This is a genomic window from Fuchsiella alkaliacetigena, from assembly GCF_023227765.1.
In the GTDB taxonomy this organism is placed as follows: Bacteria; Bacillota; Halanaerobiia; order Halobacteroidales; family Acetohalobiaceae; genus Fuchsiella; species Fuchsiella alkaliacetigena.
Genome location: NZ_JALKBZ010000013.1, coordinates 1 through 57,671 on the forward strand (window position 1 = coordinate 1; position 57,671 = coordinate 57,671).

Below are 57,671 nucleotides of genomic sequence, written 5' to 3' on the forward strand. Positions count from 1 at the left end.
CAGGACTCCTAAATGGATCTCTGACTGGAATGTATTCAAAGAAATTTTTAATTAAATGCGACAACTTACTTGACAAACACCGCCTTCAAGAATAAAAGAGTTACTTTGATAATCAAATCCGAAGCTAATTGTTGTCAGCTTACAGGATGTGTTTTAGATGTACAAGAAGATTATGTAGTATTACTAGATAATAATACTAGCAGACGATGTTGGGTAGTAATTGATTGTATTTGTGCAATGAAAGTGCCCCCTGAAGAATTACCTCCTCTCCCTGAGATATGTGAGTGTCAAATTCAAGGATTAGGATCAATTTTAGCAATTACTCTTCCACCAATTCCACCAATTATTGAATACACCTTAATAAATCTTAATATTTGTCCAAATTGTACTCCTGAAAATAGTTCTTTAGAATATGTATATACATTGTTTATCCCTAATCAACCATTAGTTATTATATTTTTGGAGCTTGAAGAAATAACTACAGTGGATTGCGAAAATGAAGAAGAAGCAACGATCGAAGGAACAGGACTTGTTAATGAAGAAGACTGTGAATTTACTTTAGAAGTGTCTGAAGAAGGGCCCGGATCTTTTATAATGGACATGACAATAACCTGTGGTGGAGAGATTATTCACGAGAGAGAAGCGGAACTTGAAGGTACAATCAACATCACAGAATGTTAAGTTGAAAAATGATGGAGCAGAGTTCTCCATCATTTTTTGATAAATATCGTAATTAACCTAAATTATAAACAGTACCACCTAGAGGAGAATCCTCCTTCTTTAACCTACCCCTCTCAACTAAAGTCTCCAATCTATCCTGTAATTGATTTCTACTCAACATTTTCCCCTCTAACTCCTTATTAACTGCTTTTAATTCAGTTAACATATCATCATCATAAATCGGTAAGTGTTTAGCTATGGCTCCGTAAAGTTCATCCTCTTTAGCCTTGGTCTTAGCCTCTAACTCATCAAAGGGATTTTGGGTATGAGGACTAGTAGTCTTAGCTACTCTAATTCTCACCGCCATAGTCCTACCGAAGATGGCCGAAGAAACAAAGGCATCCCCGGAGCTCAAATAAGGCAAGCGTTTAGCTTCCTCAGCAGTTAAATCGGTCTCCTGTTTAATCGTTTCTATATCCGAAGCTCGCACCGTTCTAAAGACAAACTTACTATTAAGCTGGGCCGTAACCGTATCCGCCAATAGAGTAGGCCGCTGAGTAGCCAAAATCAAAAAGACTCCATACTTTCTCCCCTCTTGGGAAATCTCCTTTAAGACTCTTTTAGTCGGCGAATCATAGCCTTTAGGAGCAAAGTTATGAGCTTCATCGGTAGCTACTAAAAAAGGAGGAAAGTAGTCAGCGGTCTCTCCTGAATAATCAGCATCCTTATAGTCTCTGCGCTGTCGATAAAGATTGCCTAATAAGTAGGTAGCAAAGACCTGTAGGAGCCAGATCGGGCCCTGTACTACTACCAGCTTTCTAGACTGCAAAGCAGCCTCTATTTCGCTAATACTCTGCTGAAAAAGCCCGTGCCGCTTTAACTTATTCAGCCTCCAAGTCAACCCCGTAATAGAGCTTAAATGAAGGCTACCGTAATCATCAATTAAGGCTAAGTAGTGTTGATACTCCTCCTTTTGCTGCCCGCTCAACTCACCAGACTTTAGTTTGCGTTGAATTCTCTTTCTACCTAACTCCAAAGCTTGTCTTAAATCAGCTAGTCGTTCAGCAAAGGTAAAAAAAGAATCCCGCTTAGCCTCTGCATTATGTAAAGTCTCTACTGCATTAACCATAGACTCACTTAGATCGCTGGCTGCCGATAATAAATCAAGCAAATCTTTAGTACTTAAGTCCTCAAAATTAACCCCTACCTGGCGACCTACCTGAAAAATCTCAAACTTACTCTCAAAATCCTCTTCATACTCAGTAGGTAAGTCTGGAAACTTCTCACTAAAATCCATTTCAAAATGAGGATCAAAAACCAAAGTAGGTATCTCTAATTTCATCAACTCTTCTAACATCACCCTCATCCCAAAGGACTTACCGGAACCAGAGCCGCCAATAATACCAATATGAGGGTACTGATGCATAGCCTTCAGCTTAAAATTAAAAGGCACTCCCTGCTGAGCTACAACTTCCTTTCCCTTCAATAAAGGAGCCACATCCTTTAAGTCGTCATCCATTCCGGCCGCCATCTCTTCAGTTCCCTTGATTACTCCTAAAACCAAGCCCTCTGCTGGTGACTCCTTAACCAGTAACTCTTTTACCTCAGTAAAAGCAGGAACTTCCGCTGCTACTCCGGTCTTAATAGGATAAGTTGCTTCCGTTAACAGTCTCACCTTAGCTATATTAATCTCATCTTCATCAACATTATAACCAATACTGCGTAAAGACTCCAATACCCCCTTATCCACAAAGCTATCTTTAATCGACAGAGGAATAAAGCGATTATAGGACTGAGTCTCCACTACCTCGCCTAAGGGATTATCCAATTCGGAGTCTAAAATTTTCAAGATCTCATTACTACGAAACTTTCTTTCTTTGGAAGCTACATATACCTCCTGCTGAGTAGTTAAACCTACCACCTGCATAGTCAACCCACCTTTTATTTAATAGATTCTTTCTTGTCTTTTGGAAGCAAATAGTCTCCGCTTTAACTGCGGATCTAAATAACTATCCACTAAGCTTTCTACCATCTGCTTGGAAATCCTAACCTCATTATCGACAATATCCAACCATAAGGGGATTCCTCGTCCGGACTTAGGAGTTAGGGTCTGAATTAAATCAGCCATTATCTTCAGCTTATCCTGCTGCTCCTTTAAAATATCTAACCCAATTACCTGTGGGTCTTGGCTAGGTCTTAAAAAGGCCGTCTTTAAACCTAACTTAAACTCCAACTCCAACATCTCTCCCACTTCCAGCACTCCAAAAAGCAGTTCCCGGTCATAAATCCCTTCTAAATCGGAGCTTAGCCTAGTTCCTAACTCCTTAGTAGCTATTTCTTCAATTACCCCTACCAGTAAGACCCCCTTCTCCAAAGCTAACTCTCTTAACTGCTGCCAACTATCTTTAGCCTCAATTCGATACCTAATCAAGGAACCATCCATCATAATTAGCTTAACCGGCCATTTCTGAATAGCTTGAATAGCCACTTGCAGCTCTAACTTAGCCAAAAGAGAAGTCCTTAACTTAGTAGCTGCTTCTTGTTGACTATATCTTTTACCTTCTTGCTGTTGTTGCACTCTAAACTGCTCAATCTCTGCCTCCACTTCTGCTAAAAGCGGACAAAAAACTTCCGCAGCAAGAATATCTTCTTGAGCTGTACTTTTAGCTAAAGCCTGTAATAAATAGAGGTAATGAGGAAAATTAACCCCCACTTTATTTAAAGAGCCATCAACTCCGACCACTACTTCTTTTGCCAGCCAATCCCGTAAACGCTGATTACTTAAACGCTCCAATAAAGTAAACTTACCTACTTTATGATGCAGTCTTTCTCGCAAATCCTGTTTATCAAAATCAACTTCTCCCTTATATCTATCTTGAAGGCGCTTATTAAAGCTTATTAAGTTCTTTTTTAGCTTAGTAGCTACTTCTCCTAGCATTAGCCTGCCACCTCTGCTTCCAAATTAATCTTTAAGCTTAGCATCCAGTTGAATTCCTACTTCATAGACCTCACGTTTAGGTAAGTCTCTTTCCTGAGCCACTATTTTAATAGCCTTCTTTTTAGTAACTCCTTTTTCCATTAATAGTTGCAGATGCTCTAAAATAGATAAATGCTTCCAGCCAGCATCTTTATTCTGAATCTTATCTAAGTCAGCCCCGTCCAAGACAATAGTTATTTCTCCTCGCGGGGATTCTTCTTCAAAGCGAGTTAATACTTCTTTGACTGTGCCAGCTATTTTTTCCTCAAACTTCTTAGTTATCTCCCGCCAAACAGCTATCTTTCTATTCCCTAAAACATCTAAGATACTGCTTAAACATTCTTTTAATCTATAAGGCGACTCATAAAAGACAATAGTCCTGCCTTCAGCTCCTAACTCTCGCAATCTCTTTTCTCGCTGCTTGCTCTTACTAGGTAAAAATCCTTCAAAAACAAACTTATCTGTAGGCAGCCCTGAAGCTACTAAAGCCGCTGTCATAGCCGTAGGGCCCGGAATAGGAACCACCCTAATCCCAGCTTGATCAGCTAAAGCTGTCAGCTTATACCCAGGATCTGAAATTCCCGGCATTCCTGCATCAGAAACTAAAGCAATATCCTGTCCTGACTTCAGTCTATCGATAATCTGCGGGCCCTTCTTTTCTTCATTATGCTCATGGTAACTAATCAAAGAAGTATCTATTTCGTAATGGTTCAATAAATTCTGTGTTCTTCTAGTATCCTCAGCCGCAATAAAGTCCACCTGCTTCAAAATTTTCAAAGCTCGTAAACTAATATCCTCTAAATTACCAATCGGAGTTCCACATATATATAAAATACCTGCTCCCATAACTAATCACTCCTTAGTTATCAATGCTATCTTTTCCTGTCTACTATACTGCTTAAGTTGATACTCCCTGCTTTGAGCCTGACTTCTGCTTTTATGTTCCTCAGAATAGACCAGCTCTACTGGCCCTCGTCCCCGAGTATATTTAGCTCCCACTCCCCGGTTATGTTCCTTTACTCTCCGCTGTAAGTCAGTAGTATAACCAGTATACAAAGTATCATCAGCACAGCTTACTATATAAACATAATGTCCCAACTCAACCACTGCCTTTTTAATAGTTTTCTCCATAATATATCTGTAAAAGCTCTTCTGTGTAGCTACCATCAGCCTCATAAATAAGCAAAGGCTTTGCCACTTCCAACCCTTTATTTGCTCCTTTAACTGCCTTGACTAATACTAAATTAGCCTCAGCTTCCAAATTAGGATATACCAAACGTAAACTCTTCGGCTCTAAGTTATAAGCCACCAGTTGCTCCAATAACTCTGTCAAGCGAGCACTTCGATAAATATAACAGACTTCTCCCCCGTATTTCAGCAAATAAGCACTAACCTCAACTAACTGCTCTAATTCCAACTCTACCTCATGTTTAGCCACCGCTATACTGCGCTTCGAGCTCACCTTTCCTTGTCCCAAAGGCAGATAGGGAGGATTACTAACTACTACCTCAAAGCTTTCAGCTTCATACTCAGACTTTAAGTCTTTGATATCTAAATTCTTAATCTCAATTAATTCCTCTAAATTATTATAGCTAACACTTCTGCTAGCCATATCAGCCAGTTCAGACTGAATTTCAACTCCCACTATATCTTTAGCAGCCCCCTGAGCAGCCAATAAAAGAGGAATTACTCCACAGCCAGTTCCCAAATCAATAACCTTAGCTCCTGCTTTAGCAGTCACAAAATCGGCTAATAAAACTGCATCTATACTGAAAGCAAAGTAGTCCTGACTTTGAATAATCTTCAGTTCAGCATGAATTAAGTCATCTAATCTTTCCTTTTCTCTCAGTTTAATTTCTTTCCAGTTCATCAGCTTCAGCCTTTGGGTCTAACTGATTATCCAAAAATCCCCTGCAAAATAAGCAGTCACCTTTTCGCTGCTCACCAAAATTAAGATGACAAACATGAAAGCCTTCATCATATAGATTAGCTAAATTATCATAGCCTTCTCCAGCAGTTAGCTCCTCCCCTTCTTCCTCCTGCTTAAATAATAAGCTCTTTAAGTTCTGGTTTTTTTCCTTTAGTTCTTCATTTTCCTTATATATTTCATAAGCAATCTGCTTAATTTCCTGAAACTCACTGGTAATGACATTCAATTGTTCCTGAAAATTAGCCAATAAATTTAAAATTTGCTTCACAAGCAATACCTCCATATAAAAGCTTCTTGACTTTATATTCTTGATAATCAAAATTTATCCTGCTTAGAACTCTTAATTATTATTATGTACCAGCTCAAGTAAAATATTACAAGGGTATCTAGTTAACTAGATACCCTTGTAATATAAAGTTAAAGTTACTCCTCCTCAGTTTCAACTTCTTCAACCGAAAGTTCGAGCTTATCATTATCTCCCATATCAACGGTCACTGTTTCCTTGACTACATTTAAATTAGTAATCTCACCAGTTCCAACCCCAGTTTCTACTTTATCCCCAATCTCAGGCATCTCTTTTTTAGCTTCTTTATAGTTATCACATTCATACTTTAAACAACACATTAGCCGTCCACAGATTCCAGATATCTTAGCTGGATTTAAGGATAGGTTTTGAGCTTTAGCCATTTTAATAGAAATTGGTTCAAAGTCTCGCAATACAGTCTCGCAACATAACTGACGACCACAGGGCCCTAAACCACCCACCATTTTAGCTTCATCTCTAACCCCAATCTGTCTCAACTCGATTCTCGTCTTAAAGATAGCCGCTAAGTCCTTAACCAACTCCCTAAAATCCACTCGTCCATCGGCAGTAAAGTAGAAAATAATTTTATTTCTATCAAAGGTATACTCTACATCAATTAGTTTCATTGGTAAGCCGTGCTCTGCTATTTTCTCAAGACAGATCTCTAAAGCCTCTTCTTCATCCTCATTATTTTCCTGCACTACTTTTAAATCACTAGGAGTAGCCTTTCTCCTTACTTCTTTTAAGGGAGCTACTACTTCTTCTTCATCAACTTCAGTTACTGGAGTTATTACCTCGCCTAACTCAACCCCACGCGAAGTCTCCACAATCACCTTATCTCCAACTACTAATTCTATATCTTGAGGATCAAAATAGTAGATCTTACCTGCTTCCTTAAAGGTTATTCCTACTACAGTTATCTCTCCCAACTTTAATTTCACCTCTTCCCTTTATCTTTAACAACATTACCTCCAAAGCAAGTTGTAAGTTAACATTAGTTTTCTTAACTATTTCTGCTGTTTCTGTTATTAATTTTATTATTTTTTCTAATTCACCAAACCTATATTTAGAGCTTAATTCCAGTAACTCCTGCTCATTATTAAAATTTATTACTAACTCTAAACTTTTTATCTGCTTATATATTAATAAATCCCTATAAAAAGTAATTAGTATCTCAAATACATAATTCAAATTTTCTTTATAGGTTAATAGCTGTTGAGCAAATTCAAATATCTCTACTATATCAAAATCCAATATTTTTTTAACTGCAGCTAAAACCTCTTCTCTAACTGTTAATACTGAATCATCTTCAGTAAAGCTTACAGCTCGTCCTAAGCTACCACCAGCTAATAATGCCCGTCGTTCTGCTTGAACAGAACTTAAACCCCACCGATTAATTAGCTCATTTTTAATTTCTTTTGTCTTCAACGGCCTAAACCTGATAATTTGACAGCGCGAAGTAATAGTAGGTAGTAATAATTCTTCTTTAAGCGTTAATAAGATAATAATCGCATAGGCAGGAGGCTCTTCTAAAATCCTCAATAAGCTATTAGCAGCCTGCAGATTCATTTTTTCAGCCTCTTTAAACAAATAAACCTTCCAATCACTTTCGTAAGGCTTATAAGAAATATTTTGTTGAATCTCTCTAATTTGATCTATTTTAATCTGTTTTCCTTCAGGTGTTATCTCAATTACATCAGGATGATTATTACTAGCAAACTTCCGACAGGAAATACACTTTTCGCAAGCATCTAGCTCATTTTCTGTGCAGTTAAGAGCCTTAATAAACTGTTTAGCTACAAACTCTTTTCCCACTCCTGCTGGCCCTGCAAACAGATAGGCATGATTAATTTGCTGCTGCGAAAGCATATTTTTCAATAACTTAACTGGAAGCGCCTGTCCTATTACTTCATTAAAACTCATAAACCTCTTTCATCCTTTCCTAAATTGAAACTTAAATATAAAAATCAACTAATATACCTCTTATCTCATCCAGTCTATCCAATATCTCTAATTGATCAGCCTGTTCAGATAAAACCAAATCTGTCAACTCCTCTAAAGACTGATCAACCTTTTCAACTAGTGTATAGACCTTATGCTGCCCAGATCTATGCCCACCATACTCCTCTTTGATATTATACATTTGCTCTACAGTTTCTTTGATAAATTGCTGTACCATTTTCTTATACTTAACTAGTTCATTAAAAGTTCTATTTTTAGCTAGTTTTTCTCCCTGTTCATCGATTAAAGAAAGCAATTCATCTAGCTTATCCTTAACCTGTTCCCCCTGTACTTCCTGCAAGGTATCTAAAAATTCATTTTTTTCAACCTGGCTAGATTTAGCAGTTTGAGTAGGTTTTTTAGACAAAATTTGATTTAAGTCCTGCTTTAACTTATTTTGAATCTTCATAGTCTTCTAACCTCACTTTTAATCTTTTTAACAGTTCTGCAGATACCTTTTCTTTAGCCAAATTAGCATTTATAATTTCAAATCTATTATTATTTTTAGCCAAATTTAAATAACCAGCTCTTACTCGCTGATGAAACTCAATAGTTTCACTCTCTATTCTATCGCCAAATTTAGCTTTGGTCAAGTTTCTAGCCCTAGCTAAACCAACTTCAGGATCAATATCCAACAAAAAAGTTAAATCCGGTTTCAAGTCACCAATAGTTAACTGTTCTAGTTCTTTTATTAGCTCCAGTCCTATTCCTCTAGCATAGCCTTGATATGCTAAAGTGGAATCACCAAAACGATCACAAAGTACCACTTTATTTTTCTGTAAAGATGGTTTAATAACCTCTACTACATGTTGGGCCCTACTAGCAAAATAAAGTAATAACTCAGTTTTATCACTTAAATTATCTAAGTTAGTATCCAATAGTATCTCCCTAATCCTATCACCTATCTCTGTTCCCCCCGGCTCCCTAGTTTTAAGAACTGAATAATTTTTTTGAATAAGATACTTGGCTAATACTTCTATCTGTGTCGATTTACCTGACCCCTCAACACCTTCTAAGGTAATAAACAGTCCTTCCATCTGCTAACCTCCATATAAAGCTATTCATTATTTTTATTATTCTTGAAAAGAACATATTCTCCTCTATAAAATTTTATCGTATTAATTTCAAGTTTTAGGACAAAATTATATAATAGGGGTGTTAATATGCATTCAAAAGAACAGGAGGAGTTTGAAAAAAAGCACGGAGTAGATCAACATAGGTTTATGACTATGTGGGCCCTAGGGATGTCAGATACCGAACTAGCAGTTTCTTTGGACTTATCCGTCGAACAAATCAAAGAAATCAAAACAGAATTAAAACGAAAACAGCACTAACTGAATAGTATTGCTTTTAGTTTAAGCAAATAAGTATCATATTCAACATCTAAAGGAAAAGTAATTATTAATTCTTTTTCACAGCTTAAACAGAGCAGCTCATCTTTAATTTTAATTCCATCCACATTTTGAGCACCACAGATAAAGCAACAATTAAGCTCTTTCATTATTTTTACCTCCAATGATAATTCACTTTTATACTTATGTGGTGATAAGCTATTATGTGCTTATCCAAAACAACACTTTCAAAAAATCTAATTACTCTATCTCAAAGTACATTGCAAAAAGACTCTTCTATTTTAAAATAGAAGAGTCTTTAATAAATTAATTACTGATCTATATTATAATTAGGAGCTTCCTTAGTAATCTTTACATCATGAGGATGGCTTTCTTTTAAACCAGCTCCGGTAATTCTAATAAATCTAGTTTCATTTCTTAAGGCTTGAATATCAACTACTCCGGCATATCCCATACCTGATCTTAAACCTCCAACTAGCTGATAAATAGTTTCCGATAAAGGACCTTTATAAGGAACTCTTCCTTCAATGCCTTCCGGAACTAACTTTTTCTTTTCCACTTCATCCTGAAAATATCTATCCTTACTTCCCTCTTTCATAGCTTCCATAGAACCCATACCTCTATAAACCTTATAACTTCTACCTTTATAAATTTCTCTTTCTCCAGGACTTTCTTTAGTACCCGCTAATAAGCTTCCTAACATTACTGTACTAGCTCCAGCTGCTAGAGCCTTAACTATATCACCAGAAAACTTAATACCTCCATCAGCAATTACTGGTACTCCATATTTATCAGCTTCCTTGGCACAGTCATAAACAGCAGTAATCTGGGGTACCCCAATCCCAGCTACTACCCTAGTAGTGCAGATAGAACCGGGCCCGATTCCTACTTTAACCGCATCAGCTCCCGCTTCTATCAAATCCTTAGTTGCCTCAGCTGTAGCCACATTACCAGCAATTAAGTTCAGCTCAGGATTATTCTCCTTAATCTCTGCTACTAACTCCAAAACTCCTTGTGAATGGCCGTGAGCAGTATCAACAACTAAAACATCGACTCCAGCTTCTATTAAAGCATCAATCCTATCCCAAGTATTGCTATCAATTCCTACTGCCGCTCCAACTAACAAACGTCCTTGACTATCTTTAGCTGCATACGGATACTTCTCCGCTTTCTCAATATCTTTAATAGTAATTAAGCCTTTTAAAACACCATCAGCATCAACTAAAGGTAATTTCTCTATTTTATGCTCTTGCAGTACTTCTTTAGCATCTTCTAAATCAGTACCTACTGGCCCCGTAACCAAATCTTCTTTAGTCATAATCTTTTCTATTTTTTGATCAAAGTTCTTTTCAAATCTCAAATCACGATTAGTAATAATCCCCACCAATTTCATTTCCTGATCGTTATTAACAATAGGTACTCCCGAAATCCTGTATTTAGACATTAACTGTTCTGCTTCATAGGCCAAATTCTCCGGAGTTAAATAAAAAGGATTAACTATTACTCCACTTTCAGAACGCTTAACCTTATCCACTTCCTCAGCTTGCTGCTTAATAGACATATTTTTATGAATAATTCCAATACCGCCTTCTCTAGCCATAGCAATTGCTAACTCTGCTTCAGTAACGGTATCCATACCTGCGCTCACAATAGGAATATTTAAGCTAAGCTCTTTAGTCAACTTAGTAGAAACATCAACTTCTTTTGGTAATACATCTGATTTAGCAGGCATTACCAGCACATCATCGAAAGTAATACCTTCCTTATCAAATTTTTCCTTCACTTAAAACCCTCCTTAAACTTTACATTTTAAAATAACAAATAGATATTTAAAAAGCCTAAGCATAGTCTTAAAAACCATACTTAGGTTATCTAAATCTCTTTAATCTAGCCTTTATTTAAAAATAGATTTAAACACATTTCAAATTTTCTATAAGTCTATCAAAATAAGACTAAAGTGTCAAGTAAAATAGTCTTTGCAGATAAATTATTTTTAACCTAAAATCTACTATTAAAAATAGGGTTAGCTTTAAAGCTAACCCTATTTTTAATAGTTATTATTTACTTTTCTCCAGTTCTATGCAGAAGTGTTTCCCATCTCTGATCAACGTGTTCTTGAATTTCATCAATTAAATACTTATTTTTATCTTTGAATAAATGTTTAAATCTTCCCTGAGGCTTTAACCAATCAGTAATTGGAGCCTTTTCCCTAGGAATATAATTTAACTTCCATTCACCATTTTCCACCTCAAATAAAGGCCAGAAACAGGTATCAGTAGCAGCTCTTAAAATATCCAATCCTTCTCCTTCAGGATGTCTCCAACCTCTTGGACACTGAGCCAAAACATTTAAAAATGCTGGGCCTTCCACTTCAAAAGCCTTTCTAGCTTTTTTAATTAAATCCCTAAAATTATGGGGAGAAGCTTGAGCAACATAAGGAATATTATGAGCAGCAACGATATCTGTCAATTCCTTTTTAAACTGCTGCTTTCCAGGAATCACCTCACCATCTGGACTAGTACTAGTACTAGCATTTCTAGGAGTAGCACTAGAACGTTGAATTCCAGTATTCATATAAGCCCCGTTATCATAGCATAAGTACACCATGTCGTGACCTCTTTCCAAGGCTCCAGATAGTGATTGAAAACCTATATCATAAGTTCCTCCATCACCACCAATAGCTAAAAACTTAGTATCCCCCTCTAGCTTACCTTGTCTCTTTAAAGAACGAAAAGCTGATTCGGCTCCACTAATTGTAGCGGCCACATTCTCAAAAGCATTATGAATAAAAGAACCTTTCCAAGCAGTATAGGGATAAATAGTAGTTGAAACCTCTAAACAGCCTGTAGCTATTCCAACCACTACTGGATCTTCAGTAGCTCGCATTACCTGTCTAACTATAATCGAAGCTCCACATCCTGAACACAATCTATGTCCACCAGTCAATTCTTCTTCTTGCTTAGCTATCTCCTTTAAATCTACTTTAGACATTTATTACACCTCCTATTCTCTTACACCTAGATATTGAACCCGCTCTTCAACTTCTCCAGATTCTAAAATATCTTGCAAATCTTTATAAACAGCTTCAATTTCATCAACTTGAGTATCTCTACCACCAAGACCATAAATATAATTCACTGCTTCTATCTCAGAATCAGCATTATAAAGCGCACTCCTGATATCTGCAAATACGGGCCCGCCAGTATCAGAGAAAGTTTCAGCTCTATCTAAAACAGCTAAAACCTTCAAATTACTCAAAGCTTCTGTGATCTCCTCAGCAGGAAAAGGTCTATATAGTCTTAGCTTCAAAAGCCCTGCTTTAATACCCTCATCTCTTAAGTTATCTACTGCTGCTTTAGCAGTACCAGTAGTAGAACCTAAAGCAACAATACCTACCTCAGCATCATCCAGCTTATACTCTTCAAAGTAACTAAAGCCGCGTCCAGTTAACTCATTATACTCTTCTGCCACTTCAGCTACTACTTTTTTAGCATGCTTTACAGCCTCAGACTGCTGTCTTTTATGCTCAAAATAATAGTCTTGCAAATCTATAGGGCCCACAGTAATCGGATTCTCAGCATCCAATAAAGTATGTTCAGGATTATACTCACCAATAAACTCCTGTACATCTTCATCAGCCAATATATTAAAGTTTTCCACTGCGTGACTGATAATAAAACCATCCATATTAACCATCACAGGTAGCTTAACATCCTCATGTTCACCAATCTTAAAGGCCTGAATAGTATTATCATAAGCTTCCTGAGCATTTTCAGCATATAGCTGAATCCAACCTGAATCTCTAGCTCCCATAGAATCACTATGATCACAATGAATATTAATCGGCCCACTTAAAGCTCTATTAACAACCGGCATTACAATTGGTAACCTAGTTGAAGCAGCAATATATAAAATCTCCCACATTAAAGCTAAACCATTAGCAGCAGTAGCAGTCATAGCTCTAGCTCCACTAGCGGAAGCTCCTACACTAGCACTCATAGCACTATGTTCACTTTCTACAGTAACAAAATCAGTATCTACCTCTCCATCAGCAACAAATTGAGAAAAAATCTGTACAATCTCTGTCTGAGGAGTAATGGGATAAGCAGCTACTACATCTGGATTAATCTGCCGCATAGCATTAGCTATGGCTTCATTTCCAGTTAAAGCAACTTGATTAGACATAATTTATCTTCCTCCTTCCACTTATTTCTCAGATAAGTTTCCTTCTTCTAGCATAGTTATCGCATCAACAGGACATTCATTAGCACAGATTCCACAGCCTTTACAATGGTCATAATCATAGCCTTTAATCTCTTCATCTTTAGAAATTATAGAAGAATCCGGGCAATAAATCCAACAAATATGACAGTTGATACAGATCTCTTGATCTATCATGGGTCGATAAGTTCTCCAGCCACCAGTTTTATAATCATCAGCATTCCCAGGCTCTATAATTAAGCCGCCTTCTGGAATGGATTTCCAACCCGGTTTTTGTTGATCTTTTTTAGCCATTATTAATTCCTCACCTCCTGGTAAGCCCTATCTATACAGTTCATATTTCCTTCAATAACTTCAGGCTTACTAGCAAACTTCTTTTCAAATTCTTTCTTTATTTGAACTTTAAAATCCTCAAACTCCAATATACCTGTAGCCTTAATTAAAGCACCTAACATAGGTGTATTAGGAAAAGGTGCTCCTAACTCATAAGTAGAGATTTCATTTGCATCAACTGTAAACACCTCACCAGCAAAGTCAAGCTTCTCTTTGATTTTACCAGGGCTTTTATTAGTATTAACAATAATAGTACCGTCCTCAGGTACTCCTTCTGTTACATCTACTACCTCTAATAAAGTAGGATCTAAAACCACTACTATACTCGGTTCAGTAACCTGACAATGAACTGTAAGTTCGTTTTCGCTAATTCTATTAAAAGCTAATACGGGAGCTCCCATTCTTTCAGGACCGTATTCTGGAAATGCTTGAATATTCTTTCCGGTTTTAGATGCAACTTTTCCTAATAAAATAGATGCTGTTTTAGAACCTTGTCCCCCTCTACCATGCCAACGAATTTCTGTTAAAGTTGCCATCAATGCTCCTCCTTTCGTTTAGTTCTCTTAAGTGTATAATTAAAGTTATAAAATCTTTCTAGCTTTGTAGTCTCTTCACCTCCTAATATAGTTAAATAAAATAAAAAAATTAGCTAATATTTTTATGGTATCCAACTATATATTTTCTTTAAGGAATATATATATTCCTTTTAATTTAAATAAATTTAAATTTTCAAAATACTTATTAACAATTCAAATCTAATTTTTAAGCTTAGTATATTAACTTTACTAAGCTTTAATCCAGTATTTTTATTCCAAATAGCTTGTCTAAGCATAAATATCCAGTATAAATCAGTATATCAAAAGTCAATATTTGTGTCAATATTCAAATAATTCATTAATATTCAATTAGATAATAAATTATATAATTTGCCTTAATTTAAACAATCAACACCTAATGGTCAGACCAATTTCCATTTCTAATTATATCTAAATAAACAAACTATGTCAACTAATTATAAATACTAAAGCCACCGTTTTACCGGTGACCCTTTTTTTTAACTTCTTTTAATAAGTAATTATATTTAGCTTGAGCTGCTTCAATAGAATAAATAGCATAGTCCACCAAGTCAGGTTCTTTTACTTTTTGAAAGTAAGCCTGTGCTTCTAACCATTCCTTTTTAGCAGCTTCTAATTCTTCATCGATAGTAAAGTTAAATTCATCTAAATCTAAGATCACCAACTTTACCTTCAAGCCTTGATAATAAGAGCTTAACATTATAAATAATTGCTTAATAGAATTAATTAACTTATAAATTTTGATTACCCCCTTAAAACTTATTTTTAAGGTAACCAAAATTTTAATAATTTATACTTTAGTTCTACCCTCTAAGGCCTTGGATAACGTTACTTCATCAGCATACTCTAAGTCTCCTCCAACTGGCAATCCATGGGCTATTCTACTAATGGTAATCTCAAAAGGCTCTAACAGACGAACAATATACATAGCTGTAGCTTCACCTTCTACATTAGGATCTGTAGCTAAAATAACCTCTTCAATATTCTTTTCTTTAATCCGAGATAATAAGCTATTAAGTCTAATATCATCAGGCCCTCTCCCTTCCATAGGAGAAATAGAGCCGTGCAAAACATGGTATACTCCTTTATATTCTCCTGTTCTTTCCATGGCTACTATATCTTTAGAATTCTCTACTATACAAATAGTATTTGTATCTCTAGTTTCATCTTTACAAATACTACATACTTCTTCTGCACTAAAATTATTGCAGACAGAACAGTAATTAATATTATCTTTTACATCTTTAATAGTTAAAGCTAACTCTTCAACTTCTTCTTGAGTAGAATCTAAAATATAAAAAGCTAATCTTTGCGCAGTTTTAGGACCAATTCCAGGTAGTTTAGTTAACTGTCCAATTAATTTAGCTATAGGCTGTGCATAATGCTTCATAAAACAACTTCTCCTTATTAGTTAAAATAGCCCAGGAATATTCATGCCTCCAGTTAAGTCACCCATTTTTTCCGAAGCCATATCCTGTACCTTACGCATTGCTTCATTAGTTGCTGCTAAAATTAAATCTTCTAACATCTCTACATCTTCCGGGTCAACTGCATCAGGATCAATACTAATATCTACAATTTCCTGTTTTCCATTAGCAACCACCTTAACTACACCCCCACCAGCAGTAGCCTCTACTTCTTCATCAGCTAAATCTTCTTGAGCTTTTTTCATTTGTGATTGCATCTTTTGTACCTGCTTCATCATCTTACCCATATCCATAATTTTTCTCCTCCTCGCTTATTATTTTCCTACTTTAATAATCTCACCACCAAACACTTCCAAAACGTCCTTCACCAAAGAATGATCTTCAACACCTTTTTCCGCTTGCTCTTTACTTTCTTTCTGCTTAAACTCTTTTACTTCTTTGGGGTTTCTATCAGTCTCCTTGCCACTTTGCTCCGCTTTATTTTCATAATTATTATTTCCAGAAAAAACAGCTTTAACCTTCTTCTTAACTCCCAAAACTTCTTTAATACTCTTTTCAATAATTTCACTTTTTTGTTCAACATTTGTCTTATGAAAGCTTTTAGATTTATCGAACTCTATAATTATCTGCCTATCTTGAACAGCAGCAACCTTACCTTCTTTAAGCATAGCATGAGTTCTAATCTCATGCTCTCGAATATGTGCTAATACCTTCGGCCAGTTTTCCTTTATATTTAAAGCAGAAGTACTTTCTTCTTTAGGCTGTGACTTTTGATTTTCTGACGATGCTTTAGTTTCAACTTCTGTTTCTTGCTTCTCTTTTAATTTTACTTGAGAATTATAACTACCTTCTTTGTCTGAAATATCTTGAATGCTTTTTAAATTAGTTATTTCTTTTTCCAACTTATTTATTCGCTCTAAAATACTCTCTGAATAAGATTCAACTTCAGAGTTAATTAACTTTATAACTCCCATCTCCAATAAAATTCTAGGTTGTTCATTCTGTTTTAATTCGCTTTTTAATTCAATTAAAATATTAATTATCTTCATTAACCTTCGAACTGAAAATTTCTCAGCTTGCAGTTTCATTTTTTCTTTACCAGCAGCTGGATACTCTATTAATTCTGTTAGCTCCTGGCATTCACTTTGAACTAAAAGACTACGTAAATAATTTATTAAGCTATTTACAAACTGTTGTAAATCTTTCCCTTCATTTAAGATGCGATTAATTAACTTTAAACCTTTATCTACTTCCTTATTTAAAATTATTTTTCCCATCTCGAAAAGAACTTCCTGCTCTACCAAACCTAAAACTTCATTTACATCGCTTAATTCTATTTTTGATTCACTATAAGAAATTAACTGATCTAAAGTACTAATCGCGTCTCGCATTCCACCTTCTGCACTTCTAGCAATAAGCATCGCTGCTTCAGTTGATAATTCAATATTCTCTTGCTGACAAATAAAGTTTAAACGCTCTACTATATCTTGAGTAGACAGTCTACCAAAGTCAAATTTTTGGCAACGAGAAAGAATAGTAGGTAATAAAGCATAGGGTTCTGTAGTAGCTAAAATAAATATAACATATTCCGGAGGCTCTTCTAAAGTTTTAAGTAAAGCATTAAAGGCTTCCTTAGTCAACATATGAGCTTCATCAATTATATATACTTTATAGCGACCTTCAGTAGGAGAAAACTTTACTTTCTCTCTTAAATTCCTAATTTCATCAATTCCTCGATTAGAAGCAGCATCTATTTCAATTATATCAACAGAGCTATTATTATGTATTTTATGACAAATTTCGCATTCGCCACAAGGATTTGTATTTAAACTATCATTACAGTTTAATGCTTTAGCTAAAACTTTAGCTGTACTTGTTTTACCAGTACCTCTAGGTCCACAAAATAAATAAGCATGAGCAATTCTTTCTAATTTAATTGCATTTCTAAGGGTTTTAATAATATTATCCTGCCCTACAATATCTTCAAAGTTTCTTGGTCGCCATTTTCTATATAATGATAAATAAGACATTTTTATTCAACCCCATATAAACATCATTATTGATTTTTATAAAAATTAAGGCTGTGCATCTACTTTCACCTAATCCTCCTTAAGCGTTACTTAAGCAGTTAGCTCAAGCCAGGCTCCCCTACGGCACATAAGAAACACTACTTACCGCTGCTCCCTTCCGGGCCTGACGGAGTTGGTAGGTTCTTATTGCGTAGGACCCAACCTTCATCACCACTTGCTTAAGCCAGACCTTAAAGAACAAAAGGCTGGAGTAGATATTCAATCCCGCTATAGCGGCTTGCGGGTTACAGGGTACCGCTACCACCCCATCTAGCACAGCCAAATCTATAATTCAAAAGTTTTAACAACTTTAATTAGCTAATTTAATACTCAACTTTAACATTCATAATTATAACAGAATGAAATTCTATCGTCAAGCCCCTTCTTCCATTAATTAGAAAATAGCAAAAAATAAAAAACCACCATTAAATGGCAGTTTGAAAATGGCGGAGAGGGAGGGATTTGAACCCTCGAGACGGGGTGAACCGTCTACTCGCTTTCCAGGCGGGCTCCTTAAACCAGACTCGGACACCTCTCCGAACTAATAGTTTTTATAAACAGCAAATATCACAAAATAATATCTACTTATCTCTTAAATCTGCAAAAAAGCTTTTTATTACTTGCCTACATTCCTGCTCTAAAACTCCAGACTTAAACTCAAGTTGATGATTAAAATCAGCAAAATCTACTAAATTTAAAAGTGAACCAACAGCTCCTGCTTTAGGATCTGCAGCTCCAAATACTAACTGTTCTACTCTAGCTTGAACTAAAGCTCCAGCACACATTGGACAGGGTTCGATAGTAACATAAAGGGTAGAATCAGTTAATCGCCAGCTACCTAAATTACTACAAGCTTCTTTAATAGCTAGAATCTCAGCGTGAGCAGTAGGATCTTGCAGTTTCTCCTTCAAATTATGAGCCCTAGCAATAACTTTCTCATCCCTAACAATAACTGCTCCAATAGGCACCTCGGCTTTAGAATAAGCCTTTTGTGCTTCCCTTAAGGCAAGCTTCATATAATATTCATCGTTTTTTTTCACAATATCACCTATTTAAAATGGCGCGCCCGGGAGGAGTCGAACCTCCAACCTCCTGATTCGTAGTCAGTTACTCTATCCAGTTGAGCTACGGGCGCAAAATAAAATGGCGGAGAGAGAGGGATTCGAACCCTCGCTAGGACTAAAGCGTCCTACTACAGGTTTAGCAAACCCGCCCCTTCAGCCACTTGGGTATCTCTCCGAATAGTCTTCAGCTAAAACTTAATCTATTTTTCACCTTCACTAATAACTGACAATTGATGACTGACAGCTATTAATGGCGGAGGGGGTGGGATTCGAACCCACGGTACGCATAAACGTACAGCAGATTTCAAGTCTGCCACCATAAACCGGACTCGGACACCCCTCCAATTTTCAACATGCCTCAATAATTATATAACATAGACTATAACTTGTCAAGGAAAATTAAAAATTAAAACCGTACATCTACTTTCACCTAATCTTCTTTAAGCGTTACTTAAGCAGTTAGCTCAAGCCAGGCTCCCCTACGGCACATAAAAAACACTACTTACCGCTGCTCCCTTCCGGGCCTGACGGAGTTGGTAGGTTCTTATTGCGTAGGACCCAACCTTCATCACCACTTGCTTAAGCCAGACCTTAAAGAAAATTAGGCTAGAGTAGACTTCAACCCCGCTATAGCGGCTTGCGGGTTACAGGGCACCGCTACCACCCCGTTTAGTACGGTTAAAAATTTTAATATCTCAAATAACTTGCTTAGTAATTATACAACACAGAAAAACAATTGTCAAAAATAAAAAATTGGCCTACATGTCTTAATTAAACATATAGACCAAAATCAATTTCAAACTTAAATTAATAATTAAATTACTTAGCTTGACTTAGAGCATCTTCTGCCGCTTCAATAATAGCTTCGCTAGTCTTAGTCGCACCACTAGCTGCATCTACATCTGCCGACTGTGCTTCTACAATAGCAGCTGGTACTTCATCAAAAGCAGCATCGGAAATACCTGCTGTTTCATCATGCTCTAAAATCTCTACACTTACAATCTCTCCCTCAGAAACTTGTAATTCTACTTCTACATCTCCACCATAACCAGAGCCAACTCCTACATATGTACCGTCTGCCAAATTACCACCATTTTTTCCTAAAGCATCTTTAACCGCTTTAATAATAGCTTCGCTAGTCTTAGTCGCACCACTAGCTGCATCTACATCTGTAGACTGTGCTTCTACAATAGCAGCTGGTACTTCATCAAAAGCAGCATCGGAAATACCTGCTGTTTCATCATGCTCTAAAATCTCTACACTTACAATCTCTCCCTCAGAAACCTCTACTTCCACTTCTACATCTCCACCATAACCAGAGCCAACTCCTACATGAGTACCATCATCAGCCAGCATAGCTTCTGGACTAGCCATCACAACTAATAATAAAACTAGACTTAAACAAAGTAACAACGAAATCTTTTTCATTTTTCTCCCCCTTTAGTAATTTTATTAAGCTCCTTTATTACTCTTTATAAAATAATCTCAATACTATAACTTAAATTAATGATTATTGCTTTAATAATTCATTCTATCTAGTTATAATCAGATTCCATTTAATTATAATAAAAAATTAATCAACTGTCAAGCAAATTGCTTAGCAGTTGATTAATTTCTAAGTACAAAATAATACTATTAAAATTTAATTTGGCGGAGGGAGAGGGATTCGAACCCTCGCTAGGACTAAAGCGTCCTACTACAGGTTTAGCAAACCCGCCCCTTCAGCCACTTGGGTATCCCTCCTGAATTAATTTCTCAACTTAAATTTACTAAGTTATTATATCCTATCAACTTTACTTTGTCAAGCAAAAGCAGCTTTTAGGGTTCAATTTTATCTAAACCATTCATATAGGGTCTTAAAGCTTCTGGAATAATTACTGACCCATCAGTCTGTTGATAGTTTTCTAAGATAGCAGCTACTGTTCGACCAATAGCTACTCCCGAACCATTTAGTGTATGCACCAGCCTAGCTTTAGCTTCTGGGTGAGGACGATACTTGATACTTGCCCTTCTAGCTTGAAAGTCTTCAAAATTACTACAAGAAGAGACCTCTCTATAAGTATCATAACTAGGAAACCAAACCTCTATATCGTACTTTTTAGCAGCAGCAAAGCCTAAATCTCCAGTACACATATCCAGCACTCGATAAGGTAGCTCTAACTTTTGAAGTATCACCTCTGCATCCTTGACTAGCTTTTCAAGCTCAGTATATGAATCTTCAGGCTTCACGAACTTAACTAGTTCCACTTTATTAAACTGATGCTGACGAATAATCCCTCTGGTATCGCGTCCGTGAGCTCCAGCCTCTGCTCTAAAACAGGCACTATAAGCAACATGATGGATCGGTAGTTGTTCCGCTTGCAAAATTTGATCTCTATACATATTAGTTACTGGTACTTCAGCAGTAGGTATCAAATAGTAATCAGCACCTTCCAGTTTAAAAGCATCCTCCTCAAACTTAGGTAACTGTCCAGTACCAATCATACTATCCCGGTGTACGATATAAGGGGGAAATACCTCTTGATAATTATGCTCCTCTAAGTGGATATCCAGCATAAATTCAATTAGGGCCCGCTCCAACTTAGCTCCTAACCCTTTTAAAAATGTAAATCGAGCTCCAGAAACCTTAGCTCCCTTTTCAAAATCTAAAATATCAAGTTCTTCTCCAAGATCCCAATGAGCTTGCGGTTTAAAGTTAAACTCCCTAACTTCTCCCCACTGCCAAGCAAGTACATTATCCTCTTCATCAGTTCCAAGTGGAGCTTCAGGATGAGGAATATTAGGTATTTGTAGTAAGATTTCTTCAATCTTTTCTTCACATTCTCTGACTTCCTCATCCATTTCCTTGATTTGAGCTGATACCTCCTGCATTTCACTAATTATTTCTGAAGCATCTTCTCCCTTTCGTTTTAATTCCCCTATTTTATCAGAGGCTTCATTTCTTCTATGCTTTAACTGTTCTACTTCATAAAGTGTATCTCTACGCTTCTGGTCCTGAACTATTAGCTCATCTAAATCAGCCTCAGCACCTTTTTTATCTAAAGCATCTTTAACTAACTCTACATTCTCTCTAACAAAAGTCAAATATAACATCAGCCTGACCTCCTTTACTACTAAAACTATAAGGTAACATATTTAGTATTTTCCATCCCATTTATAGAAGTTAATTCTGCTAATACTTCTGCATCTAATTCATTATCCACTTGCATCATCATTACTGCTTTACCACCTACTTGATGCCTACCTAGCTGCATGCTAGCAATATTAATCCCATTTTCCCCTAATAGAGTTCCAATTTTACCTAAAACTCCAGGCTGATCAGTATGAATAGTAATTAAAATATTTCCTTCTGGTTTAGCATCAATATAGTAATCATTAATTTGAACTATTCGCAGGTCATTCTCGGCAAAAACTGTTCCCGCTAATTTATTGGTTTCTTCCTCAGTTTCTGCTTCTAAAGTAATTAAGTTAGAGTATCTATCTGCGCTAGTACTTTTACTTTCTGTAACTTCAATTCCTCTTTCTTCAGCAATCAAGCTAGCATTAACTAAGTTAACAGACTCTTCCAATATTGGATTTAAGAGACCTTTTAACAAAGAAGTAGTAATTGGACTAACTTCTTGCTTAGCTACTTCCCCATTATAAGAGACCTTTAAGTTTTTAATTCTTCCTTCTTCCCACTGTGCATAAAAAGAACCTAACTTTTCAGCTAATTCTACATAAGGTCTAATCTGCTCCATTTCCTCCGGCTGTAAGGTAGGAATATTCAAAGGAGTTCTCGGTAAATTACCTTCTAAGACAGCAATAGCCTGCTTAGCAGCATCAATAGCTACATTGTCCATTGCTTCATCAGTAGTTCCTCCTAAATGAGGAGTTACAATTACTTTATCCTTTAGTTCTAATAAAGGATGATCGTCTAAAGGTTCTTCTTCGTGAACATCTAAACCAGCTCCAGCAACTTTGCCATCCTTGATAGCTTCATACAAAGCATGAGTATCCACATTTTTACCTCGAGCTGCATTGATTATTCTCACATTTTCTTTCATTTGCGCAAACTCTTTTTTGCCTAAGATGTGATAGGTTTCATCAGTTAAAGGGGTATGCACAGAAATATAGTCAGATCTTTTCAGGATTTCTTTAAAATCTACCAGTTCTACTCCTAACTTTTCACCTCTCTTTTTGGTAATATACGGATCATTAGCAATTACCTCCATATTAAAGGATTTAGCTCTTTTAGCTACGTTCCCTCCAACTCTACCTAAACCGATGATTCCTAAAACCTTTTCGTTTAACTCTACTCCTTGATATTTACTTCTATCCCAAATACCATTATGTAAAGCTTCATTAGCCTGAGGTATATTACGAGATAGACTTAACATTAGTGCCATAGACTGTTCGGCAGCAGAAACAGTATTTTGACCGGGAGTATTTAAGACTATAATTCCTTGTTTAGAGGCAGCTTCTATATCAATATTATCATAACCTGAACCTGCTCTAGCAATTACCTTTAGCTTATCAGCTTGACTCAACACCTCTTCATTTAAAGGAGTCATACTTCTAAGAATAATCCCCTCGTATTTACCGATTTCTGTCAGTAATTCTTCATAGCTCAATTCAGTATTGAAGGTAACATCAATACCGTGTTCTTTTAAAATATCAATTCCTGCTTCAGAAATATTATCACTAACTAATACCTTCATTATCTTCTCTCCTCCTTGTGGAATACTTTTTGGGCAGCTGCTAAACCTGACCCTAACTTTACTTCAAAACCTTCTTGATTTAACACCATCTCTAAAGCTGAAATGGTGGATAAAATATCACTTCTGCTTACATTTCCTAAGTGACCAATCCTAAAGACCTTTCCTTTTAGTTTACCTTTACTGCCGGTAATATAAACATTATATTGCTCACGCAGTCTCTGCTCTACAGCTTCATATTCAACATCTGTCGGTAGTTTAATTGCTGTTACTGTTTTAGAAGCTATCTCTTCTGCTACTAATAGCTCTAACCCCATAGCCTCTACACCTCTTCTAAGTGCTCTAGTCACTAGCTGATGGCGTTGAAAAAGATTTTCTAAGCCTTCCTCTCTAATCTCCCTTAAAACCTCTCTCAAGACATAAAGAGTAGCTAAGGCAGGAGTAGAAGGTGTCTGATAACAGCGTTCATATCGCTCTTTAGCTCTTTGAAAGCTCCAATAAAACTTAGGTAAATCTGAGTCTTGAGTAGCTGCTAGGGCTTGCGGACTAACACTAACCAAACAGAGTCCTGGGGGACTCATTAATGCTTTTTGAGAAGAAGTTACTACTACATCTGCTTGCCATTTATCAGTTTTTAACTCAATTCCGCCGATGGAGCTAACTGCATCTACTAAGAGCAAAGCGTTATGCTGAGCGGCCAATTCTCCTATAGGAGCTGGATGGTTAATTACCCCAGTGGAAGTTTCATTATGAGTCATTAAAATTGCTTTAATTTCCTGCTCTTGATCTGCTGCTAATCTAGCTTTAACTCTATCTACATCTATATCTTCACCCCAAGCAAAGTTCATTCTCTCTACATCTATATCGTATCTTTCAGCAATAGTAGCATATCTTTCTCCAAAAGCACCAGTACAAAGCGATAATACCTTATCACCTGCGGATAAAGTATTAGCAATTGATGCTTCCAAACCACCAGTTCCAGAACAGGTTAAAACTAATACATCATTTTCGGTCTGGAAAACATACTTCAAATTTTCTGTTACTTCTTCCATCAGTTCCTCACAGTCTACACCTCGATGACCAATTATTTTCTGAGCTCCAGCTAAACGTGCTTCCTCTGGAATTGGAGTCGGTCCTGGTAACATCAATGTTCTCTTTTCTTTCATTATCTGAACCTCCTTTAGTATAGTATCTTAAATTAATTAAAACTTAAACTTAAAAAACAAAAAATCCCTCACTCCTAACAATGATTACTAAACTGTTAGGGGCGAGAGAATCGCGTTGCCACCCTAATTGACCCTAAATAAAATAGGGCCCACTTTAAAGTGAGTAACGACACCAACCGGTATAGCTTGTTTTCACTAACCACTCCCAGGCGGATCAGCTTCTCCTTATACCGACTTGCAGCTACCGCCGATTCTCTTAAAATAAGAAGAAAGCCTACTATTCCTGTTCACAGTGTTTAAAAATATTCAATTATCTAAACTTTTAAAGTATTATATACTACTTTAACTATAAATGCAAGCTTATATAAATATAACTAATATTCTTAAAATTAAGTATCTGTTCACTTTAATAATTCAACTCTAAATTCCAAAGATTATTTCCAGATTCTCGTTCTAAAAATTGATAGTAAATTAACTCTTCTTCACTTAGCTTTAGTTGCTCTGCTAAATTTTCTGTTAAGCCTAAAGCATAGCTTAGTTTATTAGCTGAACTTAGTATTCTTTCCAATAAAGAAGGACGTCCATAATAAACTAAATTAGGTTCAGCTTCTATTCCCGCTAATTGAGCCGCTTGTCTTTTAGCATCATAAAAGGTCCCTAATTCATCTACTAAACCTAGCTCTTGTGCTTCACTGCCATCATAAATCCGACCATCTGCTATTTCTTTTACTTTCTCCTCATCGAGCTCCCTACCTTCAACTATTACCTGAACAAAGTTCTCATAAGCTCTATCAACTAGATTTTGGATTATTTCTTCCTCTTCAGCTAATAGCTCTCGATTGGGATTACCAATATCTTTAAAAGGGCCACTTTTAAAGGTAATAGGTTCAATTCCTAATTTATCATACAAATCTTCTAAATTATGAAGATTCATAATCACACCAATACTTCCGGTTAAAGTAGATGAATTAGCATAGATTTGATCGGCTACTGTAGAAATATAGTAACCTCCAGAAGCAGCGATACTACCCATAGAAACAACGATTGGTTTTCCAGTCTCTTTAAACCTCACTAGCTCTCGATGAATAGCTTCAGCAGCAGCAGAACTACCACCTGGACTTTCAATATTCAAAATAATGGCTTTAATATTTTCTTCGTTTTTAGCTCGATTTATTTCTCGCATAATTCGCTCAGAATTAGCAGCTCCTTGACTAAACATTCCTCCCCCGCTTCCACCTAAAATAGGGCCATTAATATTAATTACAGCTATGCTATCTTGAGGCTCTTGCTGTCGACCAACTAAATTATTAAATATTAAATAGCTCATTGAGCCAATAAATAGTAAGACAACAATCAAGATTATACCTAAAACTAATCCAGCTTTTTTAAAATTGATCTCCATTTCAAAGCCCCCTCTTTTGAAGTTAATTTAATTTCAATAAAATAACACTATTTATTTTAAAGCCTCATCTATTAGTTTATTCATTTGATCTTTATTTAAAGCTCCTATATGTTCACTTCTAATTAGTCCTTTTTCATCAATAATTAAAGTTTTGGGAATTCCTCTTACTAAATAAGTACTTGCTACCTCTCCTTTTTGATCCAATAAAATCGAAAATTGATAACCCTCTTTTTCTATAAAGTCACGTACTTTTTGTTTATTTTCTCTAACATTAACAGCTAATATTTTTACTTCTTCTTGTCTCTGTTCGTAAATTCTTTGCATAGCTGACATTTCATTTCTACATGGTGGACACCAACTAGCCCAAAAGTTTAAAAATACTACCTTATCTCCTTGATAAGCCGATAAAGTAACTTCGTTGCCTTCTAAATCAATTAAAGTAAAATCAGGAGCTCGTTCTTTAAAAACATCCTCTGAATCAACTTCAACTTCTTCATTATTTTCAAACTCCTGAGTAGAATTTGTTGTTTCTTCTTCCACTTCTTGATTATCACAAGCGATAATAGTTACTAAAACAGCAATCACCATTATAATAACCACTAAAAACTTCTTCTTTTTCATAAAACTCCTCCTTTTCAAAACAGCTTTATTTTGCTGATAACTATTTTAAATTATATACTAAAAATATGAAGAGTTTATGACTTTCAAAGTCTAAAAAATACTCGTGGAATAATCAATAACCACGAGCATTTAAGTAAATAATTTTATTCTTTTATTTTCTGATCAATATAAGCTAAAGAAACTACTTGATCTCCTTGGTCTAAACTCATTACTTTAACCCCTTGGGTATTTCGACCTGTAGAAGAAACTTCCTTTACAGATATTCTAATCAAAATTCCCTTTTCAGAAATCAACATTACTTCATCATCGTCTTCCACCATTTTTAAAGCTATTAACTTTCCATTTTTATCAGTTCTTTTTAAAGTTAATAATCCTTTACCAGCTCTGCTTTGTAATCTATACTCTTCAATAGGTGTCCGCTTACCATAACCTTGATCTGTAACTACTAATAATTGCGAGCCTTCTTTAACAACATCCATTCCAATTACTTGATCTTCTAAACCTAAGTTTATCCCCTTGACTCCTCTAGCTGTTCTGCCCATGCTTCTAACTTCCAACTCTGAAAATCTAATAGCTAATCCTAATTCTGTACCTAAAATAATATCTTGATTACCAGTGGTTAGTTTAACTTCAATTAATTCATCATCTGTTGGCAAGTCAATACCTATTAGACCAGTGTAATTAGTATCAAAATCCTCTAACTCAGTCTTTTTAACTATTCCTTTTTTAGTAGCCATTAATAAATAATTATCAGCTTTAAAGTTGTCAATTGGAATCACAGTTGTAATTTTTTCTTCAGATTTAAGTTCCAATAGATTAATAATTGCTGTTCCCCGAGCTTGACGACTTCCTTCAGGAATTTTATATCCTTTTAATCTATAAACTCGCCCTTGGCTAGTGAAAAAAAGTAAATAATTATGAGTAGAAGTAGTATATAGATTTTCTACAAAATCATCTTCAGCAGTTTTAACCCCAATAATTCCTTTGCCGCCGCGATGTTGACTTTTATATCTATTCAAAGGCATTCTTTTAATATATCCTTGTTTAGTTAAGGTAATTACTATTTCCTCTTCTTCAATTAAATCTTCTAGCTCAATATCAACTTCCTTATCTACAATTTCAGTTTGTCTAGCATCAGCATACTTATCTTTTAAAGCTAAAATCTCCTTTTTAATGATTTCTAATAATTTCTTGTCGCTAGCTAAAATAGATTTAAAACGTTCGATTTTTGCAGTTAGTTCCTGATGTTCAGAGTTTATCTTTTCCATTTCTAAACCTGTTAATCTCTGTAATCTCATTCTTAAAATTGCTATAGCTTGCTTTTTAGTAAGGTCAAACTCTGACCTTAATCTCTTTTGAGCTAGTTTTCTATTATCAGAACTACGAACCACTTTTATTACTGCATCTATATTATTTAAGGCAGTTCTTAAACCTTCTAAAATATGAACTCTAGCTTCCGCTTTATCTAATTTATGTTTAGTGCGTCTAGTTATTACTTCTTTTTGATGTTCTAAATATTTATTTAAAACTTCTTTTAAATTTAATACTTTAGGTTCTCCATTCACTAAAGCTAACATAATAATTCCGAAAGTAGTCTGTAATCTAGTATGTTTGAAGAGTTTATTAAGCGTTATTTTAGGATTAATTCCTCTTTTTAGCTCAATTACTATTCTTAAGCCTTGTCGATCAGATTCGTCTCTTAAGTCAGCAACTCCCTTAACTTTTTCATCTTCTATGATCAAGTTAGCTATTTTTTCTACTAATTTAGCTTTATTAACTTGATAAGGTAGTTCAGTAATAATTATTCTTGACTTTCCATTTTTAAACTCTTCTATTTCCGTTCTTGCTCTTAAACTTACCTTTCCTTTGCCAGTTTCAAAGGCCTTCTTAATTCCTTTTCTTCCTAAAATTAGTCCCCCCGTAGGAAAATCTGGGCCCTTAATAGTCTCCATTAATTCCAAAACTTCAATCTCAGGGTTATCTATTAACCTTATTAGCCCATCTATTACTTCGCTTATATTGTGGGGAGGAATATTAGTTGACATTCCCACTGCAATTCCGGAAGTACCGTTAATTAATAAATTAGGCAAGCGAGCTGGTAAAACTTCAGGCTCCTCCAAAGTATCATCAAAGTTAGCTTTAAAATCAACTGTATTTTTTTCAATATCAGCTAATAATTCAGTAGCAATAGAAGACATCCTAGCTTCTGTATAACGCATTGCTGCTGCTGAATCACCATCTATAGAACCGAAGTTTCCTTGACCATCTATTAAAGGATATCTATAATTAAACTCCTGAGCCATTCTAACCATAGTATCATAGACAGCAGTATCACCATGAGGATGATACTTACCTAATACCTCTCCTACGATTCTAGCTGACTTTTTATGAGACTTATTAGGGGTCATCCCTAAGTCATGCATAGCATATAAAATACGGCGATGAACAGGCTTTAGACCATCTCTGACATCGGGTAGGGCCCGACCTGCAATCACACTCATAGCATAATCCATATATGCTTCTTTCATTTCATCTCTAATATCAACAGCTTGTACCTGTTGATCCTTTACTTTAGACATTCTATTCCCTCCTAACTTCATAGCCTCTATCCTTAAATATCTATATCTTTAACCTCTTTAGCATGTTGTTTTATAAACTCTTTTCTTGGAGGCACCTTATCACCCATTAGAGTTGTAAAAATTTCATCAGCTCTAACTGCATCTTCAATCTGCACCTGTAAAACCGTTCTGTTTTCAGGCTCCATAGTAGTCTCCCATAACTGTTCTGGGTTCATCTCCCCTAAACCTTTATACCTTTGCATAGAAACTCTATCTTTTCCGATTTCCGCTAACAACTTTTCTAGTTCGCGATCATTATAAACATAATGCTCTTGGCTACCCTTTTCCACTTTATAAAGAGGTGGTTGAGCAATATAAATATTACCAGCTTCAATCAAAGGACGCATATAACGATAAAAGAAAGTCAACAACAACGTTCTAATATGCGCCCCATCAACATCAGCATCGGTCATAATTATAATCTTTTTATATCTAACCTTTTCACTATCAAACTCATCAGCAATTCCAGTACCTAAAGCAGTAATTAAAGATCTAATCTCTTTATTATTTAAAATTCTATTTAAACGAGCTTTCTCCACGTTTAAAATCTTTCCTTTCAAAGGTAGCACAGCTTGAAAATGTCTATCCCTACCCTGCTTAGCTGAACCTCCAGCAGAATCTCCCTCTACAATATAAAGCTCCGATTCTTCAGGATCCCGTGAAGTACAGTCAGCTAATTTCCCAGGTAAAGAAGTTCTGTTCAAAGCATTTTTTCTTCTAGTTAATTCTTTGGCTTTTTGAGCAGCCTTTCTAGCTTGGGCCGCTTTAATAGCTTTTTCAACAATAGCAGCTGCAATTTTAGGGTTTTGTTCTAGAAACTCACCTAGGTTTTCAGAAACTATAGAGTCGACAGCTCCTCTTATCTCACTATTCCCTAACTTCGTTTTAGTCTGTCCTTCAAACTGAGGATCCTTTAATTTAACATTAAGAATAGCCACAATTCCTTCTCTAATATCGTCGCCAGCTAAGTTAGGATCTTCTTCTTTTAAGTGATTATGCCTCCGCGCATAGTCATTAACAGTCCTAGTTAAAGCACTCTTAAAACCACTTAAATGGGTACCACCTTCCTGAGTATTTATATTATTAGCAAAGGTAAAGATATTATCTACATACCCATCATTGTACTGAATAGCTACTTCAATTTGATTTTCATCAACCTCATCTTCAAAATAAATAGGCTCCTCATGTAAAGGGTCTTTATTTTTATTCAACTCTTTTACAAAAGAAACAATGCCCCCTTCAAACTTAAATATATCTTTTTTAATCTGGGAATCTCTTTCATCTCTTAATTCTATCTGAATTCCTTTATTCAAATAGGCTAACTCTCTTAATCTTTTAACTAAAGTATTATATTTAAACTCTATACTTTCGAAAATATCCGTATCAGGCTTAAACTTTATTTTAGTTCCACTATTAGTACTTTCTCCAACTATTGTTAAGTCTTTAACGGGAAATCCTCGTTCATACCTCTGATGATATATCTTATTATTTCTCATCACCTCTACTTCCAACCACTCCGATAAGGCATTAACTACTGAAACTCCAACTCCGTGCAGTCCTCCAGAAACCTTATAACCTTTATCATCAAACTTTCCTCCAGCATGCAAGACTGTCATTACGATTTCTACAGCAGTCTTTTCCAATTTAGGATGAGGAGAAATAGGGATTCCTCGTCCATCATCTGTAACTGTAACTATATTTTCTGGATTAATGGTTACCTCTATATTTTCACAATAACCGGCTAAAGCTTCATCTATGCTATTATCAACTACTTCATATACTAAATGGTGTAATCCTTTAGCTCCTGTACTACCAATATACATACCAGGTCTTTTTCTAACTGCCTCCAACCCTTCCAAGACCTGTATTTGGTCAGCGTTATAGTCAGAATAATTAAATTTATCTTTACTCATAATTATACCTCCAATTGATTACCTTCAAACTAACTTAAACTATAAAATTAACAATCACAGTTTAAATTAGCTACAAAGTTCATCCTCTTCCTCAATGTTTTAGAAGATATTGGTGAATAATAAATAGTTTCATCAGTTACTATAAATGATTTAGCTTTATCTCCAGCAAAATCTTCAATAAAATCTTCCTCTTTAGCTGTTTGTAAAAAGCTTCTTGAATCATCTGAATCAGTTGATTCAAAATCAGCTATTAGTACTACATCTTTGACAGGAATCATATAGTCATTACCTAAATGTAATAACATTTTTTATCCTCCCCAGATTATAAATTTTAAATATTAGCAGGTTATAAGGTTAATTTAATGCTCTCTAATTTTATTTTAATAGTTAATATTTCAACTATAATAATACAGTAATAGCAATTATGTAAAAGCAGAAATAACTTTCTAAACATTGTAATTTAAAGTAATCTTTATATTGAAGTTAAGGTTCCTTTTTTTATACGATAAAAACTTTTATTTAAATCTAGCTTACTTAATTCTTTATTTACTTTAGTGCTAGTTATGAAAGTTTGTACTTTATTTTTAATGACTTTTAATAGATAATGGCACCGTTTACCATCTAATTCAGAAAATACATCGTCCAATAATAGTATTGGATACTCTCCAATTTCAGATTTCATAAACTCTAATTCCGCTAATTTTAAAGCTAAAGCAGTAGTTCTTTGCTGGCCTTGTGAACCATATTTTCTAATATTTATATCATTAACTTCAAAAAGCATATCATCACGATGAGGGCCAACTATACTGTATCCTTTATCTATTTCTTGTTGACGAAAACTTTTAATTTTTTTATCGAATTTATCTTTAATTTCTGATAAGCTCAAATCATTACTTAAATCTAAAGAGGATTTATACTTTAACTTTAATGTTTCTGAGCCGTCTGTTATTTTACGATGCATCAGTCTAGCTAAAATTCCTAGTTTTTCTACTGTTTCTAAGCGCTTAAGAATTACTTTACTTCCTAAATCAATTAATTGCTGATCCCAAACACCTAACATTTCTTGACTACTATGTTTTTCTCTGATGTCCTTTAATAAATTATTTCTTTGTTTTAAAACTTTATTGTACTCCTTTAAATTATGACGATAATAGGAATTAACTTGAGAAATCTCTAAATTAATAAACTTTCTTCTTCCAGCAGGACTACCTTTCACTAATTCTAAATCTTCCGGAGAAAATATAATAGTATTTAAATAGCCCAGTAGTTCATTAATCTTTTTTAAAGAGTTAGAATTAACCTTTGCTTTTTTTCCTCTATTTTCAATCAATAATTCTATACTAAAATTTCGTTCTTTTCTTGATACTTCACCCTTAACATAAGCTTTCTCTTGGTTCCAGTTTATCATTTCCGAGGTAATATTAGTTCTATGTGAATTACCTGTGCTCAATAGATATATTGCTTCCAATATATTAGTCTTTCCCTGAGCATTATTTCCTATAAATAAATTTAGATTTTTATTTAAATTTAATTCTAAAGTATTATAGTTCCTAAAATTATTTAAAAAAAGACCAGTTAAGTACAAACTTATTTTTCACCCCTATCCATTAACAATTATTTGATACTTTTCATCTGCCACTTTAATTATATCTTTTGCAGATAGGGTTGTACTACGCCTTTTCTCTATTTCACCGTTAACCATTACATTCCCTTTTTTTATCATTGATTTAGCTTCACCACCAGTAGAAGCTAAGTTAGCCCACTTTAGAAATTGATCTAGTTCAATTGTATCTGTATTAATAATTATCTTTTTCAATACTATCACTCCTATTGTATTAGTTTGTTAAGCTGACCTGACAGGCATAATTATATAAATATAATCATTGTTGTCAATTTCTTTGATTACTCCTGGATTTAAAGAACCAGATAAATTCATTAACACCTTTTCTTCTTCAATCACCTTCAAAACATCAATCAAATAACTAGCATTAAAAGCAATTTCTGTATTCTCACCTTTCTGATCAACCTTTATTTGTTCATATGATTCACCAACTTCTGGTGAATTAGACTTAATTATCAAAAAATTATCTTTTAATTCAACTTTAATAATATTTGAATTATCTTTTGCTAACAAAGAAGCTCTCTTAGTTGCATTTAATAATTGATTCTTATCAATTTCAACTTCGGTTTTGGAGCTATCTGGAAGTACTTGTTGATAACTAGGAAACTGCCCTTCAATTAACCTTGAAATTAAAGTTATATTTAAAAAATTAAATAATATTTGATTTTCTGTAATTACTACCTTTATTTCTTCTTCTTCTTCCGAAGTCAGTAATTTACTTAATTCTTCTAAAGTTTTACTAGGTATAATTACTTCACTATTTTTAAACTCTTTATCTAATCTAGAATTTGAATAAGCTAATCTATATGAATCAGTAGCAATCATTTTTAATTCATTATTTTCTATTAATAATAAGCCGCCTGTTAAAAAAGGTCTACTTTCATCTTGAGAAGTTGCAAATTTAGTTCGATTTATCATATCCTTAAAAAAAGCTGAAGATAAAGTGTAATTAATACCTGATTCAATTTCAGGAAGCAAAGGAAATTCATCAGCTGGAGATCCATTAATTTTAAACTGAGATCTTTTAAATTCAATCTTAGTATTATTATTGGAGTTTACTTTTAATTTTAATTTTTCTTTTGGTAATTCTCTAATAATATTAGCTAAATAAGTAGCAGGTAATACTACAGCTCCTTTTTCGAGAATATTTGCTTCAACAGTACATTCTATTCCTAACTCTAAATCAGTAGCAACCAGCTTTAGTTTATCTTTTTCTGTTTTAATTAATATTCCTGATAAAATTGGTAAAGCATTGTTAGTAGAAACAGCTTTTCGAACAGTCTGAATCCCATTATAAAATTCTTTTTGATTAATTTTTATTTCCATAATTATTTCCTCCTCCAAAAAGTTATCAACAATAAATCAAAGCATCTATTACTATTATTACTACATGTTTATATATAATAAAACATGCTAGTAGTAGTAATAGGGGGTTGTGGATATGTGGAAAAGTCTAATAAACCCTTGAAATAACAGGGAGGATGCTTGTGGATAGATTGTGGGCGGATTGTGGATAAGTGCGGCTTATCCACAGCTCATTAAAAACCTATTAGTTATTAACAATTCATCCACAAGTTATCCACAGGTAATCCACAGGGTTATCCACAGGTATTTTTTTAAATTTTAACTCTATTAATTAACTTTTTTATAGTGCTGTTAAGTTCTTTATCTTCTTTAATTTGTTTATTAATTTTTTCATAAGCATGTAAAACTGTAGTATGGTCTTTACCTCCAAATTTTTCGCCTATTTTAGGTAAAGAAGAGTCAGTTATTTTCCTAGCAATATACATAGCTATTTGTCTAGGAAAAGTTATTGCTCTAGTTCTTTTTTTAGACTTCATATCTTTCATATCTAATTCATAATAGTCTGTAACTATTTTTTGAATTAGTTCAATTGTTATTTCTTTGGGTTCTGAGGTAGTGGGAACAATATCTTTTAAAGCTTTTTGAGCTAATTCAATAGTGATGTCATTTTCAGCTAAGGATGAATAAGCAACTACTCTAACCAATGCTCCTTCTAATTCTCTAATATTAGAATGAATTTGATTAGCAATATAAACTATCACTTCATTAGGTACACTTAGATCTTCTAACGTTGCTTTTTTACGCAAAATAGCAATTCTAGTCTCTAAATCAGGCTCTTGAATATCAGTAATTAATCCCCACTCAAATCTAGATCTTAATCTTTCTTCTAAAGTAGGTATTTCTTTTGGAGGACGATCACTAGAGATTATTATTTGTTTATTTGCTTCATGTAAGGTGTTGAAAGTATGAAAAAATTCTTCTTGAGTTCTTTCTTTACCAGCTAAAAACTGAATATCATCTATTAGCAAAATATCCATACTTCTATATTTATTTCTAAAATTAATCGCTTGGTCATCACGAATTGAGTTAATTAATTCGTTGGTGAATTTTTCCGAAGTAACATAAGCAACTTTGAGGTTTGAATTATGTTCTTGAATATAATGTCCAATGGCATGCATTAAATGAGTTTTACCTAAACCTACATCTCCATAAATAAATAAAGGATTATATGCTTTTGCTGGAGCTTCTGCTACTGCTAAAGAAGCTGCATGAGCAAAACGATTACTACTTCCTATAACAAAGGTATCAAAAGTATATTTGGGGTTTAAAGGAGTATTTAAATCGTTTTCTTGTAAATCTTTTTCTGGTGATTCATTATTATCTGAAATTACAATTTCTTTTTCTCTTTCTTGAGGAATTATAAATTTAACATCTAAATTTTTATCTATTAACTTATTAATAGTTTCTTCAATTAAATCAGAGTATCTTGTTTCCAGCCAGTCTCTAGAAAATTCATTAGGTACTTCAATTATAGCAGCATTATCTTTAATAGATAGTAATTTAGTAGATTTTAACCAAGTTTCAAAACTTGGTTTGCTTAACTTAGCTTTAAATATTTCTAGGCTTTCTCGCCAAATTTTATTTAAGTTTTTATTGGTCATAAAATCAAACCTCCTAACAAATTAAAAGTTATCCACAGGATTTTTTTGCAAACACTTTGAAGGTAATTATTTATATTTTACCCAAAATATTCAATTATAATCTTGTGATTACAACTAATAGACGCTTTATCCACAATAAATTACTACTTTATCCACAATATTATACTAAATATTATTTTTATTAGATATAAAAAGGCAAAAAAAATATATCAGATATAAGTTATCCACAGGACTGTTAATAACTTGTGAATAACTTTTAAATCTGATAACTGCTTAATTTTCTAAATTTAATTAATAAGGATAATCTATTTATTATTTTAATTAGGTACCATAATAATAACAAATCATTAATAAATTATCAACAATAATTTAAGGTATTTTTATAATCTTATACTTAGATTAACTCATGATTGTAGAATATATTTATTAAAAGCAAGGGATCATTTTTTAATATATCTTGACAGGAAGGTAATAAATAACTATAATTTATATAGTGGAGAAGATTTAATTTTTTATAGATTTATTTTTTGTTTATTTTCTATAATTGAATTTATATAGAGGTGCATTTATTTATATGAAAAAAAGTAATAAGACGTTTCCTAAATCGGAACGGTTAACTAAAAACCATCAATTTAAAAGAGTTTATGAGCAGGGAAACTCAATAGCAAATGAATTTGTAGTGCTATACTTTTTAAAAAATGGAGGTAATAAAAGGAGAATTGGTTTTAGTATTAGTAAAAAAATTGGTAAGGCTGTTATTAGAAATAGAATTAAAAGAATTTTTAAAGAAATCTACCGTAAAAATAAAAATGATTTAGTTTCGGGGATTGACTTAATTATTATTGCTAGAAAAGGAATTGCTGGAGCTTCTTATAAAGAAATTAAAGCTGCAGTCTTTAATTTATTTATAAGAGCTTCTTTGTTTAAATAAATTTAGGTGAGGTTATTAATAATGTTAGTTTATATAATATCTATATTAATTAAGCTTTATCAAAAGATTATTTCGCCTTGGCAACCTGGTAAATGTAGATTTTATCCTACTTGCTCTAATTATGCTCTTAGTGCTATTAATAAGTATGGTTTTTTTAAGGGGAGTTTAATGAGTATTAGAAGGATTTTATCATGTCATCCCTTTAATTCGGGTGGGTATGATCCAGTTGAATAGAACTGACAGTTCTTATAACTTAAAGTTAAAGTATTTTGTATTAATTAAGTAATATTTATAATTGATTGAGGAGGTTGTAAAATTTGTTGAATTTAATTTCATTAGGAATTCTAGGAGTTTTTGGTGATTTTTTTGGATGGTTAGGTAATTTGATGACTCAGTCTCTCGATTTTTTTTATGGTTTCACTAATAGCTACGGTTTAGCTATTATTTTATTAACGATTATAATTAAAATAATTCTATTCCCTTTAATATCTAAACAGACTCGTTCGATGAAAGCTATGCAGAAGCTGCAGCCTGAGATGAATAAGTTAAAGGAAAAGTATGAGGATGAGCCTAAAAAATATCAAGAAAAAGTAATGGAATTATATAAAAAGAATAAGGTTAATCCTGCTGCGGGTTGTTTACCTCTTTTGATACAGATGCCTATTTTGTTAGCTTTATTTAGGGCCTTACAGGAGTTTCCTGCCTTAGAAGGTGTTGATTTTTTGTGGATTGCTAACTTAGCAGAACCGGACTTTATATTGGTTATTTTGACTGGATTAGTGATGCTAGGGCAGTCTACTTTACAAAGAAAGATGTCTGGATCTGATTCTGGTAATAAGATTATGTTATTTATGCCTTTATTTATAGTAGCTATTGGTTCTCGTTTACCAGCTGGAGTTTTAGTATATTGGTTTACTTCTAATTTATTAATGGTTCTTCAGCAGTATATCATATATAGAGAACCAATAACTATAAAGGGGGAGTCAAGCTAGAATGGAAGAAATAATTCAAGAAGGAAATACCGTTGATCAAGCTTTAGAAAAGGCTTTGAATAAATTAGCCACTAGCAGAGATAGGGTAGAAGTAGAGGTTTTAGATGAAGGAAGCGAAGGTTTTTTAGGAATTATTGGCGGAAAAAATGCTAAAGTTAAGGTGAAGAAAAAAGAGGATAAAAGCAAGAAGGCCGTTGAATTTATGGAAGATGTAATTGCTAATATGAATTTAGATATTAAAGTTGAAAAGTTAGCGGATAGGTCAAATGATGAACAGGTAGTAATTAATTTAACGGGATCTAATTTAGGGATTGTAATCGGTAGGCGAGGTAAAACCTTAGATGCTCTACAATATTTAGCTAATTTAGCTGTTAATAAGTATGATGATGATTATCGTTTAAGAGTAGTTATTGATGCTGAAGGATATAGAGAACGTCGCAAAGAAACTTTACGTGATTTAGCTTTAAGACTAGCCGATAAGGCTAAAGCTAAAAATAAGAAGGTTGTTTTAGAGCCGATGCCTCCTCATGAGAGAAGAATTATTCATAGTGCTCTACAGAGTGATTCTCAAGTGAAGACTCATAGTGAAGGTGAAGATCCTTATAGGAAGGTTGTTATTGTAGCTCAATAGTTTGTTGATTGATAGAACCCAGTAGAATTTCTACTGGGTTTTAAAAATTTAAAGTTGAATTAAGTAATGGTAATTGGGATAATTTAGAGTTAAGAGAGGTGATTGAATTGTATTTTAAGGATACTATTGCTGCCATTTCTACTGCAGTTGGTGAAGGCGGCATTGGTATAGTTAGAGTTAGTGGAGCTGAGGCTATTTCAATAGTTGATCAGATTTTTAAAGCGTATGCTAAGCCTAAGCAGAACTTGAAAGAAGTGGCTGCTTATACAGCTCACTATGGGCATATAATAGAACCTGAAATAGAGCAGGTAGTTGATGAGGTTATCTGCTTAGTTATGAAGGCCCCTAAGACTTATACTCAAGAGGATATAGTTGAAATTCACTGCCATGGAGGTAGTGTTCCTTTGCGTAAAATCTTAAGTTTAGTTTTGGATATGGGAGCTAGACTGGCTGAACCGGGAGAGTTTTCTAAGCGAGCTTTTTTGAACGGAAGGATTGATCTTTCCCAAGCTGAAGCTATTATGGATGTAATTACTTCTAAGACTGAAGCTGGCTTGCAAGTAGCTATGGATCAATTGGAAGGTGGATTATCGAAACAAATTGAAGATATTCGAAGTAAGCTATTAACTTTATTAGCTAACCTTGAGGCTTCAATTGATTTTCCTGAGGATGAAATAGAAGGTTTTAGCTTTGCTGAGGTTGAAGAAAGGTTAAGTGAAGTTTTAGAATCAGTTGAAGATTTATTAGCTACTAGTAAAAAGGGAAGAATAATTAAAGAAGGAATTCAAACGGCTATTGTGGGCCGGCCTAATGTTGGTAAGTCTAGCCTTTTAAATGCTTTATTAAGAGAAAATAGAGCTATTGTGACTGAAATTCCGGGAACAACTCGGGATGTAATTGAAGAAGTTATTAATATTCAGGGAATACCTCTTAAAATTATGGATACAGCTGGAATTAGAGAGGCTGAGGATGAAGTGGAGAAAATTGGAGTTGCCAGATCACAGAAATTTTTACAAAAGGCTGACTTAGTATTATTAGTCTTAGATGCTAATTTAGGTGTTACTGAAGAAGATAGAGAAGTAATGGATTTGGCAGCGGATAAGGATACCATAGTAGTACTTAATAAGATAGATTTAGAGAGTAATTTAGATGTGGAGACATTAAAGAAGGAATTAGCTACTGAGAGAGTGATTGAAGTATCAGCTACTGAAGAGATAGGAATTAACGATTTGGAGGAGCTGATTTCGGAATTAGTCTTTGCTGGTCAGGTGGAAGCTAACGACCAAACTTTAGTAACTAGTTTACGTCATCAAGAGGCTTTAGAAGCTGCTTATGAGTATTTACTGACTGTTCAAGAGACTCTAGCCCAGGATTTACCGGCTGATTTTTTAACTATAGATTTAAAGGCTGCTTTAGAAGAGTTAGGTAAGATTACCGGAGATACTGTGGGTGAGGATATTATTGATCAAATATTTGCTGATTTTTGTTTAGGTAAGTAGAACTTAATTATTGGGAGTGATTTGTGGTGAATAACTATGAAGTGATAGTTATTGGAGCTGGACATGCCGGTTCTGAAGCGGCTTTGGCGGCAGCTAGGCTGGGTTGTAAAACTCTATTATTGACTTTAAATGCTGATCATATTGCTTTGATGCCCTGTAATCCTTCGATTGGCGGACCTGCTAAGGGGCATATTGTCAGAGAGATAGATGCTTTGGGTGGAGAGATGGCTAAAAATATTGATAAAACTTATATAAATATCAGGATGTTAAATACTGCTAAGGGCCCGGCGGTGCATGCTTTACGGGCCCAGGCTGATAAGCATCTTTATCAATTGGAAATGACTAAGACTATTCAAGCTCAAGAGAACTTGGACTTAAAACAGACTGTAGTAACTGAGATAACCGCTGAAAATAATCAAGTTACGGGAGTAAAGACTATTACCGGAATGGACTATCAAGCTGATAAGGTGATCTTAACTACCGGCACTTCCTTAGGCGGGAAGGTAATTATTGGTGAGACTAAGTATGTGGGCGGAAGACAGGGTGAGTTTGCAGCGGTAGAGCTTTCTAAAAGTTTAGCCAGACTTGGTTTTACTTTAGAGCGCTTTCAAACAGCTACTCCGCCGCGAGTTAATAGGAATTCTTTAGATTTTGCTAAGTTAACTATTCACCGTAGTTCTGATCAACCCTTACAGTTTTCTTTTACTGAAAAGAGGGCCGAAAGAGAACAGATTCCTTGCTGGTTAACCTATACTGGAGAAAAAACAAAGCAGGTTATTGAAAATAATATCGCTAAATCACCTTTGAATACGGGTATTGTAGAGGGGGAGGGCCCGAGATACTGTCCTTCCATAGACCGGAAAATTATGCGTTTTCCCGATAAAACTAGCCATCAGATTTTTATTGAACCTGAAGGTTTGAATACTAATGAAATGTATGTTAATGGATTAACTACCGCTATGCCTGAAGAGGAACAGTTGAAAATTTTGCGCAGTGTACCGGGAATGGAGTCAGCAGAAATTATGCGGCCTGCTTATGCTGTGGAATACGATTACTTACCTCCAGCTCAGCTAAAACCAACCTTAGAAACTAAACGAATAGAGGGTTTATATACTGCTGGCCAAATTAATGGTACTTCTGGTTATGAGGAGGCAGCTGCTCAAGGATTAATGGCGGGAATTAATGCTGTACGGAAGTTACAAGACCAAGAGCCTATCATTTTAAAGCGTTCCGAAGCCTATATTGGTGTCTTAATCGATGATTTAGTTACCAAGGGAACTAATGAGCCTTATCGAATGCTGACTTCTAGAGCAGAATATCGTTTGATTTTAAGACAGGATAATGCTGATTTACGTTTAACTCCTCTTGGCTATGAGATAGGTTTAATAGATAAGTCTGTTTATCAGCAGTTAAAAGAAAAAGAAAAACAGATTAAAGAGACTCAGGAGTACTTGGGAGAAGTTCAAATTACTCCTACTAAGGAAGTTAGAGAAAAATTGAAGGATTTAGAGAGTGGGGGCTTAAAAAAGGCCGTATTTTTAACTGATCTATTAAAACGTCCCGAGATAGACTATGATACTTTAAAACAGTTTGATCAACAGTTACCAAAGCTACCTAAAAAGGTTAAAGAACAGATAGAGATCGAAACTAAGTACGAAGGATATATTAAAAGACAGTTAAAACAGGTAGCAAAGTTTAAACAGATGGAAGAGAAAAAGCTACCGGAGGATATAGACTATTATCAATTGGAGAATTTAAAGATGGAATCACGGGAAAAACTAGCAGAAATAGAGCCGGTTTCTTTAGGTCAAGCTTCTCGAATTGCTGGAGTTTCTCCGGCCGATATTTCGGTATTGATGATCTATTTAGAAGAATTAAGGCAACAAGGAGCGGATAAGGAATGAAGGAATATGATGTAATTGTAGTAGGAGCTGGACATGCTGGAGCTGAAGCAGCCTTAGCAGCAGCTAGACTAGGTGGGGATACCTTAGCTTTAACCGTTGATTTGGATAATATAGCTTTAATGGCTTGTAATCCTGCTATTGGCGGGCCCGCTAAAAGTCAAATAGTAAGAGAGATAGATGCCTTAGGGGGAGAGATGGCTAAGAATATAGATAGGTCCTTTATTCAGTTAAGAATGCTGAATACCGGTAAGGGGCCAGCAGTACGTTCTCTAAGAGCTCAAGCTGATAAAAAGAGCTATAGCTTAAATATGAAAAGAGTATTAGAAGAAGAGGAAAACTTGAATATTAGGCAGGGGATTGTGACTGAACTATTAGTGGGAGACGGGGTAGTTAAAGGAGTTAAACTAAAGACTGGGATTGAATTTTATGGAAAAAAGATAATCTTAACTACGGGTACCTTTCTGAAAGGATCTATTATTATCGGTGATCATTCATTTAACTCGGGCCCGCATCATCAGTTTCCAGCTAATGCTTTATCGGAGCATTTAGAGGAATTAGGTTTTGAGCTACGTCGCTTTAAAACAGGTACTTCTCCGCGAGTAGATAAGCGAACTATTGATTTTTCCCAGTTGATTAAGCAGCCAGGTAGCGAAGGAGATATCTCTTTTTCTTTTACTGAGCTAAGCAGCACCCAATTAAAAGAGCAGGTTCCTTGTTGGTTAGTCAGGACTAATGAGAAAACTCATCAAATAATTAGAGATAATATCGATTTATCTCCTCTTTACGCAGGAGATATTGAAGGGGAGGGCCCGCGATATTGTCCTTCTATTGAAGATAAGGTAATGAAGTATCCCGAAAAGGAACGTCATCAAATTTTTGTAGAACCAGAAGGAGAGTATATTTTTGAGATGTATCTTTCTGGATTTTCTACCTGCTTACCCGAAAGTATCCAAGTCAAAATGTTACATAGCTTACCGGGTTTTGAAGAGGCTAAGATTATTCGACCGGGCTATGCTATTGAGTATGACTGCGTTAATCCCTTGCAATTAAAGCCTACCTTAGAGACCAAAGTAATTAAGGGTCTATATACTGCTGGTCAGATTAACGGCACATCTGGCTACGAGGAAGCAGGAGCTCAGGGTTTAATAGCTGGGATTAATGCTATGCGTCAACTCCAAGGAGAGGAAGCGGTTATTTTAAAGCGTTCCGAAGCGTACATTGGTGTCTTAATTGATGATTTAGTTACTAAGGGGACTAATGAGCCTTATCGAATGCTGACCTCTAGAGCTGAATATCGCTTAGTTTTAAGACAGGATAATGCTGATCTACGTTTAACTCCTTTAGGTTATCAGCTAGGCTTAATTACAGAAAAACGATATCAAAAATTTAAAGCTAAAAAAGAGGCCATTGAGCAAGAAAAGCAGCGGTTAAAGAATTATAAAATTTATCCTGAAGATGAGGTACAGTCCTATTTACGTAAAGTAGACTCCACAGAAATTAGCCGAGATGATACTTTAGGTCGCTTATTAAGAAGACCGGAATTAAACTACGAAAAATTAGCTGGATTGGATAAAGAACGAGCAGACTTGGCTCCCGAAGTGATAAAACAAGTAGAAATTCAGTTAAAGTACGAAGGATATATCAAAAAACAGCTTAAACAGATAGAGAAAAAGAAAGAATTAGAAGAACAGCAGATTCCTGAGGAGATAGATTATGAGCAGATAGAAGGCTTATCAGCAGAGGCTTTGGAAAAATTGAAAAAGGTAGAGCCTATTTCTGTGGGGCAGGCATCACGGATTGCCGGAGTAACACCAGCAGATATATCTTTACTGGTGGTTTATCTGCAGAAGTTAAAAAGAGAGGTTACAAAGGAGAATCAGCATGAATAATAAAGAACTATTAATTTCTGGAGCAGCAGAGCTTGGAATTAAACTAAAGGAAAAACAGGTTAGACAGTTTATGGATTACAAAGACTTTTTACAAGAATGGAATCAAAAGATAAACTTAACTGCTATTGAAGATGATCAGGAGATTATAGTTAAGCATTTTCTGGATTCTCTTTCCTGCTTAAAAGCTATGAAGTTTTTGAATGATAAAGATAAATTGATTGATGTAGGAACGGGAGCTGGATTTCCTGGTTTACCTCTTAAAATTATTTATCCGGAGTTAAAATTGGTACTATTGGATTCAACTAAGAAAAAAGTATCTTTTTTGAGAGCTTTAAGTAGGGAATTAGAACTACAAGATATTGAATTTTTACATGGGCGGGCTGAAGATTATGGCCAAGATAGTAATTATAGAGAAAAGTTCAAGGTAGGAGTCGCTAGAGCTGTAGCTTCTCTAGAAGTATTAAGTGAATATGTGCTTCCTTTTTTAAAGGTTGGTGCTTTCTTTATTGCTCAAAAAGGAGATGCCATTAAGGATGAGGTAATTGATGCGAGTAGAGCAGTGGAAAAATTAGGAGCTGAGTTTGTTGATGTTAAAACTGTTAATCTTCCTCACACAGAAATTGAAAGGAGTTTAGTGATTATTAATAAAATAGCTAAGACCCCTCTAGACTATCCTCGTCGAGCTGGAATTCCTAAGCAAAGTCCGATTGTTTAACAACATTGTTATATTGTTGCGTTGGCGTAGGGGGCCAAATAGGTGTTTCACGCTAGAAAAGATTATTTGATGCTTCTAAAACTCATCTCCACTAAAATAAGAGCAAGCCAATTTTAATTGGAAAAATTGGCTAAACCAGCTCTTATTTTAGCTCCGATTCGTTAAGAAGCATTAACAAATAATCTTTAATATCGCTTAGAAACACCTATTTGGCCGTGCTGATAATGAAATTGATTTTTCACGATAACATAATCCCCTAGGGGTACCCAGACTTCGTTAGAGTGCAACAATAGACCGATAATGTTTTATTTTTAAACTATACGTTACCAGTAAAATAATTTCCTTTTTATAGAAAAAAAGAAATAAAAAGCTAAATAAAGAAGGAAATCTAAACTTACTTACAGAATAAATTAAACTAATATCTCAAAAAGTGAGGGTTGTTAATGAAAAATCGATTAACAGATTTATTAGGGTTTAGAAATGGAGAAAAGCAACGAAGGAGGGATGAACAAGAAGATTTTGAAGAAGAACAGGTAAGTATTGAGGAAATACCGATAGAGGAGTTGAGTCCTAATCCCTATCAACCACGAGTTGATTTTGATGAAGTAAAATTGAAAGAACTAGCGGAGTCAATTAAAAATCACGGTATTATCCAACCATTGACAGTTAGAAAGAAAAAGGAAGGTTATGAGATAATAGCTGGTGAAAGACGACTGCGAGCTAGTAAATTAATTAATTTAGAGAAAGTGCCAGCAATAGTAAAAGAGTTTGGAGAAAAAGAAACAGCAGAAATAGCTTTAATAGAAAACTTACAGAGAAAGGATTTAGGTTTTTTAGAAGAAGCTGCAGGTTATCAAAAACTATTAAGCAACTTCGATGTAACACAAAAAGATTTAGCTGAACAGATTGGTAAAAGCCAGTCAACAATTGCTAATAAGTTACGCTTGTTGAAGCTACCAGAAGAAGTTCAACAATTAGCTAAGCATCCCAATGTTAGCGAAAGACATGCTAGAGCTTTATTAAAGCTACCAAATGAAGAGTTACAAACAAAAGTTATTAAAGAAGCAATAGAGGAAGAATATACAGTTCGAGAAACTGAAGACTTAATTGAAGAAATAATGAATGAACTGAATAATAAAGATGATTCCGAAGATGAAATTAAAATTATTAAATGTTTTAATGATGTAAGACTTTCTTTAAATACTATCAGAAAGACTATTGATGATATCAAGGATAGTGGTTTAGAGATAGAAGCCGAAGAAATAGAGCAAGAAGACTACATAGAAGTTAATATTCGCTTACCAAAGAATAAATAATTTGAGGTGAATGGTATGGAAGAAGTTATAGCTATTGTTAATCAAAAAGGTGGAGTTGGTAAAAGCACTACTGCAGTTAACTTAGGTGCTAGCTTAGTGGAGCTAGGAAAAAAAGTTTTATTAATTGACATAGATCCTCAAGGTAATGCCAGTAGTGGAGTAGGTTTAAATAAGAATGATATTGAGAACTGTATTTATGATGTTTTAGTTAATGATTGTCTATTAGCAGAGGTAATAGTTAATACTGAATTGATTAACTTTGATTTAGCTCCAGCTACTTTGGAATTAGCAGGAGCTGAGATAGAGTTAGTTTCCAAACTTTCTAGGGAAGAGAGGTTAAAACAAGCCTTTGCAAAGAGTAGCTTAGACTATGATTATGTTTTGATAGACTGTCCTCCTTCTTTGAGCTTATTAACTTTAAATGCCCTTACAGCTGCTGATTCTATTTTAGTTCCTATTCAGTGTGAATATTATGCACTAGAAGGCTTAAGTCAGTTATTAAGTACTATTGAATTAGTAAAGGGAAATTTAAATGAAGATTTAGAGCTTGAAGGAGTAGTCTTAACGATGTATGATGCGCGGACTAATCTTTCTCAACAGGTTAGAGATGAAGTACAAAATCATTTTGGAGAGCAAGTTTATAAAACGATTATTCCTCGTAATGTTCGTTTGAGTGAAGCTCCTAGCTTTGGACAACCTATTAATCTTTATGATAGTTCTTCTGCGGGAGCTCAGGCTTACTTAAGTTTAGCAAAGGAAGTGATAGATTGTGAGTGAAAAGCGATTAGGTAGAGGATTGGAAGCTTTGATTCCTACTCCGGATAGTACAGATTCTTCTCAGCAAGGTGAGGTAAAGATGGTGGAAGTTGAAGAGATTAAGCCTAATCCTTATCAGCCTAGAGAGGGATTTGATAAGAAGTTATTAGAAGAATTAAGTGTTTCTATTCGAGAACATGGTTTAATTCAGCCTGTGACTTTAAGAAAGAAAGGTGATGGTGGCTATCAGTTGGTGGCTGGAGAAAGAAGGTGGAAGGGAGCTAAATTAGCAGGTTTAGAAAGTATTCCTGCTATTATTCAAGATTATAATGAACAGCAAATGATGGAAGTAGCTTTAATTGAAAATTTGCAAAGGGAAGATTTAAATCCGATTGAGGAGGCTAAGGCTTATCAAAAGTTAATTGATGAGTTTGATTTAATTCAGGCTGAAGTGGCAGAAAGGGTAGGTAAGAGTCGGTCGGCTATAGCTAATTCATTGAGACTGCTTAATTTAGCTCCTGAATTACAGAAGGATTTGGCAGATAATAGATTGACTGTTGGTCACGTGAGAGCTTTGCTGACTTTTGATGATTTTGTTAAGCAAAAGGAGGTAGCGAAGGAATTAATTGAAAATGAGTTGACAGTTAGAGAGACTGAAAGATTAATTAAGAAGCTGACTGCTGAAAATTCTAATTCAGGAGATAAAAGCAAGAAAGAAGTAACTAAAAAGGATCCTAACCTAGTAATGATTGAGGATAGCTTACGTAAAAAGCTAGGGACTCAAGTGAGTATCAAAGATGGTGAAGAAAAAGGACAGATAGTTATTGAGTATTATTCGACAAAGGATTTGGATAGGATATTGACTATTTTAAAGGATGAGTAAATTCTTCAAATCGTAAATTTGCGCCTAAATGTATAACTTTGTGCTAAAAGTGTTTTTTCACTACTTTATATACTCTAAGATAGACATACTATTAGATGAGCCTAGATAAACCTTCTTATAAATAAATATTCTTTAGAAAATAGTAATAAGTGTATCGTCCTTGCTTAGTAAGCGGGGACGGTTTTTTATGGAAGAATGTTTCATATGAAACATTCTTCTTCGAAGTAGTAATAATAGGGATTTAAGTAGCAGGTTGTTTCACGTGAAACAATTTTTGAGTTTTTTAAAGTAGAAATCTCTATAGATTTTTATTTCTTGAAGGAAGCCTTCTTTATTTTATTGGTATTCAATAATAAATTAAAAATATTATTTTGAAAAAATTTTGATAGTTCTTTTAAAAAGTTTAAAATTAGATAGCTTAATGATATAATGTAGTTAAATTATAAATATAAATTGTTATATAGTTGCCTAAAATAGGCTATTTTGTTATCAATTAGTTAGCATCTAGTTTAAAATGATTTACTATCTAAATTTAATGCTAAATAATATTTAATATTAAAGGAGCAAAAAAATGATTTATTTAGATAATGCTGCTACTTCATTTCCAAAGCCAGAAGCTGTTTACGAAAAGATGAATGAATTTATGCGTTGTAAAGCAGCTAATCCTGGTCGTTCTAGTCATCAATTAGCTGTTGCTGCTGATAAAGAGCTTTCTTCAGCCAGAGAGTTATTAGCTGAATTTTTTAATGCTCAAGATTCAGCAGAAATTGTTTTTACTTTAAATGCTACTGATGCTTTAAATTTAGCGATCAAAGGTGTTTTGGATAAAGGTGACCATGTTATAACTACTACTATGGAACATAATTCAATAACTCGCCCTTTGAAATTTTTAGAGAAAAAAGGTATAATTGAGTTAAGCTTAGTTAACTGTGATTCTCAAACTGGAGAATTAAGTATGCAAAATTTTAAAACTGAGCTTCAAAATAATACTAAATTAGTAGTTATAACTCATGCTTCAAATGTAACTGGAACTTTAATGCCTATTGCAGAAATAGGGGAGTTGACTAATAAACAAGATATAGTTTTTTTAGTTGATGCTGCTCAAACTGCTGGTGTCTATCCTATTGATGTTCAAGCATTGGGGATAGATTTAATGGCCTTTCCTGGCCATAAAGGTTTATTAGGCCCGCAGGGAACTGGCGGTTTATATATTAGAAAAGGTTTAGAATTAGCTACTTTAAGAGAAGGAGGAACAGGTAGTAATTCTGAAGCTATTTATCAGCCCCAAGTAGCTCCTGATAGATACGAAAGTGGAACTCCTAATGGAGTGGGGATAGTGGGGCTAGGTGTTGGAGTTAATTATATTCAGGAAAAGGGAGTTGATGCTTTAAGAAGTAAAAAATTGGAGTTGACTGATTATTTATTGAGTGAACTGCAGAGCATAGAGCAGGTTAAAGTTTATGGGCCTCAGGATATCAGCAAGCAGGCACCGGTACTTTCTATTAATTTGGGCCCTAAGAATGCTAATGAAATAGCATTTATCTTGGATAGAGCTTTTAATATTGCGGTAAGGTCTGGTTTGCATTGTGCTCCTTTTGCTCATCAAACATTAGGAACTATAGATCAAGGAACTGTGAGGATTAGTTTAGGTAATTTTAATACTAAAGATGACTGTCAAGAATTGATCAAGGCTATTCAAAAGATTGCTCAAGAGTTGAAATGACTTTTGTTTTGCTAGAGGTGGTATTGAGTGAAAGGGACGATAGTAAATACAGTAGCTATTATTGTTGGAAGTGGCTTAGGTATCTGTTTAGGACGTAAATTTTCTACTTCTTTAAAGGAAACATTGTTGCAAGGATTAAGTTTAGCCGTTTTATTAATAGGAATGGAGATGACTTTGGAAAGTAATCAGCTATCAGTAGTTATTTTCAGTTTAGTGATTGGGGGTATTATTGGTGAATTATTAGGCATAGAAAGTAAATTAAAGAACTTTGGTAATTGGTTAGAAAGTAAGTTTGCCGTTGGTCACGGTGGTATTGCTGAGGCTTTTGTAAGAACAACTCTGATTTACTGTGTAGGAGCTATGGCAATCATGGGAGCTATACAAGATGGTTTAACCGGAAATCCGGATATTCTATATGCTAAATCAATGTTAGATGGCTTTTCGGCTATTGCTTTTACTTCTACTATGGGAATAGGGGTAATTTTTTCCTCCCTATCGGTATTATTTTATCAAGGGACTATCACTTTGTTAGCTAATAGTTTACAATTTTTGTTAACTCCTGAAATTGTGGCGGAAATGACAGCAACTGGGGGATTGCTAATTATAGGTATTTGTATTAATATTTTAGGCATGGCTGAGATTAAGGTTGGAAATTTATTACCTAGTATTGGTGTGGCTATTTTTTTAGCTCATTTAATTATTTAAACAGTTTTAGTAAAATAGACTAATTATTTTAAAAATTTAAAGGTGATTTCGTTTTTTTGTCGAATTAAAAATTTTAAGAGAGTTTTTAATTAACTTAGATTTGTGAGGGGGATCTTTTAGATATGTCTTATTATGATAAAGAAAAGAAAATTACAATTAAGATTATTCCTCACCTTACTGGTAAAGTAATTAGTTTTCAGCTACCTAGAATTATTCCCAAGTTATTAATTACTTTTTTATTAATAGGGCTAGTGGGTAGTAGCTTAGGATTTGCTTTTTATTATCAACAAAATAAAATGTCTTTGCAAAGAGCTGATTCTTTGAGCCAGGTGAAGGAGCGAAATAAGGAATTAAAGTCTAAACTCCATACTTTTTCTGAAGAAACTGAAGTTTTAGAAAAAGAGTTTAGAGAAATTCAGGAAACTAATCAGAATATAAAAAGATTAATTGATTATGATGATGCAGATGAAGAACAACAGGTCAATCAGGACTTTGAAAGTGGAGAAACTATTACTTACAATAATGAGGGTTATAATAATTCTTATAATTCCTATAATCAAAACTGGGGTCCTGAGAATACTCAATCTACTACTTTAATTAGTAGTACTAGAAGTCGATTATCAGAATTAAGTACTTTAATCCCTGAAAAAAGAGATGAATTAAAAAGGCTAAAGGAATCAGTAGTTGAGTATAATGATTATTTAGCTTCTAAGCCTAGCGGTTGGCCAGTTAAGACTAATGAAAAAAGGATAACTTCTAAATATGGATATAGAAGCCATCCAGTTACAGGTAGAAGAACTTTTCATAATGGCTTAGATATTGGAGTTTGGTATGGAACTGAAATATATGCTACTGGAGAAGGAAAGGTTATAGAAGCAGGCTGGAAAGGTGGTTATGGTAGAACGGTTATTATCGACCACGGTTTTGGATATCGTACGCTTTATGGGCATAATCAGAGCTTGAATGTAAGTGTAGGCGATAAAGTTGAAAGAGGTGAATTGATTGCCTATTCAGGGAACTCTGGTCAAAGCACGGGCCCGCATTTGCACTATGAGGTTCATGTAGATGGGAAGCCGGTAGATCCTTTAGAATACATAGAATAGTATTTAAATTTAATTATTCAAGTCTAATAAGGAGGAGTAATTATTATGTTATTTGGTGATAAAAAAAAGAAGCAAAAAAAATCAAAGCGAGTAAAATCAGATAGTATGGAAACAATTATTGGAGCTGGAACAGAAATTGATGGAACTATTAATACTGAAACCTCTCTAAGAATAGATGGTAAATTAAATGGTAAATTAATATCAAAAGGGGATCTAGTTGTTGGTGAAGAGGGAGTTCTAAAGGCAGATGTGGAGGCTAGAAATGTAACGGTTGCTGGCACTATAAAAGGAAATGTAATTACTGAAAATAAGTTAGTAATTGTTTCTAGCGGTAAGCTAATTGGTGATATCAAGATTTCCAATTTGATTGTTGAAGATGGAGCAATCTTTAAAGGAAAAAGTGAATCTAAATCAGCTTTAAATAAGAATCTTTCAGATTCTAAGGATAAAATTGAAGATACAGCTCAAAAATCTGAGAATGATAAAAAGAAAGAGCAAGCTAAAAAAGATCAGGATAAAAAAGAAGATAATAAATCTAAGGATGAGCAAAAATCTAAGCAACAAATTAATAAAACTAGTAAAACTGAGCAGAAGAAGTCTCGTTCAAAAAACAAGAAGGTATTAAGGGGAAAGATCAAGGAAGATAAGTAAGCTGAAGTATAATTAAATCACTTTCAGAGAATAATATTTTTGAATTAATAACTCTGGAGGTGGGGTAATTGAAAGTAGCTATTGAAGAAGGATTGACAAACTATAGGGACTATTTAGAACAAAAAGGTTATCAGGTATTGGATATGGAAGCTGCTGATAAAGAAGCAGACTGCTTAGTAGTTAGTGGTTTAGATACTAATAAGTTAGGGATTCAGGATGTAGAAGAAGATACTGATAAACCAATTGTTTCAGTTAAGGGTAAGGATGTGGAAGAAGTTATTGCTCAACTTGAAAAATATGGTAATTTATAAAAAATAAAAATATCAATATAAGCACTAAGGGGGCTACTAGCTAGTAGCCCCCTTAGTGCTTATTACAATTATCAATCAAGAAATTTTTCTTTATAACTTACTTATAACTTACTCGAAAGTTAGTTTAAGTTCTTTGTTTTTAAGATAAGTAAGAGATTAGTGAAAATTATATATAGTTCAGATTTCTCAATCCCCAGTTGATTCCTCTAGAAATTACTTTAGCCATTTTAAATACTAGGCTTAAACGGGTACTTTGTAAGACAAAGTATTCCATATAACCTCCAATATTAACTAGGCCGGTAATATGCATATCACCAACAGGGGGTAACTCTTTATTTACTCCTGAGCCTGGTTTAAGCGGGCCCTGTTCTACACTGATTGAACCTACACTACTATTTCTTCCTAAACCAGCATCAATTGCTAAAATAAAAGGATTTGGATATTTTTCCTTAATTAACTTTAATTTTTCTTTTAAATTAGTAGCATGTACTGGATTATTTAAAGTTCCAAAAACAGGTACTTTAGCAGAAATAGATTTATTTAGGTTATTACCTATTAAGGGACCTAAAGAATCGCCAGTAGAACGATCAGTACCTATACAAAGAATTACAATTTCTTGATAACGATTGTCAAATAATTGCTCTAAAAATGAAACAATTAATTTTTTTAAATTATTGGCAGCCCAAGGGTCATCTATATGAACTTTATTTTTATCCAATAATGCATCACGATCGAAATCAACTTCAGCTTGGGTAGTCGTTATTTCTTGAGTAGGATCATTACATTGGGAGCAAGTAGTAGGAGTATCTAAAAAAAATTCAAGATCCATTACTTGTTTGCCACAGTTTTTACAGATAATACTTTCAAAGCTTCCCATATTCAATTCCTCCTGATTCTTTAAAGTCTTAAGTTAATTATGCGCAAAGTAAAAGCAAAGTAATCTGTTAAATATTGGCGCTTAAGCTTAATGAATGCCTAATTTAGCTAATATACTTTAGTTATATACTCGATTCAAGGAGGAAAACTATGACCAAAAATAATAGGCAAACTATTCAAGTTGCTTTTACCTATGTAGGGGCAGTAATTGGAGCTGGTTTTGCTTCTGGACAGGAAATTCTTCAATTTTTCACTTTAAATCCTGGTAGTTATATAGGGATTTTAATTTGTGGGCTGTTATTTACTATTTTAGGCTATTTTAAGCTTAAAATTGCTTTAGACTTTAATCTTTATACTTACCATCAATTTTTTAATCAATTGGGAGGAAGAAAAATAGCTAACTTTGCTAATATAGTAACTTTTCTTTTTTTATTTGGCAGCTTAATAGTTATGCTGTCAGGTAGTGGAGAAATATTTAGCTCCTACTTTCAATTGAGTAAATCATTAGGGATTTTATTAACCTTTATGATTATGGCTTTAGCTGTTAAGTTTGGCATAGAAGGTGTGATGAAGCTAAATTTATTCTTAATTCCTCTGTTAATGATAGTTATATTTTTTATTTTTTTTGTAAATGTAGAGCTAAACTTTATTTCAACTAGTAACACTTTAAATATTTCTGAGCTGCCAAAACTTATTTTTTATTCTATTATTTATGCAAGCTATAACTTATTTTTGGCCTTGCCAGTTTTAATAGCTATTCCAAGTAGGGTTCAGCAAGAGAGATTATTAAGAAAAGGTAGTATTTTAGCAGGAAGTATAATAATTACTTTAGCTTTAATAGTTAACTTCTTATTAATGCAAAATCTTAATTTAATAAAAGAAAGCCAAGTTCCAATTTTAGATGCTTTAAGCCATCAACAGTCAGCTATGTATTTAGTATATTCAGTAATACTTTGGTTAGCTATGCTTACTACTGGTAGTAGTAATTTATATGGACTAATAGTTGAATTAAAAGAGAAACTTCCTCTTTCTCTAAATAAGCTATTAGTTTTATTTGCTTTGATCACCTTTTGCTTAGCTAGACTTCCTTTTGCTGATTTAGTAGCTATAATTTATCCTTCCTTAGGTAATATCGGACTTATAATTATTATATTTTTATTCTTAAAGTACTTAAAAGAGAAGATAATAGTATAGGAGAGTATTGAAAAATAATTATTTTTGCAATTGGGATTATAATCGATTATAATTATATTTTAGATGAATAACTAATTTTTAGATTTAGAGTTAAGGGGGGAAGTGAATGGAGTTCGAAGTTGGAGAAGTAGTTAAACTTAAAAAAGGACATCCTTGCGGAAGTAATAACTGGGAAATATTACGTACTGGGATGGACTTTAGACTTAAATGTTTAGGTTGTGAAAGAGTAATTATGCTAGCTAGAGCTAAGTTTGAAAAGAGCTTTAAAGAAAAAGTTGAAAACTAAGAGATCAAGTTTAGAAACTTAATCGATATTAAGGAGAGGTTATTAGGTATGGGAATGAAATGTGGAATTGTAGGCTTACCTAATGTGGGTAAGTCTACCTTATTTAATGCAATTACTGAAGCAGGAGCAGGAGCTGAAAACTATCCCTTTTGTACTATTGATCCTAATGTAGGTATTGTTGATGTTCCTGATCAAAGGCTACATAAATTGACAGAGATTATAGAGCCTCAAGAAACTATTCCTACAGCTATTGAATTTGTAGATATTGCTGGTTTAGTTAAAGGGGCCAGTAAAGGAGAAGGTTTAGGTAATAAGTTTTTATCACATATTAGAGAAGTAGATGCTATTGTGCATGTAGTGCGCTGTTTTGAAAGTAAGAATATCACTCATGTAGAAGGGGATTTAGATCCAATTAGAGATATTGAAACTATTAATATGGAATTAATACTGGCTGATTTAGCAACGATTGAAAATCGAATGGAAAAGACTGAACGAATGTTAAAGAGCGGAGAACAAAAATATAAAGATGATATGTTATTATGGAAAAAAGTTAAAAATAGCTTAGAGTCTGCACAAGCGGTTAGAAACTTAAGCTTAACTGAAGAAGAGAAAGAAAAGCTAAAAGACTGTCATTTATTAACTATAAAGCCTGTGCTTTATGTAGCTAATATAGGTGAGGAAGAAATTAAAAGTAATCAAGAAAATAGTTATTTGCAAGCTGTTAAGGACTATGCGCAGCAGGAAGATACAGAGATGATTACTGTTAGCGCTGAAATAGAAGCAGAGGTGGCAGAGTTAGAAGGAGCAGCTAAGGAGCTATTTTTAGAGGAGCTTGGAGTTGAAGAATCTGGCTTAGATAAATTAATTAAGGCTGGCTATAAGTTATTAGGTTTAATTACCTTTTTTACTGCTGGTGAAAAAGAAGTTAGGGCTTGGACGGTTAAAAAAGGCTCTACTGCTCCGGAGGCAGCAGGAAAAATACATAGCGATATGGAGCACGGCTTTATTAGGGCCGAGGTAGTAAGCTATGAAGATTTAGTAAAAGCTGGCTCTTTTGCTGAAAGTAGAGAACAAGGCAAATTGAGATTAGAGGGTAAAGATTATATTGTAAAAGATGGGGATGTATGCTACTTCAGGTTTAATGTTTAAGTTTGCATTTTTAAGTAAGAAGTGTTATAATTGCTTGGAAACCATGCTCTATTTTTAAAATAGGGCCGTTAGTCCAAATGGAGGAGGTGTTGATTAAGAATGAATAAGTATGAAACAGTATTTATAGCTAATCCTGACCTAGAAGATGAAGTTATTGAATCTTTGGGAGAAAAGATATTGGAAACTATTAATAGCAATCAAGGAGAAGTTGTTCAAAGCGATAGTTGGGGAACTAAAAAGCTAGCCTATGAAATAGATGGTCATAAGGCAGGTCATTATACTATCATCAATTTCAAAGGTGAAGCTGAGACTGTAGATGAGTTGGAAAGAGTCTATGGAATTAATGATCAGATTATCAGGTTTATGATTTTACGAGAAGAAGAGTAGTTTTAGACCTATCCCTTAATTAAGGTGGTGTAACAATTGCTTAATAAAATTATTTTGATTGGAAGGTTAACTCAGGATCCTGAACTAAGGTATACACCTAATGGCAATGCAGTTGCTAACTTTAGTTTAGCTGTAGAACGTAACTATACTAATAAACAAGGTGAACGCGATGTAGACTTTATTGATATTGTGGTGTGGAGAAAGCAGGCTGAAACCTGTGCTAATCACTTAGGTAAAGGTAGACTAGTAGCAGTTGAGGGTAGGTTGCAGATTAGAAGCTATGAAACCGATGAAGGACAAAGAAGAAGAGTAGCAGAGGTTGTTGCTAATAATGTTAAATTTTTAGATTGGCCTAAAAATAATGGAAATCAGAATAAAAATAAAAATAGTGGAGACGATTTTGATGAAGAGGATATTGATGTTCCTTTTTAATAGTTTAGGACAAGTTTTGGATAAGGAGGTAAGTAAAGATGGCCCGTGGTAGGAGTAGTTCCTGTGAATTTTGTGCTAATAAGGTTGATAAGGTAGATTATAAAGATGTTAATAAGCTAAGAAAGTATATTACTGATCGAGGCAAGATTATACCTCGTAGAATTTCTGGTAATTGTGCATTACATCAGCGACAGCTAACTAAAGCAGTTAAAAGAGCTCGTAATATTGCCTTATTGCCTTTTACAATCGATTAATATAGTAAAAACAGAGAGGAATATTCCTCTCTGTTTTTAACTTAAGCAGGAAAAAACTTTTTTCTCAAGAATTTAATTTATATGAAAATCTATTTTAGATAGATTGAGAGTGGGAAAACTAAACCTTGGGAGGAGTTTGATGGAGAAGCATAAGTTTAGAGGTCAAAAAAATAGCATTGCTCAGAATTCAAAGATAGTAAAATTACTTAAAAGTGAAGTGTTAAGTAGTGTTTCTCATCTTTTTAGAGTAATGTTAGGCAATAGTCAAGAAAAAGTAGTTGATGCTTTAGCAGCTTTAATGATTTCAATTTACTTATTAGCTAAAAGATTAGGGATTTCACCAGTCAAAATAGAAAGAAAAATGCAAGAAAATTTACAGGATAATATAGATGAAAATCATGAAATAGAAGAGTGTTACGGAGATTTGAGTTATTTATTAAATTATTTAAGAAAAAGAGACTAGGATGAGAGGTGAAGCTTTTGTCAGCAATCGAGACTCAATCGCTGGTCGAAGGAGCTTTAATTAGTGCTTTAACGGTAGTTTTAGCCTTGCTAGCTTTTCTGTTGCCAATAGTAGGAACATTTATGACTTTACTATTACCGATACCAATTATAGTCTTAAGTGTAAGACGAGGAACTAAGATCAGTATTTTATCCACTGTATTAACTGCTTTGATTTTGGGGATGATTATTAATCCTACGTTAGTTTTAGTCACTTTAACTACTTTTGGTTTGATTGGAGTAGTTTTAGGAGCTGCTTTTGAGGAGGAATTTACTCCTTTAAAATTGATTATTAGTTCAGCAGTAGTTTTTTTGATTTCAACTGTTTTAACCTTTGGGATCAGTTTTTATTTACTTAATTTTAATCCGCTCAGCTTAGCTGCTGAAGCTATGGAGCAAACTCTTGATTTATATAGAAATTTAGGAATTGATGGTTCTACTATTGAAGACTTAGAGGCTATATTTGCTAATGCTGAAGACTTAATTAGAGTTACTTTGCCGGCTTTATTAATAGTCTCTAGTACAATCTTAGGTTATATTAATTATTATATTTCTTATGTTGTTTTGCAGAAGCTGGACTATAATTATCAAGCTCCTCCTGCTTTTGTTGAGTGGAGATTTCCTAAATATTTATTTTGGGGGTATTTAGGAGGATTGATCTTTATA

General features: G+C 34.2%; 61 protein-coding genes, 5 tRNA genes, 2 other RNA genes and 1 other annotated feature (1 of these 69 running past the window's edge). Of the genes, 26 read left to right on the plus strand and 42 right to left on the minus strand.

The genetic code is table 11. The annotated features are described in order from the left end of the window. The first annotated feature begins 243 nt into the window (after positions 1–243). Positions 244–681 carry a hypothetical protein gene (locus tag MWH30_RS05390; protein WP_248663038.1) on the plus strand — a complete coding sequence of 146 codons (438 nt, stop codon included), beginning with the start codon at positions 244–246 and terminating at the stop codon, positions 679–681. Positions 682–733: 52 nt separating this feature from the next. Here MWH30_RS05390 and MWH30_RS05395 read toward each other — a convergent pair whose 3' ends face one another. The 10 genes from MWH30_RS05395 to tmk form a co-directional block, all read right to left on the minus strand. Next, entirely contained in the window at positions 734–2,587 is a 1,854-nt protein-coding gene (locus MWH30_RS05395; RefSeq protein ID WP_248663039.1) for an ATP-binding protein, read from the minus strand. 18 nt (positions 2,588–2,605) lie between these two features. Beyond that, the gene (locus tag MWH30_RS05400; protein ID WP_248663040.1) at positions 2,606–3,598 is read right to left on the minus strand and encodes a DNA double-strand break repair nuclease NurA; all 993 of its coding nucleotides are present in this window, start codon (positions 3,596–3,598) and stop codon (positions 2,606–2,608) included. A gap of 24 nt (positions 3,599–3,622) precedes the next feature. Next, on the minus strand, positions 3,623–4,483 hold the full coding sequence (gene rsmI / locus MWH30_RS05405; RefSeq protein ID WP_248663041.1) for a 16S rRNA (cytidine(1402)-2'-O)-methyltransferase: 861 nt from the start codon (positions 4,481–4,483) through the stop codon (positions 3,623–3,625). Positions 4,484–4,489: 6 nt separating this feature from the next. After that, positions 4,490–4,768 (minus strand): GIY-YIG nuclease family protein, encoded by a 279-nt coding sequence (locus MWH30_RS05410; protein ID WP_248663042.1) that lies wholly within the window; start codon positions 4,766–4,768, stop codon positions 4,490–4,492. Continuing rightward, positions 4,752–5,507, minus strand: coding sequence for a tRNA1(Val) (adenine(37)-N6)-methyltransferase (locus MWH30_RS05415; protein WP_248663043.1), 756 nt, complete (start codon positions 5,505–5,507; stop codon positions 4,752–4,754). The genes MWH30_RS05410 and MWH30_RS05415 overlap by 17 nt, the downstream gene beginning before the upstream one ends. Beyond that, entirely contained in the window at positions 5,488–5,835 is a 348-nt protein-coding gene (locus MWH30_RS05420) for an initiation-control protein YabA (RefSeq protein ID WP_248663044.1), read from the minus strand. Before MWH30_RS05420 ends, MWH30_RS05415 begins: the two co-directional genes overlap by 20 nt. 155 nt (positions 5,836–5,990) lie before the next feature. Then, positions 5,991–6,800 carry a PSP1 domain-containing protein gene (locus MWH30_RS05425; RefSeq protein ID WP_282706205.1) on the minus strand — a complete coding sequence of 270 codons (810 nt, stop codon included), beginning with the start codon at positions 6,798–6,800 and terminating at the stop codon, positions 5,991–5,993. Then, positions 6,766–7,794, minus strand: a complete 1,029-nt coding sequence (gene holB / locus MWH30_RS05430) for a DNA polymerase III subunit delta' (protein WP_248663045.1) — start codon at positions 7,792–7,794, stop codon at positions 6,766–6,768. The genes MWH30_RS05425 and holB overlap by 35 nt, the downstream gene beginning before the upstream one ends. 31 nt (positions 7,795–7,825) lie before the next feature. Continuing rightward, positions 7,826–8,281, minus strand: a complete 456-nt coding sequence (locus MWH30_RS05435) for a YaaR family protein (protein WP_248663046.1) — start codon at positions 8,279–8,281, stop codon at positions 7,826–7,828. Further along, positions 8,265–8,909 carry a dTMP kinase gene (tmk, locus tag MWH30_RS05440; protein WP_248663047.1) on the minus strand — a complete coding sequence of 215 codons (645 nt, stop codon included), beginning with the start codon at positions 8,907–8,909 and terminating at the stop codon, positions 8,265–8,267. The genes MWH30_RS05435 and tmk overlap by 17 nt, the downstream gene beginning before the upstream one ends. 126 nt (positions 8,910–9,035) lie before the next feature. Between tmk and MWH30_RS05445 the strand changes: the two genes are divergently transcribed. After that, on the plus strand, positions 9,036–9,206 hold the full coding sequence (locus MWH30_RS05445; protein ID WP_248663048.1) for a hypothetical protein: 171 nt from the start codon (positions 9,036–9,038) through the stop codon (positions 9,204–9,206). Here the strand turns inward: MWH30_RS05445 and MWH30_RS05450 are convergent. The 31 genes from MWH30_RS05450 to dnaA form a co-directional block, all read right to left on the minus strand. Continuing rightward, the gene (locus MWH30_RS05450) at positions 9,203–9,373 is read right to left on the minus strand and encodes a sigma factor G inhibitor Gin (RefSeq protein ID WP_248663049.1); all 171 of its coding nucleotides are present in this window, start codon (positions 9,371–9,373) and stop codon (positions 9,203–9,205) included. The genes MWH30_RS05445 and MWH30_RS05450 overlap by 4 nt on opposite strands. Positions 9,374–9,534: 161 nt before the next feature. Beyond that, a complete protein-coding gene (guaB, locus tag MWH30_RS05455) occupies positions 9,535–10,956 on the minus strand; it encodes an IMP dehydrogenase (protein ID WP_248663104.1) in 1,422 nt (473 codons plus the stop codon). 329 nt (positions 10,957–11,285) lie between these two features. After that, positions 11,286–12,215 (minus strand): thiamine pyrophosphate-dependent enzyme, encoded by a 930-nt coding sequence (locus MWH30_RS05460; protein ID WP_248663050.1) that lies wholly within the window; start codon positions 12,213–12,215, stop codon positions 11,286–11,288. A gap of 12 nt (positions 12,216–12,227) precedes the next feature. Continuing rightward, a complete protein-coding gene (locus tag MWH30_RS05465; protein WP_248663051.1) occupies positions 12,228–13,409 on the minus strand; it encodes a transketolase C-terminal domain-containing protein in 1,182 nt (393 codons plus the stop codon). 21 nt (positions 13,410–13,430) lie between these two features. Next, a complete protein-coding gene (gene porD, locus MWH30_RS05470; protein WP_248663052.1) occupies positions 13,431–13,739 on the minus strand; it encodes a pyruvate synthase subunit PorD in 309 nt (102 codons plus the stop codon). A gap of 2 nt (positions 13,740–13,741) precedes the next feature. Then, positions 13,742–14,314: a 2-oxoacid:acceptor oxidoreductase subunit gamma family protein gene (locus tag MWH30_RS05475; protein ID WP_248663053.1), complete on the minus strand. Its 573-nt coding sequence runs from the start codon at positions 14,312–14,314 to the stop codon at positions 13,742–13,744. Positions 14,315–14,813: 499 nt separating this feature from the next. After that, complete coding sequence (locus tag MWH30_RS05480) at positions 14,814–15,053, minus strand: DUF2508 family protein (RefSeq protein ID WP_248663054.1); 240 nt, start codon at positions 15,051–15,053, stop codon at positions 14,814–14,816. A 90-nt stretch (positions 15,054–15,143) separates the two neighbouring features. Continuing rightward, the gene (recR, locus tag MWH30_RS05485; RefSeq protein ID WP_248663055.1) at positions 15,144–15,743 is read right to left on the minus strand and encodes a recombination mediator RecR; all 600 of its coding nucleotides are present in this window, start codon (positions 15,741–15,743) and stop codon (positions 15,144–15,146) included. A 21-nt stretch (positions 15,744–15,764) separates the two neighbouring features. Beyond that, a complete protein-coding gene (locus MWH30_RS05490; RefSeq protein WP_248663056.1) occupies positions 15,765–16,073 on the minus strand; it encodes a YbaB/EbfC family nucleoid-associated protein in 309 nt (102 codons plus the stop codon). 21 nt (positions 16,074–16,094) lie between these two features. Further along, entirely contained in the window at positions 16,095–17,810 is a 1,716-nt protein-coding gene (gene dnaX / locus MWH30_RS05495) for a DNA polymerase III subunit gamma/tau (protein ID WP_248663057.1), read from the minus strand. A 51-nt stretch (positions 17,811–17,861) separates the two neighbouring features. After that, an RNA gene (ffs, locus tag MWH30_RS05500) (signal recognition particle sRNA large type) lies at positions 17,862–18,128 on the minus strand. 165 nt (positions 18,129–18,293) lie between these two features. Then, a tRNA-Ser gene (locus MWH30_RS05505) sits at positions 18,294–18,387 on the minus strand. Between the two features lie 43 nt (positions 18,388–18,430). Beyond that, positions 18,431–18,889 (minus strand): tRNA adenosine(34) deaminase TadA, encoded by a 459-nt coding sequence (gene tadA / locus MWH30_RS05510; RefSeq protein WP_248663058.1) that lies wholly within the window; start codon positions 18,887–18,889, stop codon positions 18,431–18,433. 18 nt (positions 18,890–18,907) lie between these two features. After that, a tRNA-Arg gene (locus tag MWH30_RS05515) sits at positions 18,908–18,984 on the minus strand. A 9-nt stretch (positions 18,985–18,993) separates the two neighbouring features. After that, positions 18,994–19,088, minus strand: a tRNA-Ser gene (locus MWH30_RS05520). Between the two features lie 76 nt (positions 19,089–19,164). After that, a tRNA-Ser gene (locus MWH30_RS05525) sits at positions 19,165–19,256 on the minus strand. Positions 19,257–19,325: 69 nt separating this feature from the next. Continuing rightward, an RNA gene (gene ffs, locus MWH30_RS05530) (signal recognition particle sRNA large type) lies at positions 19,326–19,591 on the minus strand. Between the two features lie 141 nt (positions 19,592–19,732). After that, a complete protein-coding gene (locus tag MWH30_RS05535) occupies positions 19,733–20,341 on the minus strand; it encodes an FMN-binding protein (RefSeq protein ID WP_248663059.1) in 609 nt (202 codons plus the stop codon). Positions 20,342–20,561: 220 nt separating this feature from the next. Beyond that, positions 20,562–20,656, minus strand: a tRNA-Ser gene (locus MWH30_RS05540). Positions 20,657–20,731: 75 nt separating this feature from the next. After that, positions 20,732–22,006, minus strand: coding sequence for a serine--tRNA ligase (serS, locus tag MWH30_RS05545; protein ID WP_248663060.1), 1,275 nt, complete (start codon positions 22,004–22,006; stop codon positions 20,732–20,734). Positions 22,007–22,032: 26 nt separating this feature from the next. After that, positions 22,033–23,613: a phosphoglycerate dehydrogenase gene (gene serA / locus MWH30_RS05550; protein WP_248663061.1), complete on the minus strand. Its 1,581-nt coding sequence runs from the start codon at positions 23,611–23,613 to the stop codon at positions 22,033–22,035. Beyond that, the gene (locus MWH30_RS05555) at positions 23,613–24,776 is read right to left on the minus strand and encodes a pyridoxal-phosphate-dependent aminotransferase family protein (RefSeq protein ID WP_248663062.1); all 1,164 of its coding nucleotides are present in this window, start codon (positions 24,774–24,776) and stop codon (positions 23,613–23,615) included. Before MWH30_RS05555 ends, serA begins: the two co-directional genes overlap by 1 nt. A gap of 94 nt (positions 24,777–24,870) precedes the next feature. Further along, positions 24,871–25,076: a binding site (T-box leader), on the minus strand. A 106-nt stretch (positions 25,077–25,182) separates the two neighbouring features. Further along, entirely contained in the window at positions 25,183–26,178 is a 996-nt protein-coding gene (gene sppA / locus MWH30_RS05560) for a signal peptide peptidase SppA (RefSeq protein ID WP_248663063.1), read from the minus strand. 51 nt (positions 26,179–26,229) lie between these two features. Further along, the gene (locus MWH30_RS05565; RefSeq protein WP_248663064.1) at positions 26,230–26,799 is read right to left on the minus strand and encodes a TlpA family protein disulfide reductase; all 570 of its coding nucleotides are present in this window, start codon (positions 26,797–26,799) and stop codon (positions 26,230–26,232) included. Positions 26,800–26,942: 143 nt separating this feature from the next. Next, the gene (gene gyrA, locus MWH30_RS05570; protein WP_248663065.1) at positions 26,943–29,378 is read right to left on the minus strand and encodes a DNA gyrase subunit A; all 2,436 of its coding nucleotides are present in this window, start codon (positions 29,376–29,378) and stop codon (positions 26,943–26,945) included. 32 nt (positions 29,379–29,410) lie between these two features. After that, complete coding sequence (gyrB, locus tag MWH30_RS05575) at positions 29,411–31,330, minus strand: DNA topoisomerase (ATP-hydrolyzing) subunit B (protein WP_248663066.1); 1,920 nt, start codon at positions 31,328–31,330, stop codon at positions 29,411–29,413. A gap of 47 nt (positions 31,331–31,377) precedes the next feature. Further along, on the minus strand, positions 31,378–31,635 hold the full coding sequence (gene remB / locus MWH30_RS05580) for an extracellular matrix regulator RemB (RefSeq protein WP_248663067.1): 258 nt from the start codon (positions 31,633–31,635) through the stop codon (positions 31,378–31,380). A gap of 167 nt (positions 31,636–31,802) precedes the next feature. Then, positions 31,803–32,915, minus strand: a complete 1,113-nt coding sequence (gene recF / locus MWH30_RS05585) for a DNA replication/repair protein RecF (protein ID WP_248663068.1) — start codon at positions 32,913–32,915, stop codon at positions 31,803–31,805. A gap of 15 nt (positions 32,916–32,930) precedes the next feature. Then, on the minus strand, positions 32,931–33,146 hold the full coding sequence (locus tag MWH30_RS05590) for an RNA-binding S4 domain-containing protein (RefSeq protein WP_248663069.1): 216 nt from the start codon (positions 33,144–33,146) through the stop codon (positions 32,931–32,933). 27 nt (positions 33,147–33,173) lie between these two features. Continuing rightward, positions 33,174–34,277 (minus strand): DNA polymerase III subunit beta, encoded by a 1,104-nt coding sequence (gene dnaN / locus MWH30_RS05595; RefSeq protein WP_248663070.1) that lies wholly within the window; start codon positions 34,275–34,277, stop codon positions 33,174–33,176. A 290-nt stretch (positions 34,278–34,567) separates the two neighbouring features. After that, entirely contained in the window at positions 34,568–35,917 is a 1,350-nt protein-coding gene (gene dnaA, locus MWH30_RS05600) for a chromosomal replication initiator protein DnaA (RefSeq protein WP_248663071.1), read from the minus strand. 574 nt (positions 35,918–36,491) lie between these two features. On the opposite strand from dnaA, the gene rnpA reads away from it, so the two are divergent. The 16 genes from rnpA to MWH30_RS05680 all read left to right on the plus strand — a co-directional run bounded on the left by rnpA (position 36,492) and on the right by MWH30_RS05680 (position 51,926). Next, positions 36,492–36,848, plus strand: a complete 357-nt coding sequence (gene rnpA, locus MWH30_RS05605; protein WP_248663072.1) for a ribonuclease P protein component — start codon at positions 36,492–36,494, stop codon at positions 36,846–36,848. Positions 36,849–36,869: 21 nt separating this feature from the next. Beyond that, on the plus strand, positions 36,870–37,082 hold the full coding sequence (gene yidD, locus MWH30_RS05610; protein ID WP_248663073.1) for a membrane protein insertion efficiency factor YidD: 213 nt from the start codon (positions 36,870–36,872) through the stop codon (positions 37,080–37,082). Between the two features lie 86 nt (positions 37,083–37,168). Continuing rightward, entirely contained in the window at positions 37,169–37,840 is a 672-nt protein-coding gene (locus tag MWH30_RS05615) for a YidC/Oxa1 family membrane protein insertase (protein ID WP_248663074.1), read from the plus strand. Position 37,841: 1 nt separating this feature from the next. Next, positions 37,842–38,471: an RNA-binding cell elongation regulator Jag/EloR gene (jag, locus tag MWH30_RS05620; protein WP_248663075.1), complete on the plus strand. Its 630-nt coding sequence runs from the start codon at positions 37,842–37,844 to the stop codon at positions 38,469–38,471. Positions 38,472–38,578: 107 nt separating this feature from the next. After that, positions 38,579–39,970 (plus strand): tRNA uridine-5-carboxymethylaminomethyl(34) synthesis GTPase MnmE, encoded by a 1,392-nt coding sequence (mnmE, locus tag MWH30_RS05625; protein WP_248663076.1) that lies wholly within the window; start codon positions 38,579–38,581, stop codon positions 39,968–39,970. Between the two features lie 26 nt (positions 39,971–39,996). Next, positions 39,997–41,874, plus strand: a complete 1,878-nt coding sequence (gene mnmG, locus MWH30_RS05630) for a tRNA uridine-5-carboxymethylaminomethyl(34) synthesis enzyme MnmG (RefSeq protein WP_248663077.1) — start codon at positions 39,997–39,999, stop codon at positions 41,872–41,874. After that, positions 41,871–43,763 (plus strand): tRNA uridine-5-carboxymethylaminomethyl(34) synthesis enzyme MnmG, encoded by a 1,893-nt coding sequence (mnmG, locus tag MWH30_RS05635; protein ID WP_248663078.1) that lies wholly within the window; start codon positions 41,871–41,873, stop codon positions 43,761–43,763. The genes mnmG (MWH30_RS05630) and mnmG (MWH30_RS05635) overlap by 4 nt, the downstream gene beginning before the upstream one ends. After that, positions 43,756–44,478, plus strand: coding sequence for a 16S rRNA (guanine(527)-N(7))-methyltransferase RsmG (rsmG, locus tag MWH30_RS05640; protein ID WP_248663079.1), 723 nt, complete (start codon positions 43,756–43,758; stop codon positions 44,476–44,478). The genes mnmG (MWH30_RS05635) and rsmG overlap by 8 nt, the downstream gene beginning before the upstream one ends. Before the next feature lie 443 nt (positions 44,479–44,921). Beyond that, positions 44,922–45,794, plus strand: coding sequence for a nucleoid occlusion protein (gene noc / locus MWH30_RS05645; protein WP_248663080.1), 873 nt, complete (start codon positions 44,922–44,924; stop codon positions 45,792–45,794). Positions 45,795–45,809: 15 nt separating this feature from the next. Beyond that, entirely contained in the window at positions 45,810–46,571 is a 762-nt protein-coding gene (locus tag MWH30_RS05650) for a ParA family protein (RefSeq protein WP_248663081.1), read from the plus strand. Continuing rightward, positions 46,561–47,433, plus strand: a complete 873-nt coding sequence (locus MWH30_RS05655; RefSeq protein WP_372494139.1) for a ParB/RepB/Spo0J family partition protein — start codon at positions 46,561–46,563, stop codon at positions 47,431–47,433. Before MWH30_RS05650 ends, MWH30_RS05655 begins: the two co-directional genes overlap by 11 nt. 571 nt (positions 47,434–48,004) lie before the next feature. Continuing rightward, positions 48,005–49,156 (plus strand): aminotransferase class V-fold PLP-dependent enzyme, encoded by a 1,152-nt coding sequence (locus MWH30_RS05660; protein ID WP_248663083.1) that lies wholly within the window; start codon positions 48,005–48,007, stop codon positions 49,154–49,156. Between the two features lie 27 nt (positions 49,157–49,183). After that, positions 49,184–49,861, plus strand: coding sequence for a DUF554 domain-containing protein (locus MWH30_RS05665; protein ID WP_248663084.1), 678 nt, complete (start codon positions 49,184–49,186; stop codon positions 49,859–49,861). Positions 49,862–49,983: 122 nt separating this feature from the next. Further along, entirely contained in the window at positions 49,984–50,964 is a 981-nt protein-coding gene (locus tag MWH30_RS05670; RefSeq protein ID WP_248663085.1) for a M23 family metallopeptidase, read from the plus strand. Between the two features lie 45 nt (positions 50,965–51,009). Then, positions 51,010–51,615 carry a bactofilin family protein gene (locus MWH30_RS05675; RefSeq protein ID WP_248663086.1) on the plus strand — a complete coding sequence of 202 codons (606 nt, stop codon included), beginning with the start codon at positions 51,010–51,012 and terminating at the stop codon, positions 51,613–51,615. Between the two features lie 68 nt (positions 51,616–51,683). Beyond that, entirely contained in the window at positions 51,684–51,926 is a 243-nt protein-coding gene (locus tag MWH30_RS05680; protein WP_248663087.1) for a YkuS family protein, read from the plus strand. Between the two features lie 166 nt (positions 51,927–52,092). Here the strand turns inward: MWH30_RS05680 and yyaC are convergent, their stop codons facing one another. Beyond that, positions 52,093–52,803 carry a spore protease YyaC gene (gene yyaC / locus MWH30_RS05685; protein WP_248663088.1) on the minus strand — a complete coding sequence of 237 codons (711 nt, stop codon included), beginning with the start codon at positions 52,801–52,803 and terminating at the stop codon, positions 52,093–52,095. 149 nt (positions 52,804–52,952) lie between these two features. On the opposite strand from yyaC, the gene MWH30_RS05690 reads away from it, so the two are divergent. The 8 genes from MWH30_RS05690 to MWH30_RS05725 form a co-directional block, all read left to right on the plus strand. Continuing rightward, positions 52,953–53,996, plus strand: a complete 1,044-nt coding sequence (locus tag MWH30_RS05690; protein ID WP_248663089.1) for a YkvI family membrane protein — start codon at positions 52,953–52,955, stop codon at positions 53,994–53,996. Between the two features lie 106 nt (positions 53,997–54,102). After that, on the plus strand, positions 54,103–54,282 hold the full coding sequence (locus tag MWH30_RS05695; protein WP_248663090.1) for a DUF951 domain-containing protein: 180 nt from the start codon (positions 54,103–54,105) through the stop codon (positions 54,280–54,282). A 48-nt stretch (positions 54,283–54,330) separates the two neighbouring features. Further along, positions 54,331–55,431, plus strand: a complete 1,101-nt coding sequence (ychF, locus tag MWH30_RS05700) for a redox-regulated ATPase YchF (protein ID WP_248663091.1) — start codon at positions 54,331–54,333, stop codon at positions 55,429–55,431. A 99-nt stretch (positions 55,432–55,530) separates the two neighbouring features. Further along, on the plus strand, positions 55,531–55,818 hold the full coding sequence (gene rpsF / locus MWH30_RS05705) for a 30S ribosomal protein S6 (protein WP_248663092.1): 288 nt from the start codon (positions 55,531–55,533) through the stop codon (positions 55,816–55,818). Positions 55,819–55,854: 36 nt separating this feature from the next. Continuing rightward, positions 55,855–56,250 (plus strand): single-stranded DNA-binding protein, encoded by a 396-nt coding sequence (locus MWH30_RS05710; protein WP_248663093.1) that lies wholly within the window; start codon positions 55,855–55,857, stop codon positions 56,248–56,250. A gap of 38 nt (positions 56,251–56,288) precedes the next feature. Further along, positions 56,289–56,504 carry a 30S ribosomal protein S18 gene (rpsR, locus tag MWH30_RS05715; RefSeq protein WP_248663094.1) on the plus strand — a complete coding sequence of 72 codons (216 nt, stop codon included), beginning with the start codon at positions 56,289–56,291 and terminating at the stop codon, positions 56,502–56,504. A gap of 139 nt (positions 56,505–56,643) precedes the next feature. Next, positions 56,644–56,967, plus strand: coding sequence for a MazG-like family protein (locus MWH30_RS05720; RefSeq protein WP_248663095.1), 324 nt, complete (start codon positions 56,644–56,646; stop codon positions 56,965–56,967). Positions 56,968–56,984: 17 nt separating this feature from the next. Continuing rightward, positions 56,985–57,671: the 5' portion of a YybS family protein gene (locus MWH30_RS05725; protein WP_248663096.1), read on the plus strand. 216 nt of this gene lie beyond the right edge of the window; the window shows 687 of its 903 coding nt (coding positions 1–687); the start codon lies at positions 56,985–56,987; its stop codon lies beyond the right edge, outside the window.

Bases quoted from the DNA above. Each gene is read 5' to 3' on its own strand.
- MWH30_RS05650 (WP_248663081.1), top strand. From the start codon at position 45,810: ATGGAAGAAGTTATAGCTATTGTTAATCAAAAAGGTGGAGTTGGTAAA.
- recR (WP_248663055.1), bottom strand. From the start codon at position 15,743: ATGAAGCATTATGCACAGCCTATAGCTAAATTAATTGGACAGTTAACT.
- mnmG (WP_248663078.1), top strand. From the start codon at position 41,871: ATGAAGGAATATGATGTAATTGTAGTAGGAGCTGGACATGCTGGAGCT.
- MWH30_RS05460 (WP_248663050.1), bottom strand. From the start codon at position 12,215: ATGTCTAAAGTAGATTTAAAGGAGATAGCTAAGCAAGAAGAAGAATTG.
- MWH30_RS05415 (WP_248663043.1), bottom strand. From the start codon at position 5,507: ATGAACTGGAAAGAAATTAAACTGAGAGAAAAGGAAAGATTAGATGAC.
- rsmI (WP_248663041.1), bottom strand. From the start codon at position 4,483: ATGGGAGCAGGTATTTTATATATATGTGGAACTCCGATTGGTAATTTA.
- MWH30_RS05675 (WP_248663086.1), top strand. From the start codon at position 51,010: ATGTTATTTGGTGATAAAAAAAAGAAGCAAAAAAAATCAAAGCGAGTA.
- yidD (WP_248663073.1), top strand. From the start codon at position 36,870: ATGTTAGTTTATATAATATCTATATTAATTAAGCTTTATCAAAAGATT.
- MWH30_RS05695 (WP_248663090.1), top strand. From the start codon at position 54,103: ATGGAGTTCGAAGTTGGAGAAGTAGTTAAACTTAAAAAAGGACATCCT.
- MWH30_RS05400 (WP_248663040.1), bottom strand. From the start codon at position 3,598: ATGCTAGGAGAAGTAGCTACTAAGCTAAAAAAGAACTTAATAAGCTTT.
- noc (WP_248663080.1), top strand. From the start codon at position 44,922: ATGAAAAATCGATTAACAGATTTATTAGGGTTTAGAAATGGAGAAAAG.
- MWH30_RS05410 (WP_248663042.1), bottom strand. From the start codon at position 4,768: ATGGAGAAAACTATTAAAAAGGCAGTGGTTGAGTTGGGACATTATGTT.
- sppA (WP_248663063.1), bottom strand. From the start codon at position 26,178: ATGGAGATCAATTTTAAAAAAGCTGGATTAGTTTTAGGTATAATCTTG.
- tmk (WP_248663047.1), bottom strand. From the start codon at position 8,909: ATGGAAGGACTGTTTATTACCTTAGAAGGTGTTGAGGGGTCAGGTAAA.
- MWH30_RS05555 (WP_248663062.1), bottom strand. From the start codon at position 24,776: ATGAAAGAAAAGAGAACATTGATGTTACCAGGACCGACTCCAATTCCA.
- MWH30_RS05660 (WP_248663083.1), top strand. From the start codon at position 48,005: ATGATTTATTTAGATAATGCTGCTACTTCATTTCCAAAGCCAGAAGCT.
- yyaC (WP_248663088.1), bottom strand. From the start codon at position 52,803: ATGGGAAGCTTTGAAAGTATTATCTGTAAAAACTGTGGCAAACAAGTA.
- guaB (WP_248663104.1), bottom strand. From the start codon at position 10,956: ATGCCTGCTAAATCAGATGTATTACCAAAAGAAGTTGATGTTTCTACT.
- dnaA (WP_248663071.1), bottom strand. From the start codon at position 35,917: ATGACCAATAAAAACTTAAATAAAATTTGGCGAGAAAGCCTAGAAATA.
- rsmG (WP_248663079.1), top strand. From the start codon at position 43,756: ATGAATAATAAAGAACTATTAATTTCTGGAGCAGCAGAGCTTGGAATT.
- remB (WP_248663067.1), bottom strand. From the start codon at position 31,635: ATGTTATTACATTTAGGTAATGACTATATGATTCCTGTCAAAGATGTA.
- rpsR (WP_248663094.1), top strand. From the start codon at position 56,289: ATGGCCCGTGGTAGGAGTAGTTCCTGTGAATTTTGTGCTAATAAGGTT.
- MWH30_RS05480 (WP_248663054.1), bottom strand. From the start codon at position 15,053: ATGTTAAGCTCTTATTATCAAGGCTTGAAGGTAAAGTTGGTGATCTTA.
- MWH30_RS05565 (WP_248663064.1), bottom strand. From the start codon at position 26,799: ATGAAAAAGAAGAAGTTTTTAGTGGTTATTATAATGGTGATTGCTGTT.
- dnaN (WP_248663070.1), bottom strand. From the start codon at position 34,277: ATGGAAATAAAAATTAATCAAAAAGAATTTTATAATGGGATTCAGACT.
- serS (WP_248663060.1), bottom strand. From the start codon at position 22,006: ATGTTATATTTGACTTTTGTTAGAGAGAATGTAGAGTTAGTTAAAGAT.
- MWH30_RS05535 (WP_248663059.1), bottom strand. From the start codon at position 20,341: ATGAAAAAGATTTCGTTGTTACTTTGTTTAAGTCTAGTTTTATTATTA.
- gyrA (WP_248663065.1), bottom strand. From the start codon at position 29,378: ATGTCTAAAGTAAAGGATCAACAGGTACAAGCTGTTGATATTAGAGAT.
- MWH30_RS05445 (WP_248663048.1), top strand. From the start codon at position 9,036: ATGCATTCAAAAGAACAGGAGGAGTTTGAAAAAAAGCACGGAGTAGAT.
- rpsF (WP_248663092.1), top strand. From the start codon at position 55,531: ATGAATAAGTATGAAACAGTATTTATAGCTAATCCTGACCTAGAAGAT.
- gyrB (WP_248663066.1), bottom strand. From the start codon at position 31,330: ATGAGTAAAGATAAATTTAATTATTCTGACTATAACGCTGACCAAATA.
- ychF (WP_248663091.1), top strand. From the start codon at position 54,331: ATGGGAATGAAATGTGGAATTGTAGGCTTACCTAATGTGGGTAAGTCT.
- serA (WP_248663061.1), bottom strand. From the start codon at position 23,613: ATGAAGGTATTAGTTAGTGATAATATTTCTGAAGCAGGAATTGATATT.
- MWH30_RS05450 (WP_248663049.1), bottom strand. From the start codon at position 9,373: ATGAAAGAGCTTAATTGTTGCTTTATCTGTGGTGCTCAAAATGTGGAT.
- MWH30_RS05690 (WP_248663089.1), top strand. From the start codon at position 52,953: ATGACCAAAAATAATAGGCAAACTATTCAAGTTGCTTTTACCTATGTA.
- holB (WP_248663045.1), bottom strand. From the start codon at position 7,794: ATGAGTTTTAATGAAGTAATAGGACAGGCGCTTCCAGTTAAGTTATTG.
- MWH30_RS05395 (WP_248663039.1), bottom strand. From the start codon at position 2,587: ATGCAGGTGGTAGGTTTAACTACTCAGCAGGAGGTATATGTAGCTTCC.
- jag (WP_248663075.1), top strand. From the start codon at position 37,842: ATGGAAGAAATAATTCAAGAAGGAAATACCGTTGATCAAGCTTTAGAA.
- rnpA (WP_248663072.1), top strand. From the start codon at position 36,492: ATGAAAAAAAGTAATAAGACGTTTCCTAAATCGGAACGGTTAACTAAA.
- MWH30_RS05720 (WP_248663095.1), top strand. From the start codon at position 56,644: ATGGAGAAGCATAAGTTTAGAGGTCAAAAAAATAGCATTGCTCAGAAT.
- porD (WP_248663052.1), bottom strand. From the start codon at position 13,739: ATGGCTAAAAAAGATCAACAAAAACCGGGTTGGAAATCCATTCCAGAA.
- MWH30_RS05435 (WP_248663046.1), bottom strand. From the start codon at position 8,281: ATGAAGATTCAAAATAAGTTAAAGCAGGACTTAAATCAAATTTTGTCT.
- dnaX (WP_248663057.1), bottom strand. From the start codon at position 17,810: ATGTCTTATTTATCATTATATAGAAAATGGCGACCAAGAAACTTTGAA.
- MWH30_RS05670 (WP_248663085.1), top strand. From the start codon at position 49,984: ATGTCTTATTATGATAAAGAAAAGAAAATTACAATTAAGATTATTCCT.
- MWH30_RS05475 (WP_248663053.1), bottom strand. From the start codon at position 14,314: ATGGCAACTTTAACAGAAATTCGTTGGCATGGTAGAGGGGGACAAGGT.
- MWH30_RS05465 (WP_248663051.1), bottom strand. From the start codon at position 13,409: ATGTCTAATCAAGTTGCTTTAACTGGAAATGAAGCCATAGCTAATGCT.
- MWH30_RS05490 (WP_248663056.1), bottom strand. From the start codon at position 16,073: ATGGATATGGGTAAGATGATGAAGCAGGTACAAAAGATGCAATCACAA.